Origin of the sequence: Thiospirillum jenense (assembly GCF_014145225.1) — a bacterium.
Taxonomy (GTDB): Bacteria; Pseudomonadota; Gammaproteobacteria; order Chromatiales; family Chromatiaceae; genus Thiospirillum; species Thiospirillum jenense.
The window spans coordinates 1-57,671 of record NZ_JABVCQ010000021.1; the positions used below are offsets into that span (position 1 = coordinate 1).

54 protein-coding genes, 2 tRNA genes and 1 pseudogene (1 of these 57 running past the window's edge) are annotated in these 57,671 nt (G+C 48.7%); 35 read left to right on the top strand and 22 right to left on the bottom strand.

What is annotated here, in order from left to right; all coding sequences use genetic code 11:
• Window positions 1-99: 99 nt before the first annotated feature.
• The 3 genes from HUK38_RS09915 to hisB form a co-directional block, all read right to left on the bottom strand.
• Window positions 100-573: a DUF29 domain-containing protein gene (locus HUK38_RS09915; RefSeq protein ID WP_182584177.1), complete on the bottom strand. Its 474-nt coding sequence runs from the start codon at window positions 571-573 to the stop codon at window positions 100-102.
• 522 nt (window positions 574-1,095) lie between these two features.
• Complete coding sequence (locus tag HUK38_RS09920) at window positions 1,096-1,581, bottom strand: cyclic nucleotide-binding domain-containing protein (RefSeq protein ID WP_182584178.1); 486 nt, start codon at window positions 1,579-1,581, stop codon at window positions 1,096-1,098.
• Window positions 1,582-1,644: 63 nt separating this feature from the next.
• Window positions 1,645-2,247, bottom strand: a complete 603-nt coding sequence (gene hisB, locus HUK38_RS09925) for an imidazoleglycerol-phosphate dehydratase HisB (protein ID WP_182584179.1) — start codon at window positions 2,245-2,247, stop codon at window positions 1,645-1,647.
• 279 nt (window positions 2,248-2,526) lie between these two features.
• Between hisB and HUK38_RS09930 the strand changes: the two genes are divergently transcribed.
• The 4 genes from HUK38_RS09930 to HUK38_RS09945 all read left to right on the top strand — a co-directional run bounded on the left by HUK38_RS09930 (window position 2,527) and on the right by HUK38_RS09945 (window position 4,952).
• A complete protein-coding gene (locus tag HUK38_RS09930; RefSeq protein ID WP_182584180.1) occupies window positions 2,527-3,111 on the top strand; it encodes a hypothetical protein in 585 nt (194 codons plus the stop codon).
• Between the two features lie 63 nt (window positions 3,112-3,174).
• Window positions 3,175-4,398, top strand: a complete 1,224-nt coding sequence (locus HUK38_RS09935) for an aspartate kinase (protein WP_182584181.1) — start codon at window positions 3,175-3,177, stop codon at window positions 4,396-4,398.
• Between the two features lie 66 nt (window positions 4,399-4,464).
• Window positions 4,465-4,725, top strand: coding sequence for a carbon storage regulator CsrA (gene csrA, locus HUK38_RS15170; RefSeq protein ID WP_238787580.1), 261 nt, complete (start codon window positions 4,465-4,467; stop codon window positions 4,723-4,725).
• A 136-nt stretch (window positions 4,726-4,861) separates the two neighbouring features.
• Window positions 4,862-4,952, top strand: a tRNA-Ser gene (locus HUK38_RS09945).
• A gap of 24 nt (window positions 4,953-4,976) precedes the next feature.
• Here the strand turns inward: HUK38_RS09945 and HUK38_RS09950 are convergent.
• Window positions 4,977-5,153 (bottom strand): hypothetical protein, encoded by a 177-nt coding sequence (locus HUK38_RS09950; RefSeq protein WP_182584182.1) that lies wholly within the window; start codon window positions 5,151-5,153, stop codon window positions 4,977-4,979.
• Window positions 5,154-5,205: 52 nt separating this feature from the next.
• Between HUK38_RS09950 and sucC the strand changes: the two genes are divergently transcribed.
• The 4 genes from sucC to tadA all read left to right on the top strand — a co-directional run bounded on the left by sucC (window position 5,206) and on the right by tadA (window position 9,796).
• Window positions 5,206-6,396, top strand: a complete 1,191-nt coding sequence (gene sucC, locus HUK38_RS09955) for an ADP-forming succinate--CoA ligase subunit beta (RefSeq protein WP_182584183.1) — start codon at window positions 5,206-5,208, stop codon at window positions 6,394-6,396.
• Window positions 6,393-7,271 (top strand): succinate--CoA ligase subunit alpha, encoded by an 879-nt coding sequence (sucD, locus tag HUK38_RS09960; protein WP_182584184.1) that lies wholly within the window; start codon window positions 6,393-6,395, stop codon window positions 7,269-7,271. Before sucC ends, sucD begins: the two co-directional genes overlap by 4 nt.
• Before the next feature lie 368 nt (window positions 7,272-7,639).
• Window positions 7,640-9,214 (top strand): glutamine-hydrolyzing GMP synthase, encoded by a 1,575-nt coding sequence (gene guaA / locus HUK38_RS09965; protein WP_182584185.1) that lies wholly within the window; start codon window positions 7,640-7,642, stop codon window positions 9,212-9,214.
• A 96-nt stretch (window positions 9,215-9,310) separates the two neighbouring features.
• On the top strand, window positions 9,311-9,796 hold the full coding sequence (gene tadA, locus HUK38_RS09970; protein WP_182584186.1) for a tRNA adenosine(34) deaminase TadA: 486 nt from the start codon (window positions 9,311-9,313) through the stop codon (window positions 9,794-9,796).
• A gap of 96 nt (window positions 9,797-9,892) precedes the next feature.
• Here the strand turns inward: tadA and HUK38_RS09975 are convergent, their stop codons facing one another.
• Window positions 9,893-10,513: a hypothetical protein gene (locus HUK38_RS09975; protein ID WP_338065399.1), complete on the bottom strand. Its 621-nt coding sequence runs from the start codon at window positions 10,511-10,513 to the stop codon at window positions 9,893-9,895.
• A 574-nt stretch (window positions 10,514-11,087) separates the two neighbouring features.
• Between HUK38_RS09975 and HUK38_RS09980 the strand changes: the two genes are divergently transcribed.
• Window positions 11,088-12,281: a pyridoxal phosphate-dependent aminotransferase gene (locus HUK38_RS09980; RefSeq protein ID WP_182584187.1), complete on the top strand. Its 1,194-nt coding sequence runs from the start codon at window positions 11,088-11,090 to the stop codon at window positions 12,279-12,281.
• A 119-nt stretch (window positions 12,282-12,400) separates the two neighbouring features.
• Here HUK38_RS09980 and HUK38_RS09985 read toward each other — a convergent pair whose 3' ends face one another.
• Window positions 12,401-13,672, bottom strand: a complete 1,272-nt coding sequence (locus HUK38_RS09985) for a class I SAM-dependent methyltransferase (protein ID WP_182584188.1) — start codon at window positions 13,670-13,672, stop codon at window positions 12,401-12,403.
• A gap of 98 nt (window positions 13,673-13,770) precedes the next feature.
• On the opposite strand from HUK38_RS09985, the gene HUK38_RS09990 reads away from it, so the two are divergent.
• From HUK38_RS09990 to HUK38_RS10055, 14 genes are all read left to right on the top strand, one after another.
• The gene (locus HUK38_RS09990) at window positions 13,771-14,523 is read left to right on the top strand and encodes a class I SAM-dependent methyltransferase (protein ID WP_182584189.1); all 753 of its coding nucleotides are present in this window, start codon (window positions 13,771-13,773) and stop codon (window positions 14,521-14,523) included.
• Between the two features lie 49 nt (window positions 14,524-14,572).
• Window positions 14,573-15,397, top strand: a complete 825-nt coding sequence (locus HUK38_RS09995) for a DNA-methyltransferase (protein WP_182584190.1) — start codon at window positions 14,573-14,575, stop codon at window positions 15,395-15,397.
• Window positions 15,398-15,415: 18 nt separating this feature from the next.
• Entirely contained in the window at window positions 15,416-16,144 is a 729-nt protein-coding gene (locus HUK38_RS10000) for a PmeII family type II restriction endonuclease (RefSeq protein WP_182584191.1), read from the top strand.
• Window positions 16,145-16,148: 4 nt separating this feature from the next.
• Window positions 16,149-16,889: a hypothetical protein gene (locus tag HUK38_RS10005; protein ID WP_182584192.1), complete on the top strand. Its 741-nt coding sequence runs from the start codon at window positions 16,149-16,151 to the stop codon at window positions 16,887-16,889.
• A 36-nt stretch (window positions 16,890-16,925) separates the two neighbouring features.
• Window positions 16,926-18,014, top strand: coding sequence for a 3-isopropylmalate dehydrogenase (leuB, locus tag HUK38_RS10010; RefSeq protein ID WP_182584193.1), 1,089 nt, complete (start codon window positions 16,926-16,928; stop codon window positions 18,012-18,014).
• The gene (locus tag HUK38_RS10015; protein ID WP_182584194.1) at window positions 18,011-19,300 is read left to right on the top strand and encodes a citrate synthase; all 1,290 of its coding nucleotides are present in this window, start codon (window positions 18,011-18,013) and stop codon (window positions 19,298-19,300) included. The genes leuB and HUK38_RS10015 overlap by 4 nt, the downstream gene beginning before the upstream one ends.
• A gap of 27 nt (window positions 19,301-19,327) precedes the next feature.
• Window positions 19,328-19,786 (top strand): nickel-responsive transcriptional regulator NikR, encoded by a 459-nt coding sequence (gene nikR, locus HUK38_RS10020; RefSeq protein ID WP_182584195.1) that lies wholly within the window; start codon window positions 19,328-19,330, stop codon window positions 19,784-19,786.
• Window positions 19,787-19,870: 84 nt separating this feature from the next.
• Entirely contained in the window at window positions 19,871-21,325 is a 1,455-nt protein-coding gene (gene rng, locus HUK38_RS10025; RefSeq protein ID WP_182584227.1) for a ribonuclease G, read from the top strand.
• A gap of 78 nt (window positions 21,326-21,403) precedes the next feature.
• A complete protein-coding gene (locus HUK38_RS10030; RefSeq protein WP_182584196.1) occupies window positions 21,404-23,131 on the top strand; it encodes a hypothetical protein in 1,728 nt (575 codons plus the stop codon).
• Window positions 23,132-23,199: 68 nt separating this feature from the next.
• Window positions 23,200-23,829 carry a response regulator transcription factor gene (locus HUK38_RS10035; RefSeq protein ID WP_182584197.1) on the top strand — a complete coding sequence of 210 codons (630 nt, stop codon included), beginning with the start codon at window positions 23,200-23,202 and terminating at the stop codon, window positions 23,827-23,829.
• Between the two features lie 13 nt (window positions 23,830-23,842).
• Window positions 23,843-24,094: an FAD assembly factor SdhE gene (locus tag HUK38_RS10040; protein ID WP_182584198.1), complete on the top strand. Its 252-nt coding sequence runs from the start codon at window positions 23,843-23,845 to the stop codon at window positions 24,092-24,094.
• 60 nt (window positions 24,095-24,154) lie between these two features.
• Window positions 24,155-24,230: transfer RNA gene (locus HUK38_RS10045), tRNA-Gly, on the top strand.
• Between the two features lie 332 nt (window positions 24,231-24,562).
• The gene (locus tag HUK38_RS10050; protein ID WP_182584199.1) at window positions 24,563-25,351 is read left to right on the top strand and encodes a sulfite exporter TauE/SafE family protein; all 789 of its coding nucleotides are present in this window, start codon (window positions 24,563-24,565) and stop codon (window positions 25,349-25,351) included.
• 317 nt (window positions 25,352-25,668) lie between these two features.
• Window positions 25,669-30,333 carry a PAS domain S-box protein gene (locus HUK38_RS10055; RefSeq protein ID WP_182584200.1) on the top strand — a complete coding sequence of 1,555 codons (4,665 nt, stop codon included), beginning with the start codon at window positions 25,669-25,671 and terminating at the stop codon, window positions 30,331-30,333.
• A gap of 47 nt (window positions 30,334-30,380) precedes the next feature.
• Here the strand turns inward: HUK38_RS10055 and HUK38_RS10060 are convergent, their stop codons facing one another.
• From HUK38_RS10060 to HUK38_RS10070, 3 genes are all read right to left on the bottom strand, one after another.
• Entirely contained in the window at window positions 30,381-31,208 is an 828-nt protein-coding gene (locus tag HUK38_RS10060) for an ABC transporter permease (protein ID WP_182584201.1), read from the bottom strand.
• Between the two features lie 118 nt (window positions 31,209-31,326).
• Window positions 31,327-32,355, bottom strand: a complete 1,029-nt coding sequence (locus HUK38_RS10065; protein ID WP_182584202.1) for a rod shape-determining protein — start codon at window positions 32,353-32,355, stop codon at window positions 31,327-31,329.
• On the bottom strand, window positions 32,333-33,538 hold the full coding sequence (locus HUK38_RS10070; protein ID WP_182584203.1) for an N-acetylmuramoyl-L-alanine amidase family protein: 1,206 nt from the start codon (window positions 33,536-33,538) through the stop codon (window positions 32,333-32,335). Before HUK38_RS10070 ends, HUK38_RS10065 begins: the two co-directional genes overlap by 23 nt.
• A 25-nt stretch (window positions 33,539-33,563) precedes the next feature.
• Here HUK38_RS10070 and HUK38_RS10075 point away from each other — a divergent pair, with 25 nt between their 5' ends.
• On the top strand, window positions 33,564-35,309 hold the full coding sequence (locus HUK38_RS10075; RefSeq protein ID WP_194374865.1) for an AAA family ATPase: 1,746 nt from the start codon (window positions 33,564-33,566) through the stop codon (window positions 35,307-35,309).
• A gap of 59 nt (window positions 35,310-35,368) precedes the next feature.
• Here HUK38_RS10075 and HUK38_RS10080 read toward each other — a convergent pair.
• The 6 genes and pseudogenes from HUK38_RS10080 to HUK38_RS10105 form a co-directional block, all read right to left on the bottom strand.
• Window positions 35,369-36,086, bottom strand: a pseudogene (locus HUK38_RS10080) (IS1 family transposase).
• Window positions 36,087-36,165: 79 nt separating this feature from the next.
• Window positions 36,166-37,107: a glycosyltransferase gene (locus tag HUK38_RS10085; RefSeq protein ID WP_182584205.1), complete on the bottom strand. Its 942-nt coding sequence runs from the start codon at window positions 37,105-37,107 to the stop codon at window positions 36,166-36,168.
• Window positions 37,104-37,667, bottom strand: coding sequence for a dTDP-4-dehydrorhamnose 3,5-epimerase (gene rfbC, locus HUK38_RS10090; RefSeq protein ID WP_182584206.1), 564 nt, complete (start codon window positions 37,665-37,667; stop codon window positions 37,104-37,106). The genes HUK38_RS10085 and rfbC overlap by 4 nt, the downstream gene beginning before the upstream one ends.
• 15 nt (window positions 37,668-37,682) lie before the next feature.
• Window positions 37,683-38,564 carry a glucose-1-phosphate thymidylyltransferase RfbA gene (gene rfbA / locus HUK38_RS10095; protein ID WP_182584207.1) on the bottom strand — a complete coding sequence of 294 codons (882 nt, stop codon included), beginning with the start codon at window positions 38,562-38,564 and terminating at the stop codon, window positions 37,683-37,685.
• Window positions 38,565-38,578: 14 nt separating this feature from the next.
• Window positions 38,579-39,691: a dTDP-glucose 4,6-dehydratase gene (gene rfbB, locus HUK38_RS10100; RefSeq protein WP_238787582.1), complete on the bottom strand. Its 1,113-nt coding sequence runs from the start codon at window positions 39,689-39,691 to the stop codon at window positions 38,579-38,581.
• On the bottom strand, window positions 39,688-40,950 hold the full coding sequence (locus HUK38_RS10105; protein ID WP_182584208.1) for a glucose-1-phosphate adenylyltransferase: 1,263 nt from the start codon (window positions 40,948-40,950) through the stop codon (window positions 39,688-39,690). The genes rfbB and HUK38_RS10105 overlap by 4 nt, the downstream gene beginning before the upstream one ends.
• Window positions 40,951-41,140: 190 nt before the next feature.
• Between HUK38_RS10105 and gpmI the strand changes: the two genes are divergently transcribed.
• The 8 genes from gpmI to cysM all read left to right on the top strand — a co-directional run bounded on the left by gpmI (window position 41,141) and on the right by cysM (window position 47,631).
• Window positions 41,141-42,694: a 2,3-bisphosphoglycerate-independent phosphoglycerate mutase gene (gene gpmI, locus HUK38_RS10110; protein ID WP_182584209.1), complete on the top strand. Its 1,554-nt coding sequence runs from the start codon at window positions 41,141-41,143 to the stop codon at window positions 42,692-42,694.
• Window positions 42,695-42,716: 22 nt separating this feature from the next.
• Entirely contained in the window at window positions 42,717-43,103 is a 387-nt protein-coding gene (locus HUK38_RS10115) for a hypothetical protein (protein ID WP_182584210.1), read from the top strand.
• A gap of 65 nt (window positions 43,104-43,168) precedes the next feature.
• The gene (locus tag HUK38_RS10120) at window positions 43,169-43,468 is read left to right on the top strand and encodes a nucleotidyltransferase domain-containing protein (RefSeq protein WP_194374866.1); all 300 of its coding nucleotides are present in this window, start codon (window positions 43,169-43,171) and stop codon (window positions 43,466-43,468) included.
• Window positions 43,465-43,950, top strand: coding sequence for a hypothetical protein (locus HUK38_RS10125; protein WP_182584211.1), 486 nt, complete (start codon window positions 43,465-43,467; stop codon window positions 43,948-43,950). The genes HUK38_RS10120 and HUK38_RS10125 overlap by 4 nt, the downstream gene beginning before the upstream one ends.
• 69 nt (window positions 43,951-44,019) lie before the next feature.
• On the top strand, window positions 44,020-44,859 hold the full coding sequence (locus HUK38_RS10130) for a thymidylate synthase (protein ID WP_182584212.1): 840 nt from the start codon (window positions 44,020-44,022) through the stop codon (window positions 44,857-44,859).
• Window positions 44,860-44,941: 82 nt separating this feature from the next.
• Window positions 44,942-45,949: a protease SohB gene (gene sohB / locus HUK38_RS10135; protein WP_182584213.1), complete on the top strand. Its 1,008-nt coding sequence runs from the start codon at window positions 44,942-44,944 to the stop codon at window positions 45,947-45,949.
• Window positions 45,950-45,976: 27 nt separating this feature from the next.
• On the top strand, window positions 45,977-46,651 hold the full coding sequence (gene radC / locus HUK38_RS10140) for a RadC family protein (RefSeq protein WP_182584214.1): 675 nt from the start codon (window positions 45,977-45,979) through the stop codon (window positions 46,649-46,651).
• Window positions 46,652-46,743: 92 nt separating this feature from the next.
• Window positions 46,744-47,631 carry a cysteine synthase CysM gene (cysM, locus tag HUK38_RS10145; RefSeq protein WP_182584215.1) on the top strand — a complete coding sequence of 296 codons (888 nt, stop codon included), beginning with the start codon at window positions 46,744-46,746 and terminating at the stop codon, window positions 47,629-47,631.
• 37 nt (window positions 47,632-47,668) lie between these two features.
• Here the strand turns inward: cysM and rpiA are convergent, their stop codons facing one another.
• Complete coding sequence (gene rpiA / locus HUK38_RS10150) at window positions 47,669-48,325, bottom strand: ribose-5-phosphate isomerase RpiA (protein ID WP_182584216.1); 657 nt, start codon at window positions 48,323-48,325, stop codon at window positions 47,669-47,671.
• Window positions 48,326-48,350: 25 nt separating this feature from the next.
• On the bottom strand, window positions 48,351-49,442 hold the full coding sequence (locus HUK38_RS10155; RefSeq protein ID WP_182584217.1) for an alkene reductase: 1,092 nt from the start codon (window positions 49,440-49,442) through the stop codon (window positions 48,351-48,353).
• A 162-nt stretch (window positions 49,443-49,604) separates the two neighbouring features.
• On the opposite strand from HUK38_RS10155, the gene HUK38_RS10160 reads away from it, so the two are divergent.
• Window positions 49,605-50,219 carry a histidine phosphatase family protein gene (locus HUK38_RS10160; RefSeq protein WP_182584218.1) on the top strand — a complete coding sequence of 205 codons (615 nt, stop codon included), beginning with the start codon at window positions 49,605-49,607 and terminating at the stop codon, window positions 50,217-50,219.
• Between the two features lie 60 nt (window positions 50,220-50,279).
• Here HUK38_RS10160 and HUK38_RS10165 read toward each other — a convergent pair whose 3' ends face one another.
• Window positions 50,280-50,933 carry a histidinol-phosphatase gene (locus tag HUK38_RS10165; protein WP_182584230.1) on the bottom strand — a complete coding sequence of 218 codons (654 nt, stop codon included), beginning with the start codon at window positions 50,931-50,933 and terminating at the stop codon, window positions 50,280-50,282.
• Between the two features lie 168 nt (window positions 50,934-51,101).
• Here HUK38_RS10165 and HUK38_RS10170 point away from each other — a divergent pair, with 168 nt between their 5' ends.
• Together HUK38_RS10170 and ptsP are read left to right on the top strand one after the other, a co-directional pair.
• Window positions 51,102-51,629 carry an RNA pyrophosphohydrolase gene (locus HUK38_RS10170; protein ID WP_182584219.1) on the top strand — a complete coding sequence of 176 codons (528 nt, stop codon included), beginning with the start codon at window positions 51,102-51,104 and terminating at the stop codon, window positions 51,627-51,629.
• Window positions 51,630-51,742: 113 nt separating this feature from the next.
• Complete coding sequence (ptsP, locus tag HUK38_RS10175) at window positions 51,743-53,977, top strand: phosphoenolpyruvate--protein phosphotransferase (protein ID WP_182584220.1); 2,235 nt, start codon at window positions 51,743-51,745, stop codon at window positions 53,975-53,977.
• 118 nt (window positions 53,978-54,095) lie between these two features.
• Here ptsP and HUK38_RS15400 read toward each other — a convergent pair whose 3' ends face one another.
• The 4 genes from HUK38_RS15400 to fliD form a co-directional block, all read right to left on the bottom strand.
• Window positions 54,096-55,661, bottom strand: coding sequence for a flagellin N-terminal helical domain-containing protein (locus HUK38_RS15400; protein WP_182584221.1), 1,566 nt, complete (start codon window positions 55,659-55,661; stop codon window positions 54,096-54,098).
• 581 nt (window positions 55,662-56,242) lie between these two features.
• Window positions 56,243-56,629 carry a hypothetical protein gene (locus HUK38_RS10190; RefSeq protein WP_182584223.1) on the bottom strand — a complete coding sequence of 129 codons (387 nt, stop codon included), beginning with the start codon at window positions 56,627-56,629 and terminating at the stop codon, window positions 56,243-56,245.
• A complete protein-coding gene (gene fliS / locus HUK38_RS10195; protein ID WP_182584224.1) occupies window positions 56,629-57,036 on the bottom strand; it encodes a flagellar export chaperone FliS in 408 nt (135 codons plus the stop codon). The genes HUK38_RS10190 and fliS overlap by 1 nt, the downstream gene beginning before the upstream one ends.
• Window positions 57,037-57,065: 29 nt before the next feature.
• On the bottom strand, window positions 57,066-57,671 hold the end of the coding sequence (gene fliD / locus HUK38_RS10200) for a flagellar filament capping protein FliD (RefSeq protein WP_182584225.1). It continues 741 nt past the right edge of the window; only the last 606 of its 1,347 coding nucleotides appear in the window; its start codon lies beyond the right edge, outside the window; it ends in the stop codon at window positions 57,066-57,068.

Below are 57,671 nucleotides of genomic sequence, written 5' to 3' on the forward strand. Positions count from 1 at the left end.
CGGTGCGTAATAATTCAGCATTACGCAATGCCCATTGCGCATAATCGCTTTGATAGAGTGTGGCTAATTCAATCATCTTTATTACTCCGGAGCGTGAATTCATTCGGTGTTATCAGGATAAAAGTCATCATCCAATAATTGTGCCACGCTATAGGGGCAGGTGGCGGGAAAGGTTGTTAATGGCAGGCGCGTTTCTTTATGCGCTAATGTTAACGCATCATCATAGGCTTCAACAACGCTGTCATCAAATACCGATTTCAATCCAGGGGATTGTTTTAATAAGCCAGCAATTTGGTTGCGTTGCTCAATGATACTAGCCCGCCAACTACGACCGTCAAATTCACGCCAACGGTCAGCAAGTGTTTGATACTGAAACTGCCATTTGAGTAAATGGGCAATTAACACTAATAAGCGGCTATGCAATTCACGGCGGTCACTTTTGCTCATATCGCTTAATTCTTCTAATAAATGTTCTATGTCCAATTCGGCAAAGCGTCCGCTGCGTAATAATTCAGCATTGCGTAGCGCCCATTGCGCATAATCGGTTTGATAGAGTGTGGATAATTCGGTCATTGTTTAATCTCCAATCGCATTATTTGATGACGCTGGGTAAAATGCTTCACTCAACAAGTGTTCTAGTAAATAGGGGTTATCTATTGGATAATCGGGCGGGATCAAGTCCCGTTTCACGAATTGTTAAATCAAGTCCATCTAACCATGCGCTTTCCAATGCCGTTGCCAGGCGGACTGTTCTTGTGTCCAAGTGAAAAAGTCTTGATCGTAGGTTGTCATGGTTTATTGCCTTTGCTTTACTGTTTTATGATGCGCAGTCATCCCCGCACTGCTAAAATAATTATTTCGGCGTGATCATTCAAGATGCGTAAATGGATGACACTCACAAGTGAATGTACAGTAATTGAACGGGCAGGCGTGGCGTGTGATTTAGTGCAGTTGATGTGCCGTAAATAGGCGTTGCGGTACAGGCAGGTTATTTGAATTGAAAACGCTGCCCGGGCGCGGTGGGTGAATTAGAATTGATTCAATTTGACCGCGCCTGAGGGTTATTGATTTTGCCAGCGACTGGCGCAACAAAGGTTAATACAGCGCGTGCGAACGGTTAATGTATTTAGTCAATTCAACGTATTGTGAGTTCATGCGCCGTAAAATATCTTGCCCGACTTGCACGATGTTTTGCATCACGCGGTACACCATCCAGGGATAATCGAGTAAGAGTGATTCAAACGCCTCGCGTTCAATACTACACACTTGCGTTTTGCCTAATGAACGTAGGGTGGCGGTGTGCGGGCGGCCGCTAATAAATCCCATTTCACCCGCCATGTCACCGGTGCGCAAAACGTGAATGGTGGTGAAATCACCTTGTCCCAAATCACGGGTGACGGCTAATGCGCCTTCGGTAATGATGTGTAGGCTGTTATCAATATGCCCTTCTTCAATTAATAATTCCTGGTCATTTAAGCGGCGGCAGCAGGCAATACCGGCCAGTGCTTTGACTTGTTCATCATCTAAATTGGCGGTTAATGGGGAACGGCGCAGGGAAGCGAAATCATCTTGTACTGACATGCGACATAAGTCCTCGTGAGTGGTTAATTAAAACGGTCTTCAAACTTCGGGGGCGAACGTGAATTATAAACAGCCTTTTGTCGAAGGGCTTTCATTGCCGCGAGCGGGGTCGGCGGCTATTGCCATGCGTAATGCACGGCCAAAGGCTTTGAATAGCGTTTCTGCTTGATGATGCGCATTGTCGCCGCGCAAGCTGTCTAAATGCAATGTGAGCGCGGCGTGATTGACTAAGCCTTGAAAGAATTCGCGCACCAATTCTAAATCAAACATCCCGACGCGCTCGCGGGTGAATTGTACATTAAATACCAACCCCGGGCGGCCGGATAAATCTAACACGGCGCGGGCGAGTGCTTCATCTAATGGAACGTAGGCATGTCCATAGCGCATAATACCGCGTTTATCACCTAATGCTTGCCGTAATGCTTGCCCAATGGTAATACCAATATCTTCGACGGTATGATGGGCGTCAATCTGCAAATCACCCTGCGCCGTTACCATTAAATCAATTAACCCGTGCCGCGCAATTTGATCGAGCATGTGATCTAAAAAAGGAACGCCGCTGTTTAATTGCGCTTGTCCACTGCCATCTAAATTGAGCGTGACCTGGATTTGCGTTTCTAAAGTATTGCGCACGATGTCAGCGCAGCGGTGGGGCGGGGTGGTCATGGTGATTGATCCTAATGCTATTGTGTGTATTCAACGCCATTTACAAACGCTGCTGTTTTAATGAATACGGCGTGGTTTTTTGGCAATTAAACCGCCCGATAATTTAATAAAAAAGCGCCCCGCTAATTATGACGGGAAGCGCCGGGTGACTGATTGTTCGGATGCTATTCAATCCCCTGAAGCGCAACATTGGGATTTTTTGCCTCAAACGGCTACACTACCACCCGACCGCTTTTAAGATAACCCGCCCGTCGCCACTCCTGCACCTGATTATGACTTATGTTCTCATACCGCATTCTCAATTTTGTGAAGTTTTTCATTGGCATCCTGATCTTCGAGGGCGCCACTGTGTTACTGACTTACACCGCGCTGCAAACCCAAAATACTGACCTGTGGCCGTTATTTGCCGCCGTCGGTGCCAGTATTGGATTTTTGGTCACGCTGTGGTTTGAATCCATCTCCGGCGGCACGCGGGAGTATGCGATGGCGCAAATGCAGCAGCGCCACGCCCGCGAGCGGGAGAAAATCCGCTTGGACGCGGCACGGGATAAAGCGCGGTTGGAAGTGAAGCAAACTAAAACAAAAAGTTCTTCGGGCGGTAAATTAAAAACCGGGATTGCAGTGGGCGGCATTGTGGGGATTGGCGTGGCAATGGTATTGGCGCAATTCGTGACGGTGGGGTTATTGATGTTATCGAGCGTCGGTGGCGCGGCGCTGGGATATACGGTGCGAATGCGGCAAGAAAAGCGCCAGCAATTGCGCTATGAAACGGCGAATGATCGGGTATTGGTGGCGCAGGAGTCGCCGCGAGTTTTATTTAAACGACGCGACGCAGATTCGATTAAGAATTTGCCGCCGAGTTAATTCAACTATTGATGGGCTTTGATTTGCATTAACCTTTAGCTTGAATGGATTGATAATAGAGAAATGGCGTTAATTGTGCAAAAATACGGCGGCACGTCCGTCGGCAGTGTGGAGCGGATTGAAGCCGTCGCGGCAAAAGTGGCCGAGCGACGGGCGGCGGGCGATCAAATGGTCGTGGTGGTGTCGGCGATGTCGGGCGAAACCGACCGTCTGCTGAACTTGGCGCGGGCGATTCAGCAGCCGCCGTCGCCGCGTGAATTGGACGTGTTGCTGGCGACCGGTGAGCAAGTGACCATCGCGCTGTTGAGCATGGCGCTGGAGGCGCTGGGCTGTCCGGCGCGTTCGTACACCGGCGCGCAGGTGCAGGTGCTGACCGATAGTGCGCACAACAAGGCGCGGATTCGTGACATTGACGGCGAGCGGGTGCGAACTGACCTGAGCGCCGGGCGGGTGGTGGTGGTGGCCGGATTTCAAGGCATTGATGAACATGGCAATATCACCACGCTCGGCCGCGGCGGGTCGGATACCTCAGCGGTGGCGATGGCGGCGGCGTTAAAAGCGGACGAGTGCCAGATTTACACCGACGTGGATGGCGTGTACACGACCGATCCGCGCATTGAACCGCGGGCGCGGCGGCTGGCGCGGATTACGTTTGAAGAGATGCTGGAAATGGCCAGCCTCGGCTCGAAGGTGCTGCAAATCCGTTCGGTCGAGTTTGCCGGTAAATACCGCGTGCCGTTGCGGGTGCTGTCCAGTTTTACGGCGGGTGAAGGCACCCTGATTACTTTTGACGAGGATGCGAGTGTGGAAGAGGCAAAAATTGCGGGGATTGCATTTGCGCGGGATGAGGCCAAGTTAACGATTTTGGGCGTACCGGATCAGCCGGGCGTGGCGCATCGCATTTTAGGCCCGATTGCGGATGCCAATATCGAGGTGGATATGATTGTGCAAAACATTGCTGCCGATCATAAAACCACCGATTTTACCTTCACTGTCCAGCGCGGCGAGTATGAGCGGGCGTTGCAGTTGCTCAAGCAGACGGCGGCGACGCTGCAAGCCCGCGAGGTGCAGGGTGATCTGAATATCGTTAAACTGTCGCTGGTCGGTGTGGGGATGCGCTCTCATGCGGGCATTGCCAGCAAGATGTTTGCGGCGCTGGCGCAGGAGGGCATTAACATCCGCATGATTTCCACGTCAGAAATTAAAATTTCGGTGGTGATTGATGAGAAGTATTTGGAATTGGGGGTGCGGACGCTGCACGAGGCGTTTGGATTGGATGTTGGTTAGCGCGGCAATTGCGCAATTGAATTGATAATCCAGGCGTATTTTTATCTCAAGTCGAAGGAACGAACGATGTTGATATTAACCCGGCGAGTGGGTGAGACACTGATGATTGGCGATGATGTGACCGTCACGGTGTTGGGAGTAAAGGGAAATCAAGTCCGCATTGGTGTGAATGCGCCGCGTGATGTGGCCGTTCACCGCGAGGAGATTTACGAGCGAATTAAACGCGAGCAATTGCCGGGGAATGAATTGCCCGACGAGCATTTTCACGCGAATAACGGCAGTCATTTTAACCCGATGTCAGAAGATGAGCGCGATGACGGGCGGTGATGCGCTGGAATTCTTGTTTCGGTGAGACGGGATAATGGCAACGCGCCGCCGGCGGTGATGGCAACACAACAGCGCCCGCTGTGAAAACACTACCGCCGCCGCGCAGAGTTTGTTAAAATCCCGCCCGCGCTGTTTAGGAGAGATGGCCGAGCGGCTGAAGGCGCTCCCCTGCTAAGGGAGTATGGGCTAATCACTCATCGAGGGTTCGAATCCCTCTCTCTCCGCCAAATACCAACACCCCCCAGCCCCGTTTATTTTGCAGTCGGGCGACTGTCGTGACCAACTCCCCGCCGCCCCCTAAACGCCCGCGTTGCTTTGACGCACACTTGGCGTTGCTGCTGACCTCCACAGTTTTTCCACAATTCATCATTAAAATCCTCACGCACCATGCGCCGCTGCGCTGTCAACCGTTGATCCGTCAATGGCATCTGACCTGCCAGCGGCCGCGGCGCGTCATTTGCGATTGAGCTGACATCCGTTATGAAATTGCATGAATATCAAGCAAAACAGTTGTTGCGCGAGGCGGGAGTCGCCGTTCCCGCTGGACAGGTCGCCACCTGCGCGACTGCGGCCGTTGACGCCGCCGCCACGCTCGGCGGTGAACACTGGTTGGTTAAAGCACAAATTCACGCCGGCGGGCGCGGCAAAGCGGGCGGGGTGCGGCGCTGTCAAACTGCCGCCGAGGTCAGCGCCGCCGCCGCCGCGTTACTTGGTCAGCCGCTGGTGACAGCGCAAACTGGCGCGGCGGGTTTACCCGTCAACGCGGTGCTGGTGGAAACGCCCACCGCCGTGCAACGTGAATTGTATTTGAGCCTGTTGATTGACCGCACCGCCGCGCAGGTGTTGATTTTGGCCGCCAGCGCCGGCGGGATGGAGATTGAAACGGTCGCGGCGCAGCAGCCTGACCAATTACTCCGCGCTGCGGTGCATCCGTCCGTCGGATTGCAACCCTGGCACAGTCGGCGGCTGGGGTTTGCGCTGGGATTGGAGGCCGCAGCGCGGCAGCAATTGGCGCAGTTGTTGACGGCGCTGTACCAGTTGCTGCGCAGTTGCGACGCCAGTTTGATTGAAATTAACCCGCTGGCGCTGACTAACGCGGGCGATCTGGTGGCGGTGGACGCGAAAATTGAGTTAGATGATAACGCGCTGTTCCGCCAATCCGCGCTCGCGGCGTGGCGCGATGTCAGCCAAGAAGATGCCCGCGAGACGGCCGCCCGTGCGCATGATCTGAGCTACATTCGGTTAGACGGCAACATTGGCTGCATGGTCAACGGCGCGGGGTTGGCGATGGCGACGATGGATTTAATACAACATCACGGCGGCGCGCCGGCCAATTTTCTCGACGTCGGCGGTGGCACGACCGCCGCTCGGGTGGCCGAGGCGTTCAAATTAATCGTGTCGGATCCGCAGGTGACGGCGGTGTTAGTCAACATTTTTGGTGGCATTGTGCGCTGCGATCTGATTGCCGAGGGCATCATCGCTGCCGTGCGCGAGGTGGCGTTAGCGGTGCCGCTGGTGGTGCGGCTGGCGGGTAATCGCGCCGAGGAGGGCTTGGCGTTACTGGCCGCGAGCGGGTTGGCATTGCACACGGCGCAGGATTTAGCCGCCGCGGCGGATTTGGTGGTGACGATGGCGAGTCGGCAGCGGGCGCAGTTGGGAGGACGGGAATGAGCGTATTGGTTGATGCGACGACGCGGGTGATTTGTCAGGGTTTTACCGGCAAACAAGGCACGTTTCACAGTGAACAGGCGCTGGCATATGGCACGCAACTGGTTGGCGGGGTGACGCCCGGCAAGGGTGGCCAGCGCCATCTGGGCTTGCCGGTGTTCGATACCGTTCACCAAGCGGTTGTCGATACTGGCGCAACGGCGACGATGATTTACGTCCCGCCCGCGTATGCCGCCGATGCGATTTTGGAAGCGGCCGATGCCGGGATTCAGGTGATCGTGTGCATTACCGAAGGCATCCCGACGCAGGACATGATGACGGTGAAAACTGCGCTGACTGGCAGTGCGTCGGTGTTAATTGGGCCGAATTGCCCGGGGATTATCACGCCGAATGCCTGCAAGATCGGCATTATGCCCGGCGCGATTCATCAACCCGGGTGCGTCGGCATCGTGTCGCGCTCGGGGACGCTGACGTATGAGGCGGTGTATCAAACCACCGCGCTCGGCTTGGGGCAAAGTACCTGCATCGGTATCGGCGGTGATCCAATTCACGGGCTGGATTTTGTCGCCTGTTTGGCGCTGTTTGAAGCCGATCCGCACACTGAGGCGGTGTTGCTGGTGGGCGAAATCGGTGGCGATGCCGAGGAGCGGGCGGCGGCGTTTATTCAAACCATGACCACGCCGGTTGCCGCGTACATTGCTGGCGCGACGGCCCCGCCCGGGCGGCGGATGGGTCACGCGGGGGCAATGATTAGCGGTGGCAGCGGGACGGCGGCGGGTAAATACGCGGCGTTCAAAGCGGCGGGGGTGAAAACAATTGAATCACCGGCGGAATTGGGAATTGGCGTCGCGGCGCTGTTGCCGAATAGATTGATTTAATGAAACTGCGCGGCGCTTTAGACGCGCTCGCAGTTGACGCACTTGCCAGAGTGAATTGTCGCCGCGCCCTGCGGTGGTGGGGCGCAATTAAACCGCAACACGATTGAAGATAACTCAATTGATCTCATTATTTGCGATGGTCATTAATCGTGTGACGCAGCATGATTGAGATCAGATGTCTTCAATACAAGCATACAATTTCCATCTCATTCAATAGTTTGCTGCAAAGCTCAATTTGATTATTCCCACGTTCCAGCGTGGGAACGCGCTCTTTTTTAACAAATTAATCAGTGATAATCTGAACTGTATAAGTCCTGATATTTTCTCGTAATGTTTTACTCCGCAACAATAATGCAAGCACTTGAATAATGACCAACATCCACTCCGACCGCATTCTCATTCTCGATTTCGGCTCACAATACACCCAACTCATTGCCCGCCGCGTACGCGAAGCCGGCGTCTATTGTGAAATCCACCCCTATGATGCCGACCCGCACTTCATTCAACAATTCGGCGCCAAAGGCATTATTCTCTCCGGCGGGCCACAATCCGTCCACGCCATTGCCACGCCCCGCGCCCATTCAATTGTCTTTGAATTAAACGTGCCAATACTTGGCATTTGCTATGGAATGCAAACCATTGCTGCCCAATTCGGCGGGCGCGTCATTTCTGCCACCCACCGTGAATACGGCTATGCACAGGTACAATTATTCGGTCATTCACCGTTATTTCGCGCAATTGAAGACCACACCAATAGCGCCGGTGACGCATTATTAGACGTATGGATGAGTCACGGCGACCGCGTTGATTCACTCCCGCCCGGCTTTCAAGTTATTGCCGCCACCGCCCACGCACCATTAGCCGCCATTGCCGATCTCAATCGCCACATTTACGGCGTTCAATTCCACCCCGAAGTCACCCATACCCGACAAGGGCAACGCATCATTGCGCGGTTTTGTCACGACATTTGCGGCTGCGGTGATTTATGGACCCCCGCCAACATTATTGACGACGCCATTGATCGTATTCACGCTCGGGTCGGTAATGACCAAGTCTTACTCGGATTATCGGGCGGCGTTGATTCAGCCGTCGTGGCCGCGTTATTAACCCGCGCTATTGGCGACCGCTTAACCTGCATCTTTGTTGATAATGGCTTATTACGGCTCGGTGAAGGCGATCAAGTCATGGCCACCTTTGCCCAACATTTAGGCGTCCGCGTCATTCGCGTCAATGCCGAAGCGCGCTTTTTAGATCAACTCGCCGGCATTGATGATCCCGAACAAAAACGCAAGTTAATTGGCGCAACCTTTATTGATGTCTTTGAAGAACAGGCGGCGCAATTAACCGATATTCATTGGTTGGCGCAGGGTACTATTTATCCTGATGTCATTGAATCAGCCGGCGCTGGCACGGGTAAAGCAAAGGTAATTAAATCGCATCATAACGTCGGCGGTTTACCCGAACACATGCAATTAAAACTGGTCGAACCCTTGCGCGAATTATTCAAAGATGAAGTACGGCGAATTGGAATTGAATTGGGATTACCAACCGATTTAGTTTATCGCCATCCATTCCCCGGACCGGGCTTGGGAGTGCGCATATTAGGCAAGGTGACAAAAACAGCGGCGGATACGTTGCGGCTCGCGGATCAGATTTTTATTGAAGAATTGCGCCGCGCTGATTTATACGATCAAGTCGCGCAAGCCTTTGCCGTATTCCTGCCGGTCAATTCAGTTGGGGTGGTGGGTGATAATCGCCAATATGCGCCGGTCATTGCATTGCGGGCAGTGGAAACGCTTGATTTTATGACAGCGCGTTGGGCGCATTTACCCTATGAATTACTCGACCGCGTGTGCCGGCGCATTGTGAATGAAGTGCCGAATGTCTCACGGGTGGTTTATGACATTACCGGCAAGCCACCCGGCACGATTGAATGGGAATAACGGGCATTCACCAATGCACTGGACGCGCATGAGTTGGCGTTATCAACCTATTATCATGGCAGCGTGTTTCATTGAATGACAGGCAAGAATTCGGCTATGAGTGCGCCCGATGTGAATGATAAAACAGCCAATGATGATGTGTGGCTGCAATACGCTTTAATGCTGGCAGCGCGGGCGGAAGCGGACGGTGAAGTGCCGGTCGGGGCGGTATTGGTGCGCGATAATGAAATCGTGGGAGAAGGCTGGAATCAAGTCATTAACCGCGCCGATCCGACTGCACATGCTGAGATTCAAGCATTACGCAATGCGGGGCACCGGTTGGGTAATTATCGCCTGCCAGATACGCAATTATTCGTGACCTTAGAACCGTGCATCATGTGTGCCGGCGCTATTATTCATGCGCGAGTGTCAACGGTGATTTACGGTGCAATGGATCCGAAAGCGGGGGCGTGTGGGAGTGTCTTTGATATATTGCCCAGTGATCGGCGGTTTAATCATTCCACCACCTGCCGGCGCGCTAGTCCGGCGAATAGTGAACACTGCGCTGATCTATTACGTCAATTCTTTCGCAAGCGCCGCTGATGTGAATGCTTTTTCATTTCAAACCAGCGGCACTGCGGCCGGCATGATGATGCCACCAATTCGGTGGTTGCCACAGAATTGGGGCATTTTCTATAATTAACCTGCGCGTTTGGAAGCAATTGAACTGCGCATCAAACCCCGCACCACGAGGGTCAGAACCAATGCCGCAGCAGCAATAATAATAGTCATGGTGAATGGCTTGGCGGCGGCATCAGCAATATTAAGCTGCTTACCGATTTCGACCAGCACTGGATTGTTTTGCGGCACTGATAATAGATACGCGCAATACGTCATAAAGGTGCCGAAGAAAATCAGTTTGAAATCCACATGCACTGCCGCCAATAAACTAGCGAAGGCCAATAGATAAACCAACATCAACGAGTACTGCTGATCATTCATTAACATGCGAATACCTTGCGTATTCAACATGTACAACAGGGCAATTAACGCACCCCAATGAATAATTTGGCGAGTCAAATACCACAAATAAGACCGATTGCCTAAATAGGCTTGACCCCAACCTGATCCTAATGAAATCAGGGCAACTAACACAATATACATTTCCCAATACCGAGAAATGCCCGCCACTCCTTGTCCGGATAATCCATACAGGATAATTGCGACGGCGTATAAAATGATTGAAGGCGTTAAACTAAACAATGACGATCCCCCTCTGCTGCTTGTTGCGGATGCGACGGTACTTGGTGATAGGGACACGGTGATTTCTCCCCTGTGAATACAGAACGCGGCTCATTATAAAGATCGGGCGATGCGTGTCGTCACACACCGCATGGCGCTTGACGTCCAACGCCCCGCTAGTGTGAGCGCGCCCAGACCACCTCAAACAACCAAGTCTGGTTTGGAATCCAAGTCACACGCGCCGCTGCAACCAAATCACGAGAGCAAAGCGACCGCTCGACCCCCACCGACTGCACACAACTTCATGTGACAAATTCCACGCGAAAATGTACAGTTTTTTAATGGACTGCACAAGTCTAACTGATTGGTTAAACGCAAACACTGCCAGCGTGTGCGCACTAATGGTAATCTTTCACGCCATGCAGGCGACGTTCGGCAATGCGCCCGCGAAACTTTATTGCAGCCAATCGGTCCGGGAAATATCACCCAAACCCAATGTTGGTGTCGGCAATACCGTATCAAATCATGGGGGTTAACCGACCTGTCAGCAGGTAAAGCCGTTAATACGCGCCCCCGCTGGACCAATTGTTTTATTGTGCCTCAGTATTAACCCTTTCTTCCACTGATAATTGAAATCAATTGAGATGTCATTATGAACATTAAACTTTCCGCTCGGGTTCAGGCGGTCAAACCCTCCGCAACATTGGCAATTACCGCCCGTGCTAAAGAATTGCGCGCCGCCGGTCACGACGTGATTGGTCTGGGTGCCGGCGAACCGGACTTTGATACCCCTCAACACATTAAAGATGCGGCGATTCAAGCGATTCAAAATGGCTTTACCAAATACACCGCCGTTGATGGCACGCCCGAATTAAAGCGCGCCGTTATTGCCAAATTCGAGCGCGAAAATCAATTGCAATTCACGCCTGATCAAGTGTTGGTGTCATGCGGCGGAAAACAAAGTTTTTATAATCTTGCCCAAGCGGTATTGGATCCGGGCGATGAAGTTGTCATTCCCTCACCCTATTGGGTATCCTATCCTGACATGGTTATATTAGCCGGCGCGGCGCCCACATTCGTTCACGCCGGCGCTGATCAACAATTCAAAATCACGCCCAATCAATTAAAAGCCGCGCTGACTGATCGCACCCGTTTGGTCGTGATTAATAGCCCCTCTAATCCCACCGGCATGGCCTATAGCGCCGATGAATTAGCGGCGTTCGGGGTGGTATTAAAAGAATATCCCCGCGTGTTAATTGCCACCGATGACATGTATGAACACATTCGTTGGAATACCGACACGCCGTTTGTCAATATCCTCAATGTCTGTCCTGAATTAGAACCGCGCACCCTTGTATTAAATGGCGTGTCCAAAGCCTATTCAATGACCGGCTGGCGGATTGGGTATGCCGGCGGCCCGGCACCAATTATTAAAGCCATGAAAAAAATCCAATCTCAAAGCACCTCCAATCCAACCTCGATTGCACAGGTTGCAGCGCAGGCAGCATTAGAAGGATCACAAGAATGTATTAAAGAAATGGTGGCGGCATTTAAACAACGCCATGACATGGTGGTTAAAGCATTAAATGACATCGCCGGCATTGAATGCCTACCAACCGACGGCACCTTTTATGTCTTCCCCCGCGTACAAGGGTTAATAGACGCATTGGACAAGGTGAATAATGATTTGGATTTGGCTGAAGTCTTAATTGAACGAGCGGGCGTGGCGATTGTGCCAGGCTCGGCATTTGGATTAAATGGCTACGCTCGAATTTCCATTGCCACCAGCACCGATAATTTGACCCAAGCGATTGCGCGCATTGCGAAACTGGCAGCGACGGTGTAGCGCCCGCTTAATTTAAGTGCCACACCTCAATACGCCGCGTGACGTGAAGCATCATTGCAGGATTACTCCGCGTCATTCGGCGAATTGTCATTTAACCCAGCAACAAATGCCGCGCTTTATCATTCGGTTTCATTTGCCCGTTGCGCCCACACCGCATACAACGGATCAGACAATGCCATTTGTTCGGCATATTTATCATCATCCGGCCGCGGCAAGCCCCGCACACTCAAGGTTTCTAATGCCGTGAACCCGCCCGCCATTAAAAAGTATTCTAATACCAGCCCCGGCCGCTCAAACTCGTGAACGCCTTCCCACAAATGAATTGCTTTGGTGGGAAACCAGCGATTAGAAAAGGCAATAACACACACGCCACCTGGGTTTAATACGCGGGCAATTTCTTTGAAAACGGCAACCGGTTCAATTAAATACTCCACCGATAAACTGCAAATCACTGCATCAAAACTGGCGCTGGTAAAGGGCAATTGCGGCGCGTGATTGAGATCGTGAACTACGCGCTCGGTTAATTGCGGATTGGCATCTAATTCGGCTTGATTTAATCCCAACCCAACCAGCGCGGATAATTCCAATGTCGGTGGCAAATGCGATTGCCAACTGCTCATTAAATCCAATACGCGCCCCTTATTTGGAAGCAATTGACCGTATAAGTTTTGCAATTGCAGTTGCGCGGTGTTATCGAGATGGGCGATTAAACGTGATTCATTATAAAACGTCGTGTCTGGGCGGCCGTCTTTACGCAAAAACGGTAAATCTGACCAAAAATCCGTTGGGAAATCACGCCAGCGCGTTTGCATCCCCGGTCCATTATTGGTCAATAATTCAATTAAATCATTAGAGCGGCCACCGCGCTCTTCTCCTTGCTGATAAATGCCATTGACCGTTAATTGCAATTCGAGTGGATAATTTGCCAGCGGGTGATTAAAATCAGCATGAAATTCGTTGGGTAAGCGGTGCGGTTGATTTGGATGAGCGGCAAGATCAATCATGCGGAATGGATTGCGATCTTCAGAAAAAACGCCGGCAACTGATTGTAAAATACCACGCGGATAAAAGCGTCCACTGCGCGGATAAACGGGCGCCCGTCCACTAAAACGTCCATTAAATTGGCGTGGTGCTAATCGAAATACTTTACGTTCATCGGATGCGGGTAATAATTCACCCGTCGCAAACTGATAAGTTTTTTGATAACCAAGCGGCTGTTGCGGTAAGTCTTGCTCAATCACTCTGGGCAATAGATCGCGCCATAAGTTAATGCGATTAGCATAAAAAATATCGCAATGTTTAGCAATCACGCTGCGCCAATGTAATGCGCAGCGTAATTGAATCAGGGTATTGCTATCTATTTGCGTGGCAGGTGTCAGTTCCGGCGGCATAAATCATCTCCATCAGGGCGCGGGTTGAGTGTACAATCAGTAAAACTGATACGGCTTTAAGGTGAACAAGTCATTATTATTAAGGGAGTTACCAACGCATGTTTGAACAATGTCTTTGGCAAGCGGATCGCATGTTGTTAAACAACCATGTGTTTCGGTTGCAGCATTATTTGAATGCTGATTGGGAGTTGGGCGATCAGTGTTTTGTGTTTTATAAAATCAAATCTTTGATTGATGAATATCAACGCTTGTTCCATTCTAACCCAAATTTCACTGTTAATCACTTGTTAGAATTAGGCCTGTGGGAAGGCGGCAGTGCGGCGTTTTGGTTTGAATGCCTGAAGCCACAAAAGCTGGTGGGTGTGGATATTGCTATTCGGGATAATTCGGCTTATTTTAATCAGTATCTTGAACAAAATCATTTGACAGAACGATTAAAATTGTATTGGGGCGTGAGTCAAGATGATAAAGCAAAGTTGCGCGAATTGGTTGAACATGAATTCAATAACAGCCTTGATTTAGTCATTGATGATGCGTCGCATTTATATCAACCTACTAAAGCGAGTTTTGAGATTTTATTTCCATTACTGCGTCCGGGTGGATTATACATTATTGAAGATTGGGCATGGGGACATTGGCGCAAGTTTCAATTGCCCGGCTCCGAGTGGTCACGCGCTGCGGAATTAACTAATTTGGTTTTTGAATTGGTACAGGCGGTCGGCACCAGTCGTCAGTTATTTCGACAAGTGACCATTTTTCCAGGATTTGTAGTGATTGAACGCGGCGATGCGGTATTGCCAACGCAGGTGCCATTGGTATTGCAGGATCATATCTATCGGCGCGATGCTTGAGTGATTTTCGGGAAATTGTAGTGGCGGTATATTGGTTAATGATGATGCCATGAAATTAATCACCGATATTTATCTTGGCGACAGTTATGAGCAGCTACAATTATTGCCAGACTGCTCGGTTGATCTGATTTTCACTTCGCCGCCCTATGCCGATCAGCGCAAAACAACCTATGGCGGGGTGCAGCCGACAGTTTACGTTGAATGGTTTTTACCGATTGCAGCAGAATTATTGCGGGTATTAAAACCCTCCGGCACTTTTGTATTAAACATTAAAGAAAAGGTCGTCAATGGTGAGCGTAGTACCTATGTGTTGGAATTGATTTTAGCGTTGCGGCAGCAGGGTTGGTTGTGGACTGAAGAGTTTATTTGGCACAAAAAGAATTGCTATCCCGGTAAGTGGCCAAATCGCTTTCGTGATGCGTGGGAACGGTTATTACAATTTAATAAACAACGGCAATTCTCGATGTATCAAGAGGCGGTGATGGTGCCGATGGGCGATTGGGCAACCGGGCGATTGAAACATCTGTCGAACACGGATCAATTGCGCGATACATCGCGGGTTGGCAGCGGATTTGGAAAAAAAGTATCGAATTGGTTGACCCGCACTCAAGCCTATCCAACCAATGTATTACATTTAGCGACCGAATGCAGCAATAAACAACACAGCGCGGCCTTTCCCGAAGCTTTGCCTGAATGGTTTATTCAGTTATTTACACAAGAGCAGGATACCGTGTTGGATCCATTTATGGGGTCTGGCACGACGTTAATTGTTGCCCACCGAATGAAACGCCACACGATTGGGATTGATATTGTGCCAGAATATTGTGAGATGGTGAGAAAAAAATTAAACGAAACTGAGTTGTATTTGATTTAACTAGAATGGAGTTAGAGTGTGACAATCGACATTGACTGTGTGTATGGATACGTTGAAAACAATATTGGCAATTTTCATCAAAAACGTATTGAAAGTCTTGATAAACTAAAATTGGACAAAATTCTCAAGCGGAAAAATCCGTATTTATTTAAAGCAAAATATGTTTTAACGGCTGAACAAATCGTAAAGGGATTAGTGGATGCACACATCTCATCAAATGAAGAAACGTTATTTGGAAACTGGTTGGAAGGTTTAGCAGTTTTTATCAATGATCGGGTTTATAGCGGGCGTAAATCTGGGATCACTGGTATTGATCTTGAGTTTGATAAAGACTCGATCAGATATATTGTGAGCATTAAATCAGGGCCAAACTGGGGTAACAGTTCTCAAGTTAAAAAAATGCTGACAGATTTTAAAACTGCTAAAAAAATACTGCGCACCAGCAATTCACAATTAAATGTTGTTGCAGTCAATGGTTGCTGCTACGGTCAAGACAAGCATCCAGATAAAGGTGATTATTTCAAATACTGTGGACAACAATTTTGGGAGTTTATTTCTGGCGACGATAAGCTATTCACAGAGATTATTGAACCAATTGGTTACAAAGCCAAAGAGCGAAACGATGATTTTATTCAGTCTTATGCGCAGGTAATCAATAAATTCACTAGAGAGTTTGCCAATTTGTTTTGCAAGGACACTGGAGAAATTGATTGGCAACATCTCGTGTCATTCAACTCTGGGAGTTAATCACATGATAAACCCACTGATATTAACGACCACTTGCATCGCGGTATCAATCACGCCGCTTACACTCATTGCGGCGGAACGATTATTATACGCAGATGGTCAAGATGTTGGCTATCAACCAGCACCAGATGCCGGGCGTGATTTTGCGATGTTTCAAACCGAGCGCGATGAATTGCACACGGTGTATCTATTAAATTGTCGTACTAAACAATTCTTGTGGACCAAAGGATTTAATACCCGCACTGGTGAACGCATTCAATCCACCGCCAATGCGCAATGGCAACCATTGAATAACACAAGCACCATTGCCAATGCCGTTTATCACGCTATTTGTCCGCAATTACTCAATCCGGTTGTTAAACAAAATCCACCAGTCACACCCGCGCCAATTGTGAATGAACCACCACCGGCGGCAATTGAACCAGCGCCAGCAGCGAATACTCCCCAAGATGATTTACCGTCCGCAACTGAAGTGGCAACCTATGATGGATTATTAACTATTGGTGAGCCGCGCTCTTCAATTGCTGTATTGAGTGCCGGCAGTGGTGATTTAATGCTGTTTGTATTCAACACCGCCTCGCCGGTCGGCGAGCGTATTCGCGCCGTCTGTCAAAATCGCAAAGGGTGTCAATTCACTGGTACAATTCGCTGGTTGGAAACCATTCCGCCAGTAGAAGATAGCGGTAATGCCTCGGCGGCGGCTGAAATTATGGCGGTATCTGCCGTCAAACCAATGGCATTTTAATGCCGAATTTCAATCAATTAACTGGAGTAATCAGTCTTGAGTCATTCTGTTTTAATTCTCCCCGGTGATGGGATTGGACCGGAAATCGTGGCCGAAGCGGTTAAAGTGTTAATCACTTTGCGCGATGAATTTGCATTAAATATCACGCTCGAACACGCGCTGGTCGGCGGGGCGGCGTATGAGGCGAGCGGTCATCCGTTGCCGCCGGCGACGCTCGATTTGGCTCGCGCTGCCGATGCCGTGCTACTCGGCGCGGTCGGCGGGCCGCAGTGGGAGGCGCTGCCCATCGCGCTTCGCCCCGAAAAAGGTCTGCTCGGGCTGCGCGGCGAGTTGGGATTATTTGCCAATTTGCGCCCGGCAATTTTGTACCCGCAACTGGCCGCCGCCTCGACGCTGAAACCAGAAATCGTCGCTGGGTTGGACATTTTGATCGTGCGCGAATTGACCGGCGACATTTATTTTGGACAGCCGCGTGGCATCGAAACGCTGCCGAGTGGCGAAAAACGCGGTCTGAATTCAATGGTTTACACCGAATCCGAGATCGAGCGCATCTGCCACGTCGCCTTTGCCGCCGCCCGCCAACGCCAGCACCGCGTCTGCTCAGTGGACAAGGCGAACGTGTTGGAATGCACCGAATTATGGCGTGAGGTCGCCACCCGCGTCGGCCGCGACTACCCCGACGTGCAACTCAATCACCTGTACGTTGACAACGCCGCCATGCAATTGGTGCGCGCCCCCAAACAATTCGACGTGATCGTCACCGGCAACCTATTTGGCGACATCTTGTCGGATGCGGCCGCGATGTTGACGGGATCCATCGGCATGTTGCCAAGTGCGTCACTCGACGCCAACCACAAAGGCATGTACGAACCAATTCACGGTTCCGCCCCCGACATCGCCGGCCGCGGCGTCGCCAACCCGCTCGCCACTATTTTATCCGTCGCCATGATGCTACGTTATTCACTCGCCGCCCCCGCGCTCGCCGACTTGGTGGAAAAAGCGGTCGTGCGGGTACTGGATCGCGGGTTGCGCACCGCTGACATCGCCGCAGCCGGCACAGAAACCGTCGGCACCGCGCAAATGGGCGACGCAGTCATCACTGCATTACGGGAATTAAACACATGAATAATAAAGCAACACTGTTAATTGACGATCAACGCTACGAATTAAATGTTTTGAGTAGCTGTGTCGGTGAACGTGCGATTGATATTCGGGAATTACGCAATCAAACTGGCCTCACCGCCTATGATCCGGGCTATGCCAATATCGCCAGTTGCCGCAGTGACATCACCTTTATTGATGGTGAACAAGGCATTTTGCGTTATCGCGGCATTCCAATTGAACAATTTGAACAGACGCCCAATTTCGTCGAGGTCGCCTGGTTATTGATCTTTGGTCATTTACCGAATGCAGAAGAATACGCGGCCTTTTCGGATGATTTAACCGCCAATGCCGATTTAGACGAGGCCATGAAGCATCATTTTGAAGGCTTCCCGCGCTCCGCCCCGCCAATGGCGATTCTCTCGGCTATGATTAACGCGCTGTCGTGTTTTTATCCCGAGTTATTTGAAATTAACGACGCCGGTCATATTCGCACCGCGGCCGCTGCGTTAATTAGTAAAATCCGCACCATTGCCGCTTATGCGTATCGGCGCTCGAATGGATTGCCGTACATTTATCCCAATCCCAACCTGCGCTATGTGCCGAACTTTTTGCACATGTTATTTTCCAAACCCTATTCGCAATATGTGTGCAGTCAAACGGTACGCGATGCGTTAAACCTATTGCTTTTATTACACGCTGACCATGAACAAAACTGTTCCACTGCGACGGTGCGCATGGTCGGTTCTGGTCAAGCGAATCTATTCACCGCCTGCGCTGCTGGAGTGTGCGCATTGTGGGGTCCATTACATGGCGGCGCGAATGTTGCGGTATTAGAAATGCTGGAAAAAATCCACAATGGTCATATTAGCCCACAGGAATACGTCCGCTTGGCGAAGGATAAAGACAGCAAAGTGCGGTTAATGGGATTTGGGCATCGGGTGTATAAAAACTTTGATCCACGCGCCAAAATGTTAGCCCGCAGTGCGGAGAAGTTATTAGCCGAACTCGGCCGCCAAGACCCGCTATTGGATATTGCCCGGCAATTAGAAGAGATTGCGCTCGAAGACCCGTATTTTATTGAACGTAAACTCTATCCGAATGTAGATTTTTATAGCGGCATCATTATGCGCGCCATTGGTATTCCAACCAATATGTTCACCGTCATCTTTGCAATTGGGCGCTTGCCAGGCTGGATTGCGCATTGGTGGGAACAGGCACAAACGCCGGGGAATAAAATTGCACGGCCACGGCAATTGTACACCGGTTGCGAATTACGCGATTATTTACCAATGGATCAACGCACTTAAATCAAAGTGAATGAGGTGATTAATACCATGCAGCGCATCACGATGACATTAGATGAACCGCTCAATCGTGCTTTCGATGTATTCTTGACACGGCACGGCTATAGTAATCGCTCTGAGGCGCTGCGTGATTTAATTCGAGAACGATTAGACAGTGAGCAATTAACACAGGATCAGGATGGGATGTGCATTGCGCATTTAACTTATGTGTATAATCATCATGTGCGCGAATTGGCGGCGCGCTTGACACAAGCCCAGCACGATCACCACGAATTATCTATTGCCGCATTGCATGTGCATCTTGACCATGATAATTGTTTAGAAACACTCATTCTGCGTGGCTCAATTCAGCGGGTTCAATCCTTTGCTAAAGCAATTATTGCGCAATCTGGCGTGCGGCATGGGCGGTTATATCTATTACCAGTGGTAGCCGATCATGCTGATGATGAACACGCCATTCAACATCTACATTTGGTGCCGCTGTCTTAAAATCTGGTGAATCGCTCGTCGGCAATTGGCTATATTCCAATCAATGTCAAGTTAAATTACATCTCAACCAAAAGGATTGCCGCCCTGAGTGAAGAAATTCTCATTAATGTAACTCCGCCTGAAACGCGAGTTGCTGTGATTGAAAATGGTGTTGTGCAAGAAATCATTGTTGAACGCGCCGTGCGTCGTGGTTTGGTGGGCAACATTTATCGCGGGCGGATTTGTCGCGTATTACCAGGAATGCAAGCTGCATTTGTGGATATTGGATTAGAACGCGCTGCCTTTCTTCATGCGTCAGATATTGTGACTAATGATGAAGAGCATCGCAGTGAATTCATTACCGAATTAGTCCACGAAGGTGATTATTTAGTGGTACAGGTCGTGAAAGACCCGCTCGGTACTAAAGGAGCGCGGCTTACAACTAATGTGTCTATTGCCTCGCGTTATTTGGTTTTTATGCCAAATTTAACCAATACCGGCGTATCGCAAAAAATAGAAAGTGAAGAAGAGCGGCGGCGATTACGCGATAGTTTACAACGCTATGTTGATGCGCATATTGGTATTGGTGGTTATATTGCGCGCACAGCGGCCGAGACTGTTGGTGAATTAGCATTATGCCGTGATATGGAATTCCTCGCTAAATTATGGCAAGGCATTAAAGACCGGTGCGAAATAGAAGCGGGCATTGGTTTAATTCACGATGATTTGCCGTTGGTATTAAGAGCATTACGCGATTTGGTCACGCCGGAAGTCGAACGGGTACGAATTGATTCGCGCACCACATTAGAACGAGCGCGCAGCTTTGCTGAAAAATATATTCCCGAAATTGTTGAACGGATTGAATACTACGATGGCGAGCGGCCGTTATTTGATTTATACGGCGTAGAAGATGAAATTCACAAAGCATTACACCGTAAAGTGCAATTAAAATCGGGCGGGCATTTGGTGATTGACCAGACCGAAGCTATGACGACAATTGATGTGAATACCGGCGCCTTTGTCGGGCATCGCAATTTAGAAGAAACGATTTTTAAAACCAATTTAGAAGCCGCACAAGCCATTTGTCGGCAATTAAGATTGCGTAATCTTGGCGGGATTATCATTATTGATTTTATTGATATGACCGATGAAGAACACAAGCGTCAAGTATTGCGGGCATTAGAAAAATGTTTAGCGAGAGATCATGCTAAAACCCATATTAGCGAAGTGTCTGCATTAGGTTTGGTGGAAATGACGCGCAAGCGTACTCGTGAATCATTAGAGCATGTGTTATGTGAATCCTGCCCCTGTTGCGGTGGGCGCGGTTCAGTGAAAACTGCCGAAACAACTTGCTATGAAATCTTTCGTGAAATCATGCGTGAAGCGCGGCAGTTTGAAGTAGAAACGCTATTAGTTTTGGCGTCGCAGGAAGTGATTGATCGCTTATTAGATGAGGAATCAGGGCATTTAGCTGAATTAGAAGAGTTTATTGGTCGCCCAATTCGCCTGCAAGCCGAAGCCTTGTATACCCAAGAGCAATATGATGTGGTGTTGATTTGAAACTAGTGCGGGTTATGTTGATTAAAAATACGGTGTTTTTAGCATAAACTAATCTTTTTTACTCAAGGATAATAAACAATGATCCCAATTATTATATTAGCTGCTAGAGCAATAGTTCCTATCGCAAAAAATGCTGTTGAAGATTACTTTGAATATGACATTGAAGAAGGTATCAATCAATTACAGGAAACCCTAGATCAGCATACGGTGATGCTATCTGCCATTCAAAGTTCTTTAACGGCGATTGGTACTGCGGCTACGATGGGGTGTGCGTTGTCAGCAGTGAGCGTTTTTCAATTGCTACTCATTCAAAAGTCGTTAAAAAGGATTGAAAAAAAGCTCGATACTGGTTTTTTAGATTTAAAGGTTTTCGTTCAAGAAAAAATTGACAATTTACTCGATCAGCAACAGCAACAACGCTTGTCTGAAGGATTTCATTACTACTTGCAAGGCGTAGAAGAAATGAAATCTGCTATTTTAATGACTAACCCAGACAATAAACGCCTAGCCTTGAATGAAAGCATCTCAATGTTTCGCAAAGCACTTGCGATTTATGATAGTCGGCAGGATTACAATAATACCAATTTACCGGCGCGGTTAAGAAGAATGGAATGTGCATGGGCAATTGAAGCGATGATTGCAGAAGTGTATAGTTTGCAACAAGAATATTCGGCCAGCATAAATAGTTATAAAAAATTAAAAAACAGAATTACTGCCGAAGTATGTTTCATGGAAGACAAGATTTCAGAAGCTGATTTTCAATTCATATTATCTGATTTTTGTCATATTTACGAAAATGATTTCGTTATCATAGATAGAAAAATTGCACTCATGGATGCCATGACTCATGCGCAAGACATACAGCATCTATTAGAGTTGTTGGAAGCTGAAAATACACCTAATACGGAAACTGATGAGTCAGTATTAAAGGATAAAGCAATGCTTTTTCAAAACATGCCCGTACCAGCGGGGCGCTATTATTTACAGTGCTTGTCAAGCGACAGTGAAAAAGAAAAACACATAACATCGGTAATAAATCACAGTAAAATATACCTATTTGATCTGAAAACATCGAATGTGACCGATCATTGGCATCTCAGTCAAATCTGTGAAGTTAAAACGCAGTTGGATAATAAAATTATCATCGCCGAAGTCAAGGATAAAAAAACCTCAAAAGCAAAGAACTCTGCTTCATCTAGCAGCGATTCACTGAACAACTTTAATGCACCAATTACATTAAATGGCAGACACTATCTTTCTATTCAGCATTACTACCAAAATCTGAAAGAACGGCTCGTCAAGTTTAAAGGCGATCAGCAATTTATTGAAAGCATCGTGCTCATTTGTCTGTTTATGGATTGTTCTGGTAAAAGTTGCTTATTAACCGCAGAAGGGTTCACGCAATCTAGTTTATTATCTGAGTTTAATCAAAAAAGTGAAACAAAACTCTTTCAAGAATATGCCAGTCGTTTCCAATTTGACGTTGCTATTGCGCACCAGAAAATTAACGAGAAACTAGAAATGCTGAAAAAGTATGATATTGATTTGCTACTTGAAACATGTTGCGCATTAACGGCCGAGTGCGACTGTTTAGATTTTGAACGGATGACAACGGCAGCCAGTATGTTTTACAACCTGCGTTTTAATACAGCAAAACCTTTTGATTTCAATCTCGATCCTCGGAGACTTGTCTATTTAAAAATACCTGATTATATGTATCGCTTTTTAGCTGCTCGTATGACCAGTCTTAATAATGCTTACGCATGGGTTTATACTCAACAAAAAAATAATCGTATTGTTCAATAAAACTTTTAATTAAATAAAGCCACAAAAAACACAATAGCAACTAAGTTGTTTCAGGTACAATACCACTCATGTTAACGCCTAATGACACGCCCTGGGTTTTTGTGGTAGATGACGATCAAGCCATGCGCAGTTCATTGCAATGGTTAATTGAATCCGTTGGGATGCAGGTGCGCACCTTCAGTTCCGCTGATGAATTTCTTGCCGCGTATGAACTAGATTGGATTGGCTGTTTATTATTAGATGTGCGGATGCCGGGCATGACCGGGTTGGAGTTACAGACATATCTCACACGCTCTGCAATTCGTTTACCGGTCATTATTATTACTGGGCATGGTGATGTCACAATGGCAGTCAAAGCAATGAAAGCGGGCGCGGTAGATTTTATTGAAAAACCGTTTAATGACGACAATTTGTTGACCAGTATTCGTAATGCTTTACAACATGATGAAAAACAGCGCACATTGCGCACCCGCTGCAACGAAATTGCGGCACGTCTCACTAGTCTTACACCGCGTGAACATGAAGTGATGAAAATGGTCACGGAAGGACAATCGAATAAAGAAATTGCCGCAAAACTTGGCGTCAGTGCTAAAACAATTGAAGTGCATCGCGCCCGCGTCATGGATAAAATGCAGGCAAACTCATTAGCTGAATTGGTGCGTTTAGCGCTGTTGGTCAAGTATCTACCAGTTAATTAGGTCAAGTCTAATAATGACAATCACCGCCACAGAACTCAGGCGTGTTCATTGGCAATGCCGGCGCGGGATGCTTGAACTGGATTTATTATTAGCACATTTTTTCATAGCGCATTTTATTGAATTAGAGACAACGCAACAAACAGCATTTATTCATTTACTCACCTATCCTGACCCGTTATTATATGATTGGTTAATTGGTGACACGCAACCCGAACAGGCGGCACTACACGCGGTGGTCGCGCAGGTGCGTACTGCTTATGCGTGACCTAAGTTGAAAAATAGTTGACAACGGTCGTGCAATCGTTAGAATGGCTACCTGTTCGCAGCGGGAATAGCTCAGTTGGTAGAGCACAACCTTGCCAAGGTTGGGGTCGCGAGTTCGAGTCTCGTTTCCCGCTCCACATTTTAGGAAAGATATTAGCCGATTCTGGATTAACTGGAATCGGCTTTTTTATTGACCACTGATTGGGCGGCAATCAATCAACTAAACACGCGGCTTGATAAGAAATAGTAATGCGGGTTAGTGTGAAAAAAACTGCGGCAATCCGTTTATAAAGCAGCATGATGTCTCTTGTTGCTCGAAAGAGTGACCGCAAGCAATTCCACTGCAATTGTCTGACTTATTTATTAATGCACACATCACTTACTCACATCAGCATTGCAATCATTCACGGCATAACAACATTTTGTTTATCAAAAAACGCACTCTGATAGCGCAATAACACACCCCACAATGGAATGGCTTGCCTATTTATTAATTGGTATGTTAGCGGGTTTATTCGCCGGATTATTTGGAATAGGCGGCGGCATTGTTATTGTACCCGCGCTAATTTTCGTATTGACAACCTTCCAAATTAGTGACGTTTTTATCCCCCACCAGGCTATAGCAACTTCATTAGCAACCATCATCGGCACTGCCGCTGCTGCCACAGTTGCACATCACCGCCGCGGCGCCGTTCATTGGAAAATTGTAAAAGTACTCACCCCGGGTATTTTACTCGGCACATGGTTCGGAGCAAGCGCCGCGAGTTGGTTATCTGATTGGTGGTTAATCCACCTATTTGGTGTGTTTTTAATCATCATTGCATGGCAGCTTTTTCAGCAACCAACAATAATCACACAACAACGTTCATTCCCTAAAACCAACGTTATTATTACTGTAGGCGCCGTGATTGGTGCAGTATCAGCCGTCATTGGTATTGGTGGCGGCACCTTAACCGTCCCATTTTTAGTACGTCATCAAATCAATATCCGCAATGCAATCGCCACTTCAAGCGCCTGTGGTATTCCAATTGCAATTGCGGGCAGCATCAGTTTTATCATTCATGGTTGGCAGCAACCAGAATTACCACCGCACAGTCTTGGTTTTATTTATTGGCCGGCAGCAGTGGCAATTATGATGACCAGTATTCCAATGGCCACTGTTGGAACCCGCCTCGCACATCGCATCGCAGTCACAGCATTAAAACGTTGGTTTAGTATTGTGCTAGTGTTGATTGCACTCAAATTACTACTCCAATAACGCTTAAATTCTTTATTGATGCAACACGGCTGATTTACTATTGTTTTGTTGAATGTTGCAATTGGTTTGGTTAACACTCAGGCATGATGCAATTGAATTTGCGTAGGATGCGGTGAAAAACGAATCGCATCAATTGAATTGCCACGATTGATGCGGTTCGCAAATACACGGCATTCTACAAATCCACAGAGCGCTATTTAAATTAACCCTGTTAAACCACCAATTGCAATAAACTAAGTCGTTTTATCGCTTATTTGCATCACGCAACTATAGTTAAAATATAGTGCCCCGCACACTTAAATTTAAGTAAGAGAATAATGAAAATATTCAATCAATTCCAACCTAAAGCGCAGTTTATTCCAGTTATCATTTTAACTATCATTGCTATTGTCGGCAACGCTTGGCATATATCGCCATTGTTTAGCGTTGACATTTTATTCGGTTCAATTGCCGCGCTCTTGACATTAGTTTGGTTTGGAACTCGTGCAGGACTCATTGTTGCCACAGTGAGCAGTGCTTATACCATAGTACTTTGGTCGCATGGGTATGCCATGCTAATTTTTATTGGTGAAATCGCCGCTATTGCCTGGCAAATTCATCGCGCTCAGTGCCAACAACAACCATTACCACCATTAGTGATTGCCAGCGTTCGCTATTGGATTGCGCTGGGAATCCCACTAACAATCTTAAGCTATCGTTTTGCATTAGAGATAGACTGGCCACAAGTTATACTAATTACATTAGGGTTATCTCTGAATGGTATTTTCAATGCAGGAATTGCTGGTTTATTAGTTGTTAGCAACAATTTATTACGCCGTCAATGCCGATCAGTTGCAATTACTGACTTACTATTTCATAGTTTATTATCAGCGACGTTATTGCCAACGACATTACTGGCTATGTGGTACAGTCACCATGCGATGGTGACACAAGAATTACAATTAACCCACCAATTACATCGCATGACACAGCAAGTCATACGCACACATCAATCAGTGTTGTCTGAATCCACGCCGATAACACTGCTACCAATTATACAAACCTGGCTAAATACACTATTCACAACGAACACACAGGTATCTTTACAATACTTGCCAGTATTGCCAACCAATACATCTTTTTCCATTGGCGTTTTAAAATTACAATTACCACAAAATCGGGGTTGGCATTCACAAATTGGTGGTTATCAACACGCAACTTATTTATTGTACCTCACCTGTCCTGATCCGACACGCGGGATCATTGAGATTCGATTAAGTGCGGTTGAATTGATTAAAAATGTGCAACGTACCATTACACAAACATTAGCATTGTTGTTGCTATGTGTATTGGGTGCAATTCAGCTGGCACGCTGGAGTAGCCAATCTATTGCTCAAGAATTGCGAATGTTAATTACCAGCGCACAGACCTTACCCGTTGCCACTCATCATCACTTACGTTGGTCAGCGCCGACCCGCTTGTTATTTGTTGAAGCAGAACAATTAGCACAAACATTAACTGCAATTGCACAAACACTCATTCACAATTTTCAAACTTTAGAACATGAACATCAAGAAACAGAGGCGGCTTTATTACACTTGCGCCAAAGTGAAGCACGTTGGGCATCGGCGCAACGGATTGCTAATATGGGGAGTTGGTATTTAGAACGGGCGACTAATCAAATTCAATGGTCAGACCAAACATATTATTTGCTGGGTTATCATCCGGAGGACATTAAACCATCATGGAAGCATTTTATTGCGCGTATTCATCCGCGTGATCGTCGCCGTTTACGCTTACGCGTTGCCACCCTCGCACAATTAAATCAGGATGACATAATGATTGAAGAAGTGCGGTTAGTGTTACCCAATCAAACTGAACGCATTTTATTAACCCAAACCCGTGCACACTATGTTGACAACCAACTCATTGGTTTCGAGGGTATTTTATTAGATGTGACAGCGCGTGAACAAATTACTCAAGCGTTAGCAATTGAGCGCCAGAGATTAACCAATGTCATCGAGGGTCCGCGTCTTGGTACTTGGGAATGGAATGTAAATACGGGCGAAACTATTTTTAATGAATATTGGGCGGCAATTTGCGGTTATCAATTGGTTGAACTGACACCACTAAATATTCAAACTTGGCGACAATTAGCGCATCCTGATGATCTGGATATTAGCGACATTTTAATGGATTATCATTTACGCGGTTATGTCGATCGCTACGATTGTGAAGTACGAATGCGGCATAAAGATGGGTATTGGGTGTGGGTATTAGATCAGGGACGTATTGTAGCGCGTGACGCACAGGGTAAGCCATTAGTTGTTGCTGGTACGCATGTTGATATTACTATGCGCAAGCGAATTGAATTGGATTTAGTGCGACGTGAAAGTCTTGAACGGCAGCTGATTGATTGTGCTGCTGAATTATTAACACCTAGTTGCAATAACATTGCGACGGCAATTGACCACACGCTTGCACAAATTAGTCATTTGATTGGTGCGGAACGCAGTTATCTCGGTTTGATGGATTATGAATCACAAACACTTGGTTTATCTTATTGCTGGACTGCCGAAGGGATTAGTCAGCGTCCAGCCAATTTACATCAGGTACAGTTTGGTTGTTTACCAAATATCTTAAAAGACTTGCATCATAAAAAACCAGTGGTGATTTCTGAAGTCACCACATTGGCACATGAATGGACGGCCGAATATCATTGGTTGACTGCTGCTGGGGTGCAATCATTAGTCCTTATTCCAGTTTGCGATAGTACTGAATTAAGAGGCGTAATTGGATTTGAATTGATTAATATGGCGCATGTTTGGCGTGAAAGCGATGTGCGCTTTTTACAGGTATTAGGTAATCTATTTGCTAATGCGCTGAGTCGTGAACGGAGTGATCGTGCGCTGCGTGCCAGTGAACAACGCCTGCGTGCTGTATTTGACACGGCGCCCATTGGCATTTCAGTGATGGATACAGAACACCGTTTAATTTATATTAACCCGGCATTTGCAGATTTAGTCGGGCGGGAAATTAAAAGTTTACCGGGCGAATCAATTGACAATTTAGTCCACCCTGAAGATAACGAGCGTGAACATCCATTATTTGCGCAATTATTAGCGGGGCAGCGCACTGGCTATCGCCTTGAAAAACGGTATGTGCGGCCGAATGGTGACATTGTGTGGGGCGATTTACGGGTCAATTTATTACCCGGGCATGAACATGAACCGCCATTACCACTTGGGATGGTGGAAGATATTACCGAATTACGCGAGGCAATGGCGCATCGGCGGCATTTAGAACAACAGGTCACACGCTATACAACACATTTAGAACAATTAGTTGATATTAGCGCGGGACAATTACCTATCGAAGAAGAAATTCTTGCACTTATTCGCTTTGGATGTGCGTGTTTTCATGCACATGCTGGTCATTTGGGGCGATTTGATACAAAGGTTGGTTATCAGCCTTTGGTGGCGGTTGCTATGCACAGCTATGATGAAACTAATAATAAACAACTAGCAGAGTTACCGGTGCAGTTATTTGACGAACGCATACAATTATTGTGTAAAACGCCCTGCGCTCCACAATTATTATTAGCACCAATGTTGCCCACTATCGCACAACAGTTGGGTTATCACGCCTGTATTATTTTGGTGATTCCAGAAATTGGTAGTGAACCAACGGCCGGTATGCAGAATATTTTAGCGTTATGGAGTCGTCAGCCGCGCAATTATTTAGAACGATTAGACGGTCAGTTATTACGGTTAATTGCCCAGCGTATTGCAGCGGTTTGCTATGACCAACGGGTGCAACAGGATTTAGTCGCGGCAAAAGAACGGGAAACGATTGGACACTTCGCCAGTGGTATTGCCCATGATTTTAATAATCTGTTGAGTGCGATTGATGCTAATTTGCACTTTATTGATAATACAATTCAGCAAGCTGCAATGGCGACAGCTGATGATGATAATTATGCAAGTGCAACGGAAGAGTTAATTGAAGTCGTCAACGAAACGCGCAGCGCAGTTGGTCATGCAAAGGTGATGACTTCTGGGTTGTTATCATTAAGTCGTGCCGGCGGTATTACATTGGAATCCGTCGTGTTATTACCATTATTAAACGAATTAACGGCAATTCTGCGACAAATTTTGCCCAGCAGTATTGCATTGACTATGACAGTGGAACCTGATTTATGTGTGTATAGCAATGGCGCTTTTTTACAGGCTGCATTATTAAATTTAGCATTAAATGCGCGTGATGCAATGACGCACGGTGGTGAATTGATTATCACTGCTTATGCAGCGACAACGCCACCCATTGCAGTGCGGATTGGTAGCGCGCCGAATGGTGAGCATATTGTTATTCGTGTGCGTGATACGGGTTATGGAATGAGTGCGGCAGTGTTAGCGCGTATTTTTGAACCTTTATTTTCAACTAAAGCACGGCAACGTGGGCATGGTTTAGGTTTGTTTATGGTGCAAGAGTTTATTACGCGGACGCGGGCAGCACTTGATCTTGAATCGCAACCGGAGCAGGGAACGACCTTTTATTTGTTATTACCACCGGCGCGGTCTTATGCAATTGATTCTACTGATGATAATGCGCCGCTAATGACTAATCTTGGGCATTTATCATTACGGTTACTATTGGTTGATGATGATGCGCGGGTGCGCGATTCATTAGAACGTTTATTAACGGCGGCGGGTTTTCGGGTCACGGTGGCAATACACGGCGCCGCGGCATTAGAGGTATTACAGACGCAGCCGGCATTTGATTTGGTTTTGTCGGATATTGCCATGCCGGTCATGGATGGCGTGAAATTGGTGCGGCAATTAACGCAAGCGCGGCCGGAATTGCCGGTGATTTTAATGACGGGGCGGGAGAGTGGCTCAGAATTTCAACAGGATTTGGGTGAACATCCGCCCATTTTGAATAAACCGCTGGATATGCAGGTGCTATACGCGACTATTCAACAGCGATTGCATTTGGCGATGTAAATGTGAATGCAACTGTTAATTTTCATTGCTCAGGCGCCGCAATGAAGTCAATTGATACGGTCGTGGCTGCGAATATCTAAACGGTCACGCAATTGGTCGCCGGCGAGGTTCACTGCTAATACAACCAAGAATAACGTCACGCCCGGGGCAATGACTAAATGCGGTGCAACTAATAAATACGCGACGCCATCCCGAATCATGTTGCCCCATGATGCGGTCGGTGGTTGAACGCCGAGGCCGAGGAATGATAAACTGGCTTCGGCTAATACGGCGCCGCTAATACCAAAGGTGGCTTCGACAATTAACGGCGCGAGTGCAAGTGGTAATAAATGTCGCCTAATGATGCGCCAATGAGAAACGCCTAATGCGCGGGCGGCGAAAATGTGGTCGCGGTGGCGCAGCGACAATATTTGGGCGCGGGCGAGGCGGGCGTAGCCGACCCAGCCGACGGTGGTCAGGGCGATGATGAGGTTGCCGATGCCCGGGCCGAGTAAGCCGGCGAGGGCGATGGCGAGTAATAGTCCCGGAAATGCTAAAAAAATGTCGATGATGCGCACGAGGATTAAATCCCACCAGCCGCCGAGGTAGCCGCCGATGCCGCCCAACACCGCGCCGATGCTGGCGGATATTGCCACGACGCCGATGCCGATGATGAAGGCGGTGCGGGCGCTGAAGAGTAGGCGGTCGGCGATGGAGCGCCCTAGATCGTCGCTCCCGAGCCAGCAGGCGGCGCTGGGTGGGGCTAAAATCTGTGGTAAATCAATTAGGTTGGGCGTGAGTGGCAAAAATGGGGCGCCTACTGCCGCCAGCGCCCATAATAATAAAATCGCGCTGGGACTGTGTCGCGCAATTGCACTACCCGCGCTAATGTTCATTAACACCCGCATTGCTAATTTTGCGCATTATTTGCCCCTTTCTATTTTGAAAAGGGACAAGATGTTTAATCCTTTGTATTGCCACACGACCGCCATTTTTAATTCGGAGTGCGCCCGCTTATAATTTGCCGAAGTATTCTTCCGGCATGTCTTGTGCCAACGCTAATGCACCGCGTGCGCCGGCGTACAAGGGTTCGGGAACGCAAGAAAAGCGGCATGGTTCAAAGGGTTCCATTGCCCGCGTTAGATAATCAGCCAAGCCGCGAAATTGACTACAGCCGCCCGCTAATAAGATGTTATTGCGCAGGCGTTCCTGATATTCCGGATCAGCCGAGCCGATCATGTCCATTGTTGTTTCAATAATGGGTGGTAGGATGTGGGTGCAGGCGCGGTTCACTTCATCGGTGATGTTGTAAGTCACCATTTTGCCGGCGACGGGTAATTTCACCTTGACTAATTTATCGGTCATGCCGACAAACCCATAAGTCTCTTTGAATTGCCGCGCCATATTGAGCGTTAATGCAGCTTCGGGAATGCGTTCACTCAATAATTTGTATAGGTGGGTATCAACGGCGTCACCGGCGCTTAATAAACTGCGCTGGTCTTTATCTTCGGGTACGGCGCCGTGCATAATACAAAAATCGGCAGTGCCGGCGCCGATGTCAATAATCATCGCATTATCTAATGCCCCGATTCCATAGGCCACGGAGAAGGGTTCGGAGACCACCATTAATTTGTCTGCATAGGCACCGACGGCGTTTTTAATTGCCAATTTGCTAATGCGCAAACATTCGGCAGGTACTCCGACGGCAATGCGCAATTGGCGGCCTTTACCACCGCCCAATTCAATTAAATGCCCAATTAACGCCGCGACGGCTTGTTCATCTTGCGCGGTGCCTTCGCGTAATACGCCGCCTTCTAATGGGCGGTAAAGATTGAGTGCGAGGCGATGTTCCAATGCCTCATCACCAAATAAAATATCTTTACCAAGGTTGCGGCGGGCGACAAAATCTTTTGGCCAGCCAACAAAACTTAAAACAGAGGCTTCAATACCATTACTGGCTGACACCACCGAGCGCGAGGTGCCAAGATCAATGCCCATATAAAGCACTTCATCTGTTTGTTCAGTCTGATTTAACTCCGACATGCGTTGATTCTCCAGTGGCCGAAGGCCGTGTCGTCCATTGATTTTCAAGATAGGAAACTAAACCGCGTTCTAATGCGGTGGCAATATGATTGCGGTAGGCGCTGGTCATTAACCGCTGTTCTTCTGCGGGATGACTTAAACATGAAATTTCTACTAAAACACTCGGTACCTCTACGCCTAATAACAGAACAAAGGGCGCCGTTTTAATACCGGCATCGATCACTTGACTACTCTGTACCGTTAAATCTTCTACCAATGCTGCCTGTAATGCAATGGCCAAATCACGCGATTCTTGGGTTTTGAGCGTATTGCCGATATTCATAATTAAACGTTTAAATTCTGCCAGCGCGAATTCGGAGCCACGATTTTCGGCGGCGGCAATAGCGGCGGTGTGTTGATCGGATTGTGAGCCGAAATAATAGGTTTCAATCACATTCACCGAACGCTGCGGCAACGTATTAAAATGCAGCGAAATAAATAAATCGGCGCCGGCGGTGCGGGCAAATGCCACACGTTCTTTGAGTGTGTGCCGGGTGTCACTGTGGCGGGTGAGCAATACGCGGTAGCCGTCGCGGCGCTGTAATCGTTCACGCAGGCGCTGGGCGATGTCGAGTGTGATCACTTTTTCGGTTAACCCGCTCGGGCCAATCGCGCCCGGGTCACTGCCACCATGCCCGGGGTCAATGACGATGGTACGAAATTGTAAGCCAAATAGCGTCGCAATCGGGATCCGCGGTGCAGCGAGTAATGCCTCGAGCCGCAACTGCTGCGCGGCATCATGGGTGGCCGCCGCCAGCGGTAACGTCAAGGCGTCTGCCAACTGCGGCGTGGAGACTTGGTGAGTTGAAAACAGCGGGGGTGGATGTGTCACATCATTGGGTAACGCCAGCGGCGCGGTGGTTGACCACGACAGCGGCGACATGGCTAATTGCGTTGGCGGTGACGGCGCCCACCAGCCGAGGTGACGCGGGATGAGCAGTAGCGCACTGGCGATCATTGCCATTCGCCAGCCCCGACGCGGCTGGACTTGCAGCATGGGTGCCGCTACACCCGCCGCCGGGTCAGCGGTGATTGTCACCGGTGGTGTGACGCGAGGGCGCGTCATAGCGATATTTTGCGCCAGCACACCGCGCAAAATCTCCGCTTTCAACGCCGGTTGAGATGAGTTGTCAGACGTTGACATATAGCAATGCTAGACTAGCAAAGAATTGTTCAATCGGTGTGTCAGTCATCGCCAACCGCCCAACTTTCCGTTAGTGACGCCTGTGTATCCCAAGTATTTTGGTCTCCACGAACCCAGCTTTGCCATCACACCTGATCCGCAGTACCTGTTTTTAAGCGAACAGCACCGTGAAGCCCTCGCGCATCTGCTGTACGGTGCCAGCGAAAATGGCGGTTTTGTTCTGCTCACCGGTGAGGTCGGCACCGGTAAAACCACCATCTGCCGCGCCTTTTTGGAGCAACTCCCCGCCGGCGTTGAGGTCGCGCTGGTACTCAACCCGACGCTGACTGCCGTTGAATTATTGGCGGCGATTTGTGACGAGTTCAAACTCCATGCCAATCCCGATCCAACCGAGCCGCTTTCCACCAAATTTTATATTGACCAGTTGAACCGTTTTTTACTCGACTGTCACGCACACGGGCGGCGGCCGCTGGTGCTGATTGATGAGGCGCAGAATCTGCACCCGCAAGTGCTAGAACAGGTGCGGCTGCTGACCAATTTGGAAACCGCTAAACATAAACTGCTGCAAATCTTTTTGGTGGGACAACCCGAACTGCGCACTCTGCTGGCCGCGCCCGAATTGCGCCAGCTAAATCAACGGATCACCGCGCGCTTTCACCTGCGCCCACTCAAACCGCGTGAAACAGTCGCCTACATTCGCCATCGCCTCGCCGTCGCCGGGGTCGAACGCCCGCTACTCACCCGCCAAGCACTGCGATTAGTTCACCGCCACGCCGGCGGGGTGCCGCGCATCATCAACCTAATTTGTGACCGTGCGCTCCTGGGTGCAGCAGTCAGTCGCCAATCGCAAGTCACCGCCACCATCGTCACCCGCGCTGCGTATGAAGTACGCGGACAAGTGTTACCCAAACAAGTCCCGCCGTTGCAGCGCTGGCGACCGTTCATCATCGGCATGGTGTTATTTATCGCCACCCTCGCGCTCGGCGTGTGGCTGGGCAAAACCACACCACTGACCACTGCCACGCTGTTACCCGATCTGCCAAACGTCCCGCCGGCGCTCATTACCACCTTACCCACTGCCGCGCCGGTGATTCAACCACCCGCGTCACCGGTCACCCCGCGCCTCAGTCAACTGCCGCCGGGCGGGACGGTGCGTGACCTCAGCCCGACTGAGTTAGCCACCGTCACCACCGCCGACCTGAGTGCTGCCCTGACTACCCTGTTGCACCGCTGGGAGGTCGCCAACTTGCACGTCCCGCCACCGCAAACCTGCGCCCAAGTTGAGGCGCTCGATCTCGGTTTGGGGTGCGAGACTGCGCAGCACGGGCGATTCAGTGAACTGCGCCGCTTTGACCAGCCGGCGGTCTTGTCGCTGAAATTATCAAATGGAACAAATGTTTACGCGGTACTGGTCGGGTTGGATGAAGAGTACGCGGTTTTGGCACACTCAGGGGTTTTGCAGCGCCTGCCACTCGCGGCACTCGACGAGCGCTGGTCAGGTGACTATCTGTGTTTATGGCGCCTGCCACCGCCGGGGGTCAAGGTGATTGGGCGGGCGGCTACGCCAGCGGCGGTGCGCTGGTTACGCGCTCAACTGGCGACTTGGCCGCCCAGCGGGTTGACAGTGGCGACTGTGCCACCCGCGGCTGCGGTACAGTATGACGATACCCTGATCGCGGCGGTGCGGCGCTTTCAAACCGCGCACGGATTGGACGCAGATGGCATTGCCGGCCCGCGTACTCTGATGTTGTTGATGAATACCGTACCGTAGGATGCGGGGTTGCCACATAACATGATTGGTAGTGCGTTGATTAATAGGATTAACTCATCCTAAACAGTTAACCCTTTTCGTAACGTGGCATTATAATGATGAACAAAATACCATATTGCACCAATATGATTTTCGAGTTTTTTGAAAATGAAAGTGTTTTTCTCACTCATCTAGAAACACGTTGCCGGAGCGTATTATTGAATCGTTCAATATGACTAGTTTGACCGCTTTCTTTTCCAACAGCGGCGTGACGTTTTGATGGTAAAACCCTTTGATAGGGCTGCCAAAAGTCCGTGTAAATTTTTGCACATTGCCGATAAACTGGTGGTAAAGATTTCCACAACTTATTTGCTGATTGCTCGCTCCGATCACCAATATGAACACCGATAATTTCTCGGCTATCTCGATCAATCGATAGCCAAACCCATTGTTTATTCTCACGTTTACCAACATAAGCCCACACCTCATCACATTCAATTGTCATTTTTCCTACAGTTTTTTTTGAACTATGACTTGGCGAGGCATTGCAGCATATTTGTTATTAACATATTGTTGTAGCCAAGAGGCAGAGACACCAATACAGCGCTGAATACTTCTCAACGAATTACGCTCAAATAATAACCGATCAACTCGCTCTTTTGTTTCCTGACTAATTGCCGTTTTGCTTGGATTTAAAACAAATTGACGCCCACATGTTTTACAACGGTAGATTTGTTTGTTTAAGCGGTTAAAACCGTTTTTAATGATGCTTTCCGATTGACACTTTGGACAATTCATAAAAGTTTGTTCCTGTTAAAAATTGTTTAACCTATCAAATAACGCACTACCCAAAAAATAACAACACAAACCAGCGAATTCATTCCCCCAACTCCAGCCGTTTAACTCGTTCTAAAGTCATTTCCAATAACTGGCGATTAAACGAAATAAGATCGGCAACTAATCCAACAAGATAAGTGACTAATCCAATAATAACCAGTACACTACCAAGTAATAACGACTGTAAATGACCGGCACCTTCATTTGCAAAATAAAAAAATAAAAATCGTCCAATTGGCATTAACCCAACGATAACCAGCAAACTACCAATAATAAAGAAAAAGCGCAACGGCTGATACATCGCATACATGCGGATCATCGTCACTAGGGAATTTTGAATAAAATGCGGAATGGTTTTGAATAGACGCGACGGCCGCGCTGTTTCGCGGGTGCGCACCTTAACGGTTGCGATTGCTAATTGTCTTTTGCCACCTTGAATAACCGTTTCAATCGTATAGCTAAATGACGACACGATATTCAAACGAATTGCGGCATCCCGATCAAAAGCACGAAAACCGCTAATCGTATCTGGTACTTGAATGCCTGCTAATCGCCGTACCACGCTACTGCCAAAGTGTTGTAATAGCTTTTTTAATGGTGAAAAATGCGAAATAGACGCGGTTTCACGATCACCAATGACCATATCTGCTTCACCACGCAGAATAGGCATAATTAACTGTGGAATATCGGCCCCGTAATACTGATTATCGCCATCGGTATTGACAATAATATCAGCGCCTAATGCTAAACACGCATCCAGCCCGCGTCGAAAACTACGCGCTAATCCAATGTTACGTTTATTGCGCACAATATGATCCACCCCCGCCGCCCGCGCCACCGCAATGGTTTGGTCAGTACTACCGTCATCAATAATTAACACCTCTACCGTGTCAATTCCATCAATAGAGCGGGGAATATCAGCGACTGTTGCCGCCAATGTGTTTTCTTCATTTAGACAAGGGATTTGAACAATCAGTTTCACGTCGAATACACAGGCAATTGGTCAGGTGAAACATCGGCTAATAATGCCGCTTGTGCATCTTTTATTGACAACGTCGGTGCAATTGTCAATTGTGGCCACGCAATGCCAATTGCTGGATCATTCCATCGAATCGCAAACTGGGTTTCAGGATGATAATAATCACTGCATTTATAAGTGAATAATGCGTCAACACTTGTCACCAGATAGCCATGTGCAAATCCTTTTGGTATCCACAATTGCCGTTTATTTTGCGCAGTTAATAAACAACCAATCCACTGCCCAAAAAACGGTGAGTCGTATCGCACATCCACGGCAACATCAAACACTTCACCATGAATCACACTCACCAATTTACCTTGTGCAAACGGATGCTGCACATGCAATCCGCGCAATACACCGTATTTAGAATACGATTGATTATCTTGGACAAAATCAGCATCTACACCCAATGCGGCATAGCGTTCCTGCTGCCACGTTTCGATAAAAAAACCGCGCTCGTCACCATAGACCTGTGGCTCAATAATTAATACGTCTGGAATTGCAGTGGAGATGACATTCATTAGGGTTTAATCGGGCTAAACTGAACGTTGCAAAAGATTTAATAGATATTCGCCATAGCCACTTTTGCGCAATGGTTGCGCCAATTGAATTAACTGCTCATCATTAATCCATCCGTTAAAATATGCGATTTCTTCCGGTGCGCACACTTTAAGCCCCTGACGTTGTTCAATTGCTTCAATAAAATTGGTTGCCTGAATGAGTGCCTCGTGCGTACCAGTATCCAGCCACGCAATCCCGCGACCTAATCGTTCTAAAAACAATTGATCCGCTTGCAAATACAGGTTATTCAAATCGGTGATTTCTAATTCACCGCGTGGCGACGGGGTCAATTCACGCACTAAATCGCAGACCTGCGTATCATAAAAATATAATCCAGTGACGGCATAATTTGATTTGGGAGATTGTGGCTTTTCTTCTAATCCAATCACCCGCCCCTGCGCATCAAATTCAGCCACGCCGTATCGCTCTGGGTCTTTAACATGATAGCCAAAAACGGTTGCACCCTGAGTACGCGCATCAGCCCGTTTTAAGCATGGCGTTAATCCACCACCATAAAAGATATTGTCGCCAAGAATTAAACAACTCGGGGCACCAGCTAGAAAATCACGTCCAATTAAAAATGCCTGCGCTAATCCGCCAGGATGCGGTTGTTCTGCATAGGATAATGCAATACCCCATTGCGATCCATTGCCCAATAGTTGCTGAAATGTTGGCGCATCATGCGGCGTAGTAATAATTAAAATCTCACGCAAACCCGCCATCATCAATACTGATAATGGGTAATAAATCATCGGCTTATCATACACCGGCAGCATTTGTTTACTGAGTGCTAAGGTGAGCGGATGTAATCGGCTTCCCGCGCCACCGGCAAGAATAATTCCTTTACGCATTGCCATGAATTATCACCATTTTAATTATTCACACCACCGCCAAGACGCTGTCCTGCATAATTATCTTGCGTTACCTGTTGACACCAAGATTGATTATTTAAATACCATTCAACTGTGCGCCGCAAACCACTGGTGAAGGTTTCTTGTGCTGACCAGCCTAATTCACGCTCTATTTTGCTGGCGTCTATTGCATAGCGGCGGTCATGTCCTGGACGATCCGCAACAAAGGTTTTCAATTGACGGTGCGGACAATGTGGCGAGTGTGGTAATAGCGCATCTAATAGATCGCAGAGTGTATCCACGACCTCTAAATTTGTTTTTTCACTATTACCACCAATTGGGTAAACCGCACCCGCTCGGCCAGCTTCCAATACCCGCACAATACCGCGACAATGATCTTCAACGTATAACCAATCACGGATATTCCCGCCATCACCATAGATCGGCAATGCTTCGCCACGCACGGCTTTAGCAATCATTAACGGAATCAATTTTTCTGGAAATTGATAGGGTCCGTAATTATTAGAACAATTCGTGGTTAATACTGGCAGGCCGTAAGTATGATACCAAGCACGCACTAAATGATCGGCGGCGGCCTTTGATGCTGAATAGGGCGAATTCGGTGCATACGGGGTATTTTCATTAAAATATCCCGTCGCACCGAGTGAACCATACACCTCGTCAGTCGACACTTGTAAAAACCGAAACCGATCACGTTGTTCATTGGCAAGTTGTGACCAATACGCACGCGCACAGTCAAGCAAATTAAAGGTACCGACAATATTGGTCATGACGAAAGCGGCGGGGCCGTCAATAGAACGATCAACATGACTTTCGGCTGCAAAATTGATAATCGTGTCAATGTGATAATCAATTAACAACTGGCTCACTAATTCACGATTGCCAATATCACCGTGAATAAAAACATGACGCGGATGCGTCGTTAAATCAGCCAGCGTTGCTAAATGTCCGGCATAGGTTAATTGGTCTAATGTGATGACTCTTGCTGTACTATTCGTCAATAACCAATGAACAAAGTTGCCACCGATGAAGCCCGCGCCACCGGTGACTAATAGTGTACGGGGCGCGTCATTTAATAATAACGGTGCGGACATGACGCTGGTTTCATTCATTCCGAATAACCCCGCATCCGACAACCCCGCGCATCACGAGCGAAATAACTGACCTGTCCAGAAGGGACGACAGTTACGCCGCCTTCACTGACATGATAATGCTGACTATCAATCGCCCGATCATAACCAATTCTTGCACCAGCGGGGATGTTATTATGCCGATCTACAATGACACGTCGCAATTTTGCACCGCGTGCCACGCGCACATAATCCATAATGATGCACTCGTCTAATTCGACATCTTCTTCAATAACCGTTTCGCGTCTAATAATAGAATCTTTAATTAAACAATTGTCGTGAATGACGGTCGCAGCGCCGAGGAGCGTATTTTGAATGCGCCCACCTAATACACGCGCCACAGGGCCTTGATAATTGCTCGAATAAATCGGCCAATCGGGATTGAACGCATCAAACACCGGCTCGGCACCTAGCACATCTTTATGCGTGTCAAAATACGCATCAATCCCGCCAACATCGCGCCAATACATTCGGGTTTCATAGGGTTTGACACCGGGAATCACATTGGTGGCGAAATCATACGCAAATAATGGTTGATTATTCGCTAATAAACGCGGCAAGATGTGTGCGCCGAAATCGGTTTCACCAGCCTGCTGCCCGTCATGCAATGCTTCTAATAACAGTTTGGTATCAAAAACATAATTGCCCATTGACGCAAAAGCCCTCGTTGGATCATTTGGCAAAGGCGTTGGCCGGGTAGGTTTTTCTTCAAAGGCACGAATACGTCCATCTTTATCCGCAACAATCACCCCAAAACTTTTTGCGTCTTCTAATGGCACTGGTAATGCGGCAATGGTAACACCGGCTTGACGCGCTTTATGAAACTCAACCATTTGGCGAATATCCATACGATAAATATGGTCGGCACCGAATACAACGACTAAATCTGGGGCGTGTTCTTCAATTAAGTTAATATTTTGTTGGACGGCATCCGCTGTGCCTTGAAACCAATTGGCGCCAGTGCGCATTTGCGGCGGCACGACGGTGACAAATTGATCGGGTAGTAATGGAGAAATTGTCCAGGCTTTACGCACATGTTCAATTAAAGATTGTGATTTATACTGCACCAAAAGATAGATGGTGCGGATTTGTGAGTTAATTAGATTGCTTAATACAAAATCAACGATGCGATAGCGTGAGCCGAATGGCACAGATGGTTTAGAACGCGCTGATGTTAAAGGTTGTAACCGTGATCCCTGACCGCCGGCCATGACAAACGCGATAATTCTTTCGGTGGACATTAGACTGCTTCCTGAATAATAACAAACATGTTAATTGAACACGCTGTAAACGACAGCATTCCCGCGGCAATAGTCTAGCCCATTATTGCATGGGCTGCCATAGATAATAGTGATCGCTTTGACGGCGCATGATAACGAAAATAGCGTTACACTACCGACAAATTCAATATCTGTGCGAGAAACTGATTGTATGCAAATGCCTGTTACACCATTGCGCCGAGCGGTGCTGCTCATCATTTTAGATGGGGTTGGGGTCAATCCTGCCAAAGCAAATAATGCGGTTGTTTTAGCATCAACTCCTTGTTTTGACAACTATTTTTCTCACAATCCTCATACGATATTACAGGCATCGGCGCGGGCAGTCGGCCTGCCAGACGGGCAAATGGGCAATTCAGAAGTGGGTCACATGACGCTCGGTTCGGGGTGCGTGGTGCGCCAAGATTTAGTGTTGCTTGATGATGCGGTGGCGGATCGCAGTTTGTTAATAAACCCCGTTTTAGTTGCGGCAGTTGAGCGTGCTGCGAAACAAAAACGCCCGATACATTTAATTGGATTGGTCTCCGATGGTGGGGTGCATAGCCACGTTAATCATTTAATTGCATTAATTCAACTGGCGCAGCAACATCAAATAAAACCGGTTGTGCATGTGATTACTGATGGGCGCGATACGCCACCACGTTCTATTAAAAATTATTTGGGGTCAGTGGAAGCGGCACTCGTCGCTGCGAATGGTGAAATTGCCACCGTTGCTGGGCGTTATTATGCAATGGATCGGGATCAACGTTGGGACCGAACGCAGCTTGCTTTTAATGCACTCGTGCATGGTCAAGGGCGCATTGCAGCCACCGCACAGGCGGCAATTGCTGATGCGTATGCGGCGAATGAAGATGATGAGTTTATCATTCCTACCATTATTAACGGTACCGAGCGCATTGGCAATGATGATACGGTCATCTTTTTTAATTTCCGTAAAGATCGTCCACGTCAAATAGTGCAGGCGTTATTTGATCCGAAGTTCACTGCATTTGAGCGCGGTTCATTCACCACTGCCGCCGTTACCTGCATGATGGAATACGATGCAGAATACGGATTGCCGGTGGCGTATGACCATGAACAACCAACCATTACATTGGGTCAAATATTAAGTGATGCCGGTCTTGCACAATTGCATTGCGCCGAAACAGAAAAGTACGCGCATGTCACCTTTTTCTTTAATGGCGGACGGGCAGAACCCTATCCAGGTGAAGAGCGTATTTTAATTCCATCACCAAAGGTTGCGACCTATGATTTGCAACCAGAAATGAGCGCCCCGGCAATTGCCGATGCAGTGGTTGCCGCAATTGCCAGCGGTAATTATCCATTGATTGTGGTCAATTTTGCGAATGGTGATATGGTCGGTCATACCGCCGTGCGTGAAGCGGTGATTGCGGCGGTTGAAGCATTAGATCGTGAAGTGGGGCGCGTATTAGATCAAGCAGTCAAATCGAATTATTCGGTGATCTTAACTGCCGATCATGGGAATTGTGATGAAATGATTGATCCAATCACCGGCGATCCGCACACGCGCCATACCACTTATCCCGTCCCGTGTTTAGTGATTGATTCAGATCGTTGGGAATTAACAACGGGCGGGAGTATTCAGGATATTGCCCCAACCGTACTCGCATTAATGGGATTGCCGCCATCTGACATCATGCAAGGCAAATCGTTATTATTACCGCCAACAACCCAGTTGTTTAATTAATGAGTGAGTGACTGGTTTTAATATGCCGCAATTACCGACGCGACGCGGAAAAAAAATTGGTTGGCTGGGCGGTTGGTTAGGATCAATTGTCTGGATATGCGCGCTCGCACTCGTTGCGTTTTGGCAAGGCAAGTTCATTGCTGGCTTATTGGGTTTAAGCATATTTATTGTGAGCTTAATTGCCGGTTGGTGGTTCATGCCCTGGCGCCACCCAACGACCCGTTATTGGCGGTTATTATTACCGCTTTATTTATTAGAGATGGTCGCGCTGATTTGGGCAGTTTGGACTAGCGGTGGTTGGCAAGCGAGTGGATTACATTGGTCAATGTTGGCGGTTTTGTTGCCGTTATTATCGCCATTTTTTACACTAGGCTGGCGCTGTTGGACTGATGATGAACGACACTCATAATCCGATTGACTACCGAAAACGCGGTTTAGTTTGATTGTCTGTCAATAACTTATGCTATTCGATCAATGCGTTTAACCAATCAACAACGCCAACAACTCCGTCAAGCGATTCAGCATTGCACAACTGATGTCGCGGCAATACGCTTATTCGGTTCACGTTTAAACGATCAAGCCGTCGGTGGAGATGTTGATTTGTTAGTTGAATTCAATAATCCAGTGCCAACGCCTGCGTTATTAGCCGCCCGTATCGCCACCTGTGCCATGCGAGTTTTGAATGGGCGTAAAGTGGATGTGTTAATTGCTGCGCCGAATTTGCAAATGAGTGCAATTCATCACACTGCATTAAAAGAGGGTCAGTTGTTATGATTGCAGTGCGTACTGTTAATTCAGAACGCTTGCTGTTTTTAATCCGTGTTGTGCGGCGTGAAGTCAACCATCTGAATGCTACCGCCACCCGTTTGTTTGCGCAGCCATTGACATTAGCACAAATAAATAGCTTGGCTCAAAACGAAGAACTAGCTGAAAGAATTGAAGCCTTTGTTGGACGTTTTGGGCGATTGCAAGATACATTAGGCGACAAATTGCTACCTAATGTATTGCATTTTTTAGGTGAAAAAACCAATTCGTTATTGGATAATCTGGATAAAGCAGAACGGTTTGGTTGGTTAGAATCTAGTGATGTATGGATGAGTATTCGCGCCTTGCGCAATTATATGGTTCACGAATATATTGAAGACCCAATGGTGTTATTAGACGCATTAAATCAAGCATACTCACATATTCCGCACCTATTAAAATTAGCAGATGCGTTAATCACACAAATAGAAAGTAGATTCGGTGTGAAATAGACAAAGTATGAGTAGGAAACTAACGTTGAACTTTATCACTTATTTGCTGCACGATTACAATAAAATGCTATGCAAATCTATCTTGATTTAATCCGTGATGTAATAGAAAATGGGGTTGATCGTACCGATCGCACCGGCGTTGGAACACGCTCGGTATTTGGGCGACAAATCCGGTTTGATTTGCGTATTGGCTTTCCATTATTAACCACGAAGCGGATTCATACCAAAAGTCTGGTGGCTGAGTTATTATGGTTTTTATCAGGTTCGACCAACAATTGTGATTTAACCACGCAAGGCGTCACGATTTGGAATGAATGGGCAGCACCTAATGGGCAACTTGGTCCTATTTACGGGCAGCAATGGCGGGCATGGCAATCGCCGAATGAAAAAACGCTTGACCAATTACATCATTTAATTGCCGATATTCGCAAAACACCCGATTCACGACGGTTAGTTGTATCGGCGTGGAATCCGTCTGATTTACCACTGGCATCATTGTCACCGCAAGAGAATGTTGCCGTCGGGCGAATGGCATTGGCGCCCTGTCATTGTTTATTTCAATTCTACGTTCAAGCCGGTTATTTGTCGTGCCAATTATATCAACGCAGTGCCGATTTATTTCTTGGCGTACCATTTAATATTGCCAGTTATGCGCTATTAACGCATTTAGTTGCACAGCAATGCGACTTGCTACCCAATGAACTGATTATCAGTTTTGGTGATCTGCACCTCTATCAAAATCATTTAACTGACACCATCGTATTAGAACAATTACGGCGCTCACCACGCCCGTTGCCGCAATTGATGATTCACCGCCGCCCGCCGACACTATTTGATTATACTCGTGACGACATCGAATGGGTGAATTATAATCCGCATCCGCCGATTAGCGCACCGATTGCGGTATGACTACGCCAATAGATCGCACGGTAAATCTTTTATTCTTGACCATACAATTTCCAACAATTATCTTTATATTCGGAGCCAGCACTTGATTGACGCACTGATTAACTACGGTTTATTTGCCGCGAAATCCATCACCGTTATTATTGCGGTGGCATTATTAGCCATTTTCTTATTACGGATGCGCCAAATGCAGCCGACGCAGGATGACGCTGGGCGACTGGAAATTGCCGACTTGAGTGAGCGTTACCGCGAAATGGCGCTTGGATTAAAACAGAATACTTTGCCGCCAAAAGTATTTAAACAAGCATTGAAAGTGGAACAAAAAGCACAAAAAGAAAAGGATAAAGCGCTTGACCCAGCACACCCACGCCCACGCTTATTTGTCATTGATTTTCATGGCGATCTAATGGCAACAGAAGTCCAAACTTTGCGTGAATTAGTGTCGGTGTTATTATTAGAAGCGCAACCCATTGATGAAGTATTGATTCGATTAGAAAATACCGGCGGGGCGGTGCATGAACATGGTTTAGCGGCATCACAATTATTACGATTGAAAACACGCGGGATTCGTTTAACAGTGGCAGTAGATAAGATCGCGGCCAGTGGTGGTTATTTAATGGCAGTGGTTGCTGATCGTATTCTAGCGGCACCGTTTGCCGTGATTGGTTCAATTGGTGTTGTCGCGCAATTACCGAATTTTCATCGCTGGCTGACTGAACATGGCGTGGACTTTGAATTGCATACGGCGGGCGATTATAAACGGACTTTAACACTCTTTGGTGAGAATACAGATGCGGGACGTGCTAAATTGCAGGCGCAATTAGAAGATGTGCATCATCAATTCAAACAGTTTATTATGACTTACCGTCAACAATTAGATATTAGCCGCGTGGCAACGGGTGAATATTGGCATGGTGAACACGCATTGGCATTGGGTTTAGTGGATGAGATTTGTACCAGTGATGATTACTTACTTGCGGCTTATGAACGTGCCGATTTATTTAAATTGCGCTATGAAGCGAAGAAAAAGCCATTGGATCGTGTCCTTAGTGCATTGCAATTAGCTAAAGCGCAGTTAATGCGGCCGGTATGAAATATTCCGTGTGTTGAGTGAATTAACATGGCAATTACTGATTGGCCAGAAGATGAACGGCCGCGTGAAAAATTGTTAAAACTTGGAGCGACTGCATTAACGGATGCCGAGTTATTAGCAATTTTTTTGCGAACTGGCATTCCGGGTAAAAGTGCTGTTGATTTAGCCCGCGAATTATTAACCGAGTTTAATGGTTTGATTGGTTTATTTTCTGCGAATGAACACGCCTTTTGTCAGGGCAAAGGGCTGGGTGCGGCGAAATACGCGCAATTGCAAGCCGTATTAGAAATGAGTCGCCGTTATTTACGCGAAGAATTAGGCGAGCGCGATGTCTTGACTAATGCGGCTGCCACGCGCCGTTATTTGAAAATGCACTTGCGCGGCTATCCATATGAGGTGTTTGCGTGTTTATTTTTGGACACACGCCACCGCGTCATTGAATACAACGAGTTATTTCGTGGCAGTATTGATGGCGCAAGTGTTCATCCGCGTGAAGTCATTCGTGCGGCCATGCGTTGTAATGCAGCAGCGGTGATTTTTGCACATAATCATCCGTCGGGCGTGGCTGAACCGAGCAATGCGGATGTGCAAATCACGCACCAATTAAAACAGGCATTATCATTAGTCGAAGTACGGGTGTTGGATCATATTATTATTGGTGAAGATGACGGCACTTCGTTGGCAGAATTGGGCTTGATTTAGCGCGTAAATGGCGTATAAAAAATGCCATTGATGAGCAATTCACGGCGTCATAATGACAAATTAATTTAATAAAAAAGGAGCCGCTTGTTCGCATGATTACAGTTGAAACTTGCATTGGAAATACGCCGCTGGTGCAATTAAAACAGGCTACAGCGGTCATTAACAATAACCGCATTTTTATTAAATTGGAAGGACAAAATCCGGCCGGTTCAGTCAAGGATCGGGCAGCAATTAGTATGATTCGCGGGGCGGAGGCGCGGGGTGAGATTCAACCCGGCGCGACGTTAATTGAAGCGACCAGTGGCAATACCGGAATTGCATTGGCAATGGCGGCGGCCATTCGTGGTTATCATTTAATTCTTGTGATGCCCGAACATATGAGTATTGAACGGCGGCAAGTGATGCGGGCTTTTGGGGCGGATATTCGATTAACCCCGCGTGAGGGCGGCATGGAAGCGGCAATTGATTTGGCGGTACAATTAGAAAAAGAGGGAATAGGATTGCGGCTCGATCAATTCTCTAATCCCGATAATCCGAATGCACATTTTAATACCACAGGGCCGGAAATTTGGCAGGCAACGAATGGACAAATCACGCATTTTGTGAGTGCAATGGGAACGACTGGAACAATTATGGGCGTGAGTCGTTATTTAAAACAACGCAATGAAACGGTGCGTATTATTGGGGTGCAACCCGAAGAGGGCGCGAATATCCCCGGTATTCGCACTTGGCCGACAGCCTATTTACCCAAGATTTATGAACCGGCACGGGTGGATCAAATAATCACCGTATCGCAGACGGCCGCTGAGGAAATGACGCGGCAATTGGCAGCGAATGAAGGGATATTTGCGGGTATTTCATCCGGCGGGGCGGTGGCGGTAGCGTTGCAATTAGCGCAGCAATTAAAACAGGCGACCATTGTGGTGATCGCCTGTGATCGCGGGGATCGCTATCTATCTACTGGTATATTTCCCGCGTAATGATTTGCCGTATAAACATTGGCAATGAACGAGTAAATTATGCGGTAATAGTTTCCACGCCGCCTGCCGCGCCAAGTAATAAAACATCCGCCGGCCGTTGAGCAAACAAACCAACTGTGACCACGCCGACAATTTGATTGATTTGCTGTTCTAGTGCGACGGGATCGTGAACGGCTAAACCATGAATATCGAGAATAGGATTGCCATTGTCGCTAATAAAACCTTCACGCCATACCGGCGTCCCGCCCAATTGCACTAATTGACGTGCGACATAACTGCGTGCCATTGGAATCACTTCAACGGGTAATGGAAAACTGCCTAATACTGCGACCCGTTTACTGGCATCGGCAATACACACGAATTTGGCGCTGGCGGCTGCGACGATCTTTTCCCGCGTTAATGCCCCGCCGCCGCCTTTAATTAACTGCAAACGATCATTCGCTTCATCCGCGCCGTCAACATAAACACTTAATTGGCCGACATCATTCAAATCATACACGGTAATGCCGTGTTGGCGCAGGCGGGCGCTGGAAACTTCGGAGCTGGACACCGCGCCATCAATTCGGTGTTTGATGGTCGCCAATCCATCAATAAAATGATTAACGGTGGAGCCGGTGCCGACGCCAATAATGCCGCCTTCAATATAATCTAATGCTGCGAGCGCCGATTGTTTTTTTAATTCATCTTGAGTCATTTTCAATGATTCCTGTATCGTGTTATTAATTGAGTGTGGGGTAATCAGTATAGCCGCGTTCATTGCCGCCGTAAAAGGTGTTTTGATCCGGCGTATTCAACGGTGCATTGCATTGCAACCGCGCAACTAAATCAGGATTGGCAATGAATGGGCGGCCAAATGCAATTAAATCGGCGCTATTGGATGCGCGGGTAGCAATGGCTAATTCGCGGGTGTAGCCGTTGTTGGCAATGTAAGTGCCGGCAAATAATGGTCGTAAGCTTTTGATTTGGAACGGATGTCCGGTGTCACGCGCCCCGCCGGTGATGCCCTCGATGATGTGTAAATAGCCGATGCCGCGCTCGGATAACATGCGCACAACGTGGGTGAATAACGTTGCGGGATCGCTGTCGTCAATGTCGTTAAATGGCGACAGTGGCGATAACCGCACACCAACCTGTGTTTTTGGCCACTCCGCAGTTACCGCGTCGGTCACTTCCAGCAATAATCGTGTCCGATTCGCAACACTACCGCCATACGCATCAGTGCGCTGATTGGTTTTGTCGCGCAAGAATTGGTCAAGCAAATAGCCATTTGCGGCGTGAATTTCCACCGCATCAAACCCGGCGGCGCGGGCGTTACGCGCTGCCTGTTGGTAATCTGCGACAATTGCAGGGATGTCGTGTAATTCCAACGCTCGCGGCATGACCAATTCCACCATGCCGCGTCCGGTGAACACCTGACCTTTGGGCGTGATGGCGGACGGCGCGACCGGCAGCGCCCCGTCCGCTTGCAAATCTGGGTGCGAAATGCGCCCAACGTGCCACAATTGGATGGCAATTTTGCCGCCAAGTGCGTGTACCGCGTCGGTGATGTCGCGCCAGGCGGCGATTTGCGCGGCGTTATAAATACCCGGCGTTTGGATATAGCCTTTGCCTTGTGGTGAAATTTGCGCGGCTTCAGTAATGATTAACCCGGCACTGGCGCGTTGACTATAATAGGTTTTCATTAATGATGTCGGCACATCACCGGCGCCGGCGCGGCTGCGCGTTAATGGTGCCATGACAATCCGATTGGCGAGGGTTAATGCGCCAAGTTGATAAGGTTGGAATAAGTCGCTGTGGTCATTTGAGTTCATGTGCGTTAATGCAGTTGCTGTGGTATGACAAGTAAGTAGAATAACAAATACCGGACGGGTTGTCATCTGTATAATTGGACGCTAGTGCAGTTTTATTGCGCGCTGTTGATTAAAAACTATTTAACTAAATTGCCTCATGGGTTTAACAGAATAGGATAAAAAATGCCAGAAACGTATATTGATATTATTCGTCATGGTGAACCGCGTGGCGGTAAGATGATTCGCGGGCGAGATGCCGATCATTCATTGAGTGAATTGGGTTGGCAGCAAATGTGGGCGGCGGTGGGTGAATATGCGCCCTGGCAGCAAATTATTTCATCACCATTGGCGCGCTGCCGTGAGTTTGCGTGTGCATTAGCGGCGCATCATCAATTACCGTTGGCAATTGAACCGCAATTACACGAAATTGGGATGGGTAGTTGGGAGGGGCGGCAGCATCGTGAAATTGCGGTGACGGAGCCGGCGGCGTTCATTGCATTTTATCGTGATCCGGTGAATTATCGCCCGCCGGGTGGTGAATCATTAGCGGCATTATCGCAGCGGGTGAGTGGTGTTTATGATCGGTTAATTCAATTATACCCGGGCAAGCATCTATTAATTGTTGCGCACGCGGTGGTGAGCCGCGCTCTTATTGGGCATGTATTAAATGCTGATGCGGCGCGCTGGTATCGCATCCAAATTGATTTTGCCGGGGTGTGCCGTATTCGACATGATCGTTTTGGCCCCGGGATTCAATGTGTGAATGCGGAGCGGTTGCGGGTGATTCCAGCGGAATAGGCTGTTGGTTTTTAGAACAAACTTGACCAATTGACAGTATCAGTTCACTATTCACTTTTATCATCGCAATGCCAACACTGGCCAGCCGCGTTCTTGAGCAATCGCAGTTAATTGTGCATCGGGATTAACAGCGACTGGGTAATCAACAATAGAAAGCAGCGGCAGATCGTTAATTGAATCGCTATAAAAAGTGCTATGCTGCAAACTCAACGAACGCTCGGCCAACCATTGATTTAACCGCGTTATTTTGCCGTCTTGAAAGGCCGGTTCGCCGCTGACCGCACCGGTGTAATGATTGTCAATAAACTCAGGTTCGGTGGCGATTAAATGTGGAATGCCAAAGCACGCGGCAATGGGTGCGGTGACAAATGAATTGGTGGCAGTGATAATTAATAAGGTGTCGCCGGCAGCGCGGTGTTGTTCAACTAATGCACAAGCGGGCGGTAAGATAATGGGTTCAATACAATCGCGGATGAATTCTGCCCGCCAGTGTAATAGATCGTCTAAATGATTGTCGCGCAGCGGTTGAAGTGCAAAGTGCAAAAATGCGCTAATATCTAAACAACCGGCATGATAATCGTGATAAAACTGCGTGTTGGTTTCTTCAAACGTGGTGGCGTCTACGACGCCCCGTTGACATAAATAACGCATCCATAAATAATCCGAATCGCCGGCCAATAGGGTATTATCAAGATCAAACATTGCTAATCGCACGTTCACTTTTACTCCTGTGTTATCACGCATGTTGCAATGCGCACCTTAAAACATTTGCCATGCCCCGGCTACCATCAAGCGGCAGCATCTACCAATGCAATAGATTTGCCGTTAATGCGGGGAATGTGAAAAAATGCCAATGTCACCATAAACGTAAGGTATGGCAGCTTGATTGACCGCGACGGCTTTAGACCTAATGTCGGCATTATCCTTAGCAATGGGGAGCGGCGGCTATTTTGGGGGCGGCGCGTTGGTCAGAATGCGTGGCAATTCCCGCAAGGTGGCATCAATCCCGACGAAACACCGCTGCAGGCCATGTACCGCGAATTGGAAGAAGAGGTTGGCTTGTGTTCCGAACAGGTCACGGTGCTGGGTTACACTCGCCGCTGGTTGCGTTATCGCCTCCCCAAACGCTTTATTCGCCGTCATTGCGGGCCAATTTGTATTGGTCAAAAGCAAATCTGGTATTTGTTGCGGGTGGATTGTGGCGAGGAGGAATTCTGCTTAAACCGCTGCGATAAACCCGAATTCGATGCGTGGCGCTGGGTGCGTTATTGGTATCCGCTGCGCGAGGTGGTGTATTTCAAGCGCCAAGTCTATGAACAGGCGTTGATTGAATTGCAGCCGCTGTTGTATCCCGAACGCTGCGCGGTGGTCGCAGATGACATCCAGCAATACCCCATTATTTCTCTGTGAACATGCGTCATCATTCCCGCGTTGCCCAACTATCCCGCCGCCAATCTCCGCTGGCAATCATGCCGCCGTTGATTGTTCATTCTGCCACCCGCCACCAGTGGTCTTGATGCGCCATGCTTGAGTCGCTGCGCCGCATTGTCCAAGAAGTCAACCGCGCTCTGTCACTGGAAGACGCGCTCAAAGTCATCGTCACCCGCGTCAAAGAAGCCGTCAGCGCGGATGTCTGCTCGGTGTATTTGACCGACACTGACCGCCGCGAACATATTTTATTTGCCACCGACGGTCTGCGCCCCGAGGCCGTGGGGCAGGTGCGCATTCCACTCAATCGCGGGCTGGTCGGCTGGGTGGCGGAAAAAGCCGATTTGGTGAGTTTGAGCGACGCCTCGCAACATTCCCGGTATCTATTCGTCACCGAAACGGGCGAAAACCGTTATCGCGGGTTTTTGGGCGTCCCGATCATTCAAAACCGCCGCGTATTGGGCGTACTCGTCCTGCGCCAGCGCGATGCCCGCTGTTTTGCCGATGATGAAGTCACCTTCGTGGTCACGCTCGCGGCGCAGTTGGCGAATGCGATTGAACTGGGGCGGATGCACCAGCAGGACAGTTTGCCCAACCGCTTTTTATCCGGCATGGCCGCGTCACCGGGCATCGGTTTTGGCACGGTGGTGGTGGTGTATCCACCCGCCAATCTCGACGCGGTGCCGAATAAACCCATCACCGATCCCGAGGCCGAGGCCGCCGTGTTTCGTGCCGCATTAGCCGACGTTGCCGCCGCGATCACGCGCATTGGCGACCGGTTTAGCCAAGAAAGTGACCGGGCGTTATTTGATGCGTGGCGCTTGATGTTAGAAAGTGACACGCTGGTGGACGGGGCGCTGGCGCATATTTACGCCGGCAATTGGGCGCAGGCGGCGTTGCGTGACACGATTTTGGAACACACCGCCGTGTTTGACCAAATGGATGATCCGTACTTGCGCGAGCGGGCGGCGGATGTGCGCGATCTGGGGCGGTGGATTTTGTCGCGGCTGCAAAATCAAGCCGCGCTGGTGGTGGATTATCCGCCCAGCACGGTGCTGGTGGGCGAAGAAATCAACGTGATGCAGTTGAGCGAAGTGCCGCGTGAGTCACTGTGCGGCATCGTCAGCACCGGCGGTTCGACCTCATCGCACATCGCCATTTTGGCACGCGGCATGGGCATTCCGGCGGCGATGGGCGTCAACGAGTTGCCAGTCAGCCGTCTCAACGGGCTGGACATCATTGTTGATGGGTATCGTGGGCGGGTGTACATCGAACCGACCGCGAGTGTGCGTGACGAGTACACCCGTTTAGCCAGTGAGGAGCAGGAATTCACGGCGGGATTGGACACGCTGCGCGGTCTGCCGTCACAAAGTACCGACGGCTATCACTTGCCGCTGTATCTCAACACCGGGTTGGTGTCAGAACAGCGCCCGGCCGGCAGTGATGAGGCGGCTGGGGTTGGGTTGTACCGCACCGAGTTGCCGTTTTTGGTGCGCGACCGTTTCCCCGGCGAATCAGCGCAGCGCAGCAATTACCGTTTGATTTTGCAAACCTTTGCGCCGCGGCCGGTGACGATTCGTACGCTCGACATCGGTGGCGATAAACCGCTGCCGTATTTTCCGGTTGAGGAATCCAATCCGTTTTTGGGCTGGCGCGGGATTCGGATCGTGTTGGATCACCCGCAGATTTTTATGACGCAAATCCGCGCCATGCTCACCGCCGCCGTTGGATTGAATAATCTGCACATCTTGCTGCCAATGATTACGAATGTCAGCGAATTGGACGATGCGTTGCGGTTAATTCATCGGGCGTATGACGAGCTGACTGACGAGGGGCAGGTGGTGCAACTGCCGCCGATTGGCGCGATGATCGAGGTGCCGGCGGCGGTGTATCAGGCGGAAGCCATTGCCAAGCGGGTGAATTTTCTCTCGGTCGGGACGAATGATTTGACGCAATACCTGCTGGCGGTGGATCGCAATAATCCGCACGTTGCCCGCCTGTACGATGATTTGCACCCGGCGGTGTTGAAGGCGTTGATTGCCACTGTGGACGGGGCACGGGTGCATGGGCGCCCAGTCAGCGTTTGCGGCGAAATGGCGGGTGATCCGCTCGGGGCGGTGTTGCTACTCGGGATCGGCGTGGATAGTTTGAGCATGAGCGCGGCGAGTTTGTTGCGCGTCAAGGGCGTGATTCGCAGTTTGAGTCGGGCGCGGGCGCGGGAATTACTCAGCGACGCGCTGGCGTGTGACACGGGCGCGGCGGTGCGGCAGTTGCTGCGGGCGGCGCTGGATGATTTGGGATTGGGGGCGTTGATTCGGCCGGGGCGGTAGGCTTGAGTCGGCGAGCATGACACACAAAAAAAACGGCCACTTGCGCAGCCGTTTAATTCAATCATTCCCATCACCCGATCCCCGCCCAACTGAGAGGGGATCACACCAATCAACCCGACTATTGCAGCAGTTTCAACGTGTTCTGCGGCGTTTGATTGGCTTGCGACAAGACCGACACGCCCGCTTGTTGCAAGATTTGGCTGCGGGTGAGTTCCGCAGTTTCGACGGCGAAGTCGGCATCTTGAATGCGGCTGCGCGCAGCGGTCAGGTTTTCAGAGGTACTCATCAGGTTTTTGACGGTGCTGTCAAAGCGGGATTGGATTGCACCGAGTAACGAGCGTTGGGCGCTGACAATGGCAATGCCGGCGTCAACGGTTTTGAGCGCTTGGGTGGCAGTTTCAAAACTGGTGACGTCTAATTCCGCCATCACGTTCATCACCGCCGCTTCATCTGCCGGAATCATGCCCGCACCAGCCAAATCAGATGTGACCATAAACCCATGCGTCGAATCAAACTGGAGATACCCGGTGATGGTTAAACCATTGTTGGCGGCTGCAAGTGTCACTGCTGCTGCACCAACTGCGGTCAACTCCGCTGATTGGTTACGGTGCATCTTTTGCACAGAAACCGTACCCGTACCCGTTGGCGGCAAATTCATCGCTTCAATCATGATGTCGTTGCCAGTCGCATTGGTCAGTAAAATCTTATCCGCACCGGTGGTCGGATCCTGTCCAATTTCTGCCGTAATACCCGTTTTAGCGGAAATATCGTTGATCGCCGTGACTGCTGCCGCCAAAGAATCAGCGGTGGTCGGTGGATCACCAATTGTAAAATTCACCGTCAAGGGTTCGGCTGTCGGTGGGTCTGCCGTATAAGTGATGTTTTCGGAGGTCAAGTTGAGTGAATAACTGCCAGTTTCGCTGAATTCCATTAACATTTCAGTGCGGGCGTTGGCGGTCACTCCCGTTTCATTGGTGCGAGCGTTAATTTTAGTGGCAACATCACGCGCCGTGTCCGCCGGTGGGCCGGCATCAATTGCAATCGCCGTTGACGTATCACCAACATTGCCAAGATAACCACGAATAGTCACATTTTCGGCACCAACACCATTTACACCCCATGCTGGCGGCGCGGCAGCAAATGCCTCCATACCACCCGCCGTCACCAAATTATTGCCATATTTATTCGTGCGCAGATTCGTATTATTAACTGAAATGGTTTGATACGAATTGGCTCCAATTTGGAACTTCGCCGAACCGAACGTGCCATCAAACAGCTTTTTGCCATTGAACTCGCTATCAACCGCAATGCGATCCAATTCCAAATTCAATTGATTGACTTCATCTTGCAACGCCTGGCGATCAGAAAACGAATTAGTCGCATTCGCCGCTTGCACTGCTAACTCACGCATCCGTTGCAAAATATCGCCAGCCGATGCCAGCACCGCTTCCGCCGTTTGCGCCAGTGAGATACCGTCATTGGCATTGCGCGTTGCTTGATTCAAGCCGCGAATTTGCGACGTGAAGCGCTCTGAAATTCCCAGACCAGCCGCATCATCTTTGGCACTGTTAATGCGCAAACCAGTGGATAAGCGCTCCAAAGTTCTGCTCAAACTCGCCTGTGATTTGGTCAGATTGCGTTGCGCATTGAGGGACGGAACATTTGTATTGATGACTTGTGCCATGAGGATTCTCCTACTTTACCTTTCTAAAATAGCCAGTGCTGGACTTGCATCCATGCACGTCGGAAGTGAGACGGGGTTGTGGCCAACAGCGTTGCGGGAGCGCAACCGTGCTAACCGGTGGATTTGTCAAAAAATTGACAGGAACAAATACACGCCCAGAGTGCCAAACGGCGGGGCTAAAAAATGCAATAGTTGGAAATGACAACCGATAACAACGGCGCGGTCCTTGATTCGCTACCTCACGCCGCGCAGGTGAGAGCGGTAAATGATGACGATCCGCGCATAAATGGCGGGCTACGGTGGCTAAACAGCGACCGGAGCGATTCAGGGTGTGTAAGACAGATTTCATCGCGGGCGGTTCCTCGTGAGCGGGCGATACGCTGACTTATAAGCGAGAACCGTGCCATAACTTTTTTACTTGATAAAACAAAGCGTTGTGCGCTGGATGCACGGCGTACTGGTGAGAATGCCAAATTCTTGGCAAACGCCAACGCCGCTGGGTGGCAATACACCCCCGGCGGGTTGTCAAAAAATCGGCGGGATTAAAGTTGGAAAATGCCGTTAGACGGCAAACCGTGACGCTAGGATGTCCAAGAATCGTGTAACACGTCGAGGTAAGCGTCAGTCGCTTGACGGTTGGTGCGCAACTGGTGCAACGCATCAGCAAGTTGCTGGCGCTGGGCTTGCGCAATGACAAGCGTTTTTTGGTGAGTGTTTAACAACTGTTGCAACGCCGTCGTTAGCCGCGCTCGCGTAGGCTCATCCGTCACAGCAGCAGCCAGCGTTTGCGGGGTAATCAAAACGGCGATTTGACTGCTTAACTGGTCAAGTAGCGTCCACTGCGGCGATGTGGAATCGGCAGCGACCGCCTGTTCCAACGCCACCGTCAGCGCCGTGATGCGTTCCAGCAACGGCGCCGCGGGGTTGTTGATGGCTGACAAAGCAAGCAAGGGCGGTGACTCAGCCATTAGCGGACGGGCAACTGCGGATTTTGTTCTTCGGGTGGAATCGCATCCCAACCCGCTTTAATCTCACGCAACAGCCGCGTCACCTCGTCCAGCGCCTCGATCTCGTTGTGCAAATTAGCTTGCAACAGACGGAATGCCATGTACTCATACAGTGCATCCAACTGTCCGGACAACTCGCCGCCGATGTCGTGATCGAGGGCTGCTCGCAAACTTTCGACAATATCAATCGCCTTGCCGATCTGTTCACCTTTTTTAGCGATATTCCCCGCCTGCATCGCGCCCCGCGCAACGGCAATGCGTTCCAATGCACCTTCGTACAACATCTGAATCAGGCGATACGGGCTGGCAACGGCGACTTCGGACAAGATGCCCTGTTGACGATATTGCTCAATGTTCTTGTTAATCATGGACTTATATGCGAGCAGTGAGTTTCAGCTTATTTATTGCTGGTCGAGATATTAGCCATACTGGCCAATTGCGTGGATAAATAACTACTCAGGCTATTGAGTGACGCCACCCGTGTATCCATCGTGTTGAATTGCTTTGACAAGCGCGCTTCATAGGCTTCCATGCGGGCGTCAAGCCGGGTACGCTGCTGTTCAATCATTTCCAAACTGGTTTGTAACCCATCCGTAGAAAACTTGATGCGGCCTGTCGTGCTATTGGTGAAGCTCGTCACCCTCGCGGACATGTTATCGGCAATATCTTTCAGAGCGGTGGCAATGTCTTCACTGCCATACGCATCCATTGCCGTGTTGTATTTGCCAGCGTCAAGGCTCAACGTGCCATCACGACCAGAGATCACACCCAAGTTAGCCAGCGCCAACTGCGTCCCGTCTTCCATCCTGCTACGATACACCAACCCATTACTCAGACTACTCCGAACGCTGCGCGCCAGGCTGTCACCGGTCAAGGTTGCCGCCTGTTTGTTGGTGGTATCGTATTTAGTCAGGCTATTGGATTGCTCGATAAATGAATTGTAACTGGCGACAAAGCCTTCGAGTAACGATTTGAGTGTCGTGGTGTTTTTAGATACACCCAC

Excerpts from the sequence above, each read along its gene's own strand:
- HUK38_RS09915 (WP_182584177.1), bottom strand. The coding sequence starts at position 573 with ATGACCGAATTATCCACACTCTATCAAACCGATTATGCGCAATGGGCG.
- HUK38_RS09920 (WP_182584178.1), bottom strand. The coding sequence starts at position 1,581 with ATGTCAGTACAAGATGATTTCGCTTCCCTGCGCCGTTCCCCATTAACC.
- hisB (WP_182584179.1), bottom strand. The coding sequence starts at position 2,247 with ATGACCACCCCGCCCCACCGCTGCGCTGACATCGTGCGCAATACTTTA.
- HUK38_RS09930 (WP_182584180.1), top strand. The coding sequence starts at position 2,527 with ATGTTCTCATACCGCATTCTCAATTTTGTGAAGTTTTTCATTGGCATC.
- HUK38_RS09935 (WP_182584181.1), top strand. The coding sequence starts at position 3,175 with ATGGCGTTAATTGTGCAAAAATACGGCGGCACGTCCGTCGGCAGTGTG.
- csrA (WP_238787580.1), top strand. The coding sequence starts at position 4,465 with ATGTTGATATTAACCCGGCGAGTGGGTGAGACACTGATGATTGGCGAT.
- HUK38_RS09950 (WP_182584182.1), bottom strand. The coding sequence starts at position 5,153 with ATGCCATTGACGGATCAACGGTTGACAGCGCAGCGGCGCATGGTGCGT.
- sucC (WP_182584183.1), top strand. The coding sequence starts at position 5,206 with ATGAAATTGCATGAATATCAAGCAAAACAGTTGTTGCGCGAGGCGGGA.
- sucD (WP_182584184.1), top strand. The coding sequence starts at position 6,393 with ATGAGCGTATTGGTTGATGCGACGACGCGGGTGATTTGTCAGGGTTTT.
- guaA (WP_182584185.1), top strand. The coding sequence starts at position 7,640 with ATGACCAACATCCACTCCGACCGCATTCTCATTCTCGATTTCGGCTCA.
- tadA (WP_182584186.1), top strand. The coding sequence starts at position 9,311 with ATGAGTGCGCCCGATGTGAATGATAAAACAGCCAATGATGATGTGTGG.
- HUK38_RS09980 (WP_182584187.1), top strand. The coding sequence starts at position 11,088 with ATGAACATTAAACTTTCCGCTCGGGTTCAGGCGGTCAAACCCTCCGCA.
- HUK38_RS09985 (WP_182584188.1), bottom strand. The coding sequence starts at position 13,672 with ATGCCGCCGGAACTGACACCTGCCACGCAAATAGATAGCAATACCCTG.
- HUK38_RS09990 (WP_182584189.1), top strand. The coding sequence starts at position 13,771 with ATGTTTGAACAATGTCTTTGGCAAGCGGATCGCATGTTGTTAAACAAC.
- HUK38_RS09995 (WP_182584190.1), top strand. The coding sequence starts at position 14,573 with ATGAAATTAATCACCGATATTTATCTTGGCGACAGTTATGAGCAGCTA.
- HUK38_RS10005 (WP_182584192.1), top strand. The coding sequence starts at position 16,149 with ATGATAAACCCACTGATATTAACGACCACTTGCATCGCGGTATCAATC.
- HUK38_RS10015 (WP_182584194.1), top strand. The coding sequence starts at position 18,011 with ATGAATAATAAAGCAACACTGTTAATTGACGATCAACGCTACGAATTA.
- nikR (WP_182584195.1), top strand. The coding sequence starts at position 19,328 with ATGCAGCGCATCACGATGACATTAGATGAACCGCTCAATCGTGCTTTC.
- HUK38_RS10030 (WP_182584196.1), top strand. The coding sequence starts at position 21,404 with ATGATCCCAATTATTATATTAGCTGCTAGAGCAATAGTTCCTATCGCA.
- HUK38_RS10035 (WP_182584197.1), top strand. The coding sequence starts at position 23,200 with ATGTTAACGCCTAATGACACGCCCTGGGTTTTTGTGGTAGATGACGAT.
- HUK38_RS10040 (WP_182584198.1), top strand. The coding sequence starts at position 23,843 with ATGACAATCACCGCCACAGAACTCAGGCGTGTTCATTGGCAATGCCGG.
- HUK38_RS10050 (WP_182584199.1), top strand. The coding sequence starts at position 24,563 with ATGGAATGGCTTGCCTATTTATTAATTGGTATGTTAGCGGGTTTATTC.
- HUK38_RS10055 (WP_182584200.1), top strand. The coding sequence starts at position 25,669 with ATGAAAATATTCAATCAATTCCAACCTAAAGCGCAGTTTATTCCAGTT.
- HUK38_RS10060 (WP_182584201.1), bottom strand. The coding sequence starts at position 31,208 with ATGAACATTAGCGCGGGTAGTGCAATTGCGCGACACAGTCCCAGCGCG.
- HUK38_RS10065 (WP_182584202.1), bottom strand. The coding sequence starts at position 32,355 with ATGTCGGAGTTAAATCAGACTGAACAAACAGATGAAGTGCTTTATATG.
- HUK38_RS10070 (WP_182584203.1), bottom strand. The coding sequence starts at position 33,538 with ATGTCAACGTCTGACAACTCATCTCAACCGGCGTTGAAAGCGGAGATT.
- rfbC (WP_182584206.1), bottom strand. The coding sequence starts at position 37,667 with ATGAATGTCATCTCCACTGCAATTCCAGACGTATTAATTATTGAGCCA.
- rfbA (WP_182584207.1), bottom strand. The coding sequence starts at position 38,564 with ATGGCAATGCGTAAAGGAATTATTCTTGCCGGTGGCGCGGGAAGCCGA.
- rfbB (WP_238787582.1), bottom strand. The coding sequence starts at position 39,691 with ATGAATGAAACCAGCGTCATGTCCGCACCGTTATTATTAAATGACGCG.
- HUK38_RS10105 (WP_182584208.1), bottom strand. The coding sequence starts at position 40,950 with ATGTCCACCGAAAGAATTATCGCGTTTGTCATGGCCGGCGGTCAGGGA.
- gpmI (WP_182584209.1), top strand. The coding sequence starts at position 41,141 with ATGCAAATGCCTGTTACACCATTGCGCCGAGCGGTGCTGCTCATCATT.
- HUK38_RS10115 (WP_182584210.1), top strand. The coding sequence starts at position 42,717 with ATGCCGCAATTACCGACGCGACGCGGAAAAAAAATTGGTTGGCTGGGC.
- HUK38_RS10120 (WP_194374866.1), top strand. The coding sequence starts at position 43,169 with ATGCGTTTAACCAATCAACAACGCCAACAACTCCGTCAAGCGATTCAG.
- HUK38_RS10125 (WP_182584211.1), top strand. The coding sequence starts at position 43,465 with ATGATTGCAGTGCGTACTGTTAATTCAGAACGCTTGCTGTTTTTAATC.
- HUK38_RS10130 (WP_182584212.1), top strand. The coding sequence starts at position 44,020 with ATGCAAATCTATCTTGATTTAATCCGTGATGTAATAGAAAATGGGGTT.
- radC (WP_182584214.1), top strand. The coding sequence starts at position 45,977 with ATGGCAATTACTGATTGGCCAGAAGATGAACGGCCGCGTGAAAAATTG.
- cysM (WP_182584215.1), top strand. The coding sequence starts at position 46,744 with ATGATTACAGTTGAAACTTGCATTGGAAATACGCCGCTGGTGCAATTA.
- rpiA (WP_182584216.1), bottom strand. The coding sequence starts at position 48,325 with ATGACTCAAGATGAATTAAAAAAACAATCGGCGCTCGCAGCATTAGAT.
- HUK38_RS10155 (WP_182584217.1), bottom strand. The coding sequence starts at position 49,442 with ATGAACTCAAATGACCACAGCGACTTATTCCAACCTTATCAACTTGGC.
- HUK38_RS10160 (WP_182584218.1), top strand. The coding sequence starts at position 49,605 with ATGCCAGAAACGTATATTGATATTATTCGTCATGGTGAACCGCGTGGC.
- ptsP (WP_182584220.1), top strand. The coding sequence starts at position 51,743 with ATGCTTGAGTCGCTGCGCCGCATTGTCCAAGAAGTCAACCGCGCTCTG.
- HUK38_RS15400 (WP_182584221.1), bottom strand. The coding sequence starts at position 55,661 with ATGGCACAAGTCATCAATACAAATGTTCCGTCCCTCAATGCGCAACGC.
- HUK38_RS10190 (WP_182584223.1), bottom strand. The coding sequence starts at position 56,629 with ATGGCTGAGTCACCGCCCTTGCTTGCTTTGTCAGCCATCAACAACCCC.
- fliS (WP_182584224.1), bottom strand. The coding sequence starts at position 57,036 with ATGATTAACAAGAACATTGAGCAATATCGTCAACAGGGCATCTTGTCC.